This is a genomic window from Nocardiopsis nanhaiensis, from assembly GCF_054778635.1.
The window spans coordinates 57672-115342 of record NZ_BAAGZJ010000012.1; the positions used below are offsets into that span (position 1 = coordinate 57672).

General features: G+C 70.2%; 49 protein-coding genes and 3 tRNA genes (2 of these 52 cut by a window edge). 33 read left to right on the forward strand and 19 right to left on the reverse strand.

Annotated features, from left to right (window positions below):
- Window positions 1–1153: the 5' portion of a thioester domain-containing protein gene (locus ACYVD1_RS08160; protein WP_460769816.1), read on the reverse strand. Its footprint begins 17 nt before the window's first position; the window shows 1153 of its 1170 coding nt (coding positions 1–1153); the start codon lies at window positions 1151–1153; its stop codon lies off the left edge, out of view.
- A gap of 294 nt (window positions 1154–1447) precedes the next feature.
- On the opposite strand from ACYVD1_RS08160, the gene gatB reads away from it, so the two are divergent.
- From gatB to cimA, 10 genes are all read left to right on the forward strand, one after another.
- Window positions 1448–2941: an Asp-tRNA(Asn)/Glu-tRNA(Gln) amidotransferase subunit GatB gene (gene gatB, locus ACYVD1_RS08165; protein WP_460769820.1), complete on the forward strand. Its 1494-nt coding sequence runs from the start codon at window positions 1448–1450 to the stop codon at window positions 2939–2941.
- A 462-nt stretch (window positions 2942–3403) separates the two neighbouring features.
- Window positions 3404–6109, forward strand: coding sequence for a putative bifunctional diguanylate cyclase/phosphodiesterase (locus ACYVD1_RS08170; RefSeq protein ID WP_460769823.1), 2706 nt, complete (start codon window positions 3404–3406; stop codon window positions 6107–6109).
- Window positions 6110–6194: 85 nt separating this feature from the next.
- Entirely contained in the window at window positions 6195–7082 is an 888-nt protein-coding gene (locus tag ACYVD1_RS08175; RefSeq protein ID WP_460769825.1) for a hypothetical protein, read from the forward strand.
- Between the two features lie 414 nt (window positions 7083–7496).
- Window positions 7497–9257: an acetolactate synthase large subunit gene (locus tag ACYVD1_RS08180; protein WP_460769828.1), complete on the forward strand. Its 1761-nt coding sequence runs from the start codon at window positions 7497–7499 to the stop codon at window positions 9255–9257.
- Window positions 9258–9277: 20 nt separating this feature from the next.
- Window positions 9278–9802: an acetolactate synthase small subunit gene (ilvN, locus tag ACYVD1_RS08185; protein WP_460745530.1), complete on the forward strand. Its 525-nt coding sequence runs from the start codon at window positions 9278–9280 to the stop codon at window positions 9800–9802.
- 113 nt (window positions 9803–9915) lie between these two features.
- Window positions 9916–10911 (forward strand): ketol-acid reductoisomerase, encoded by a 996-nt coding sequence (gene ilvC, locus ACYVD1_RS08190; protein ID WP_460769831.1) that lies wholly within the window; start codon window positions 9916–9918, stop codon window positions 10909–10911.
- Between the two features lie 230 nt (window positions 10912–11141).
- Window positions 11142–12731, forward strand: coding sequence for a phosphoglycerate dehydrogenase (gene serA / locus ACYVD1_RS08195; RefSeq protein ID WP_460769833.1), 1590 nt, complete (start codon window positions 11142–11144; stop codon window positions 12729–12731).
- Window positions 12732–13440: 709 nt separating this feature from the next.
- Window positions 13441–14505, forward strand: a complete 1065-nt coding sequence (locus tag ACYVD1_RS08200; protein WP_460769838.1) for a 3-isopropylmalate dehydrogenase — start codon at window positions 13441–13443, stop codon at window positions 14503–14505.
- Window positions 14506–14705: 200 nt separating this feature from the next.
- A complete protein-coding gene (locus ACYVD1_RS08205; RefSeq protein WP_460769840.1) occupies window positions 14706–15821 on the forward strand; it encodes a branched-chain amino acid aminotransferase in 1116 nt (371 codons plus the stop codon).
- A 335-nt stretch (window positions 15822–16156) separates the two neighbouring features.
- On the forward strand, window positions 16157–17767 hold the full coding sequence (cimA, locus tag ACYVD1_RS08210) for a citramalate synthase (RefSeq protein ID WP_460769842.1): 1611 nt from the start codon (window positions 16157–16159) through the stop codon (window positions 17765–17767).
- Between the two features lie 151 nt (window positions 17768–17918).
- Here cimA and ACYVD1_RS08215 read toward each other — a convergent pair whose 3' ends face one another.
- Window positions 17919–18344 carry a Rieske (2Fe-2S) protein gene (locus tag ACYVD1_RS08215; RefSeq protein ID WP_460769844.1) on the reverse strand — a complete coding sequence of 142 codons (426 nt, stop codon included), beginning with the start codon at window positions 18342–18344 and terminating at the stop codon, window positions 17919–17921.
- Between the two features lie 281 nt (window positions 18345–18625).
- Window positions 18626–19423, reverse strand: a complete 798-nt coding sequence (locus ACYVD1_RS08220) for a DUF3152 domain-containing protein (protein WP_460769933.1) — start codon at window positions 19421–19423, stop codon at window positions 18626–18628.
- A gap of 497 nt (window positions 19424–19920) precedes the next feature.
- Here ACYVD1_RS08220 and ACYVD1_RS08225 point away from each other — a divergent pair, with 497 nt between their 5' ends.
- The 6 genes from ACYVD1_RS08225 to ACYVD1_RS08250 all read left to right on the forward strand — a co-directional run bounded on the left by ACYVD1_RS08225 (window position 19921) and on the right by ACYVD1_RS08250 (window position 23827).
- Complete coding sequence (locus ACYVD1_RS08225) at window positions 19921–20721, forward strand: fumarylacetoacetate hydrolase family protein (protein ID WP_460769848.1); 801 nt, start codon at window positions 19921–19923, stop codon at window positions 20719–20721.
- A 123-nt stretch (window positions 20722–20844) separates the two neighbouring features.
- Window positions 20845–21741, forward strand: a complete 897-nt coding sequence (locus ACYVD1_RS08230; protein WP_460769850.1) for a GDSL-type esterase/lipase family protein — start codon at window positions 20845–20847, stop codon at window positions 21739–21741.
- A 124-nt stretch (window positions 21742–21865) separates the two neighbouring features.
- Window positions 21866–23314: a glutamate--tRNA ligase gene (gene gltX / locus ACYVD1_RS08235; RefSeq protein WP_460769854.1), complete on the forward strand. Its 1449-nt coding sequence runs from the start codon at window positions 21866–21868 to the stop codon at window positions 23312–23314.
- A gap of 134 nt (window positions 23315–23448) precedes the next feature.
- Window positions 23449–23520, forward strand: a tRNA-Gln gene (locus ACYVD1_RS08240).
- Between the two features lie 49 nt (window positions 23521–23569).
- Window positions 23570–23645 (forward strand) — tRNA-Glu (locus tag ACYVD1_RS08245).
- Window positions 23646–23754: 109 nt separating this feature from the next.
- Window positions 23755–23827 (forward strand) — tRNA-Glu (locus ACYVD1_RS08250).
- 123 nt (window positions 23828–23950) lie between these two features.
- Here ACYVD1_RS08250 and ACYVD1_RS08255 read toward each other — a convergent pair.
- From ACYVD1_RS08255 to ACYVD1_RS08280, 6 genes are all read right to left on the reverse strand, one after another.
- Entirely contained in the window at window positions 23951–24553 is a 603-nt protein-coding gene (locus ACYVD1_RS08255) for a TetR/AcrR family transcriptional regulator (RefSeq protein WP_460769856.1), read from the reverse strand.
- Between the two features lie 171 nt (window positions 24554–24724).
- Window positions 24725–25828 (reverse strand): PDR/VanB family oxidoreductase, encoded by a 1104-nt coding sequence (locus ACYVD1_RS08260; protein ID WP_460769858.1) that lies wholly within the window; start codon window positions 25826–25828, stop codon window positions 24725–24727.
- Window positions 25825–26766: a metal-dependent hydrolase gene (locus tag ACYVD1_RS08265; RefSeq protein WP_460769860.1), complete on the reverse strand. Its 942-nt coding sequence runs from the start codon at window positions 26764–26766 to the stop codon at window positions 25825–25827. Before ACYVD1_RS08265 ends, ACYVD1_RS08260 begins: the two co-directional genes overlap by 4 nt.
- 54 nt (window positions 26767–26820) lie before the next feature.
- A complete protein-coding gene (locus ACYVD1_RS08270; RefSeq protein ID WP_460769863.1) occupies window positions 26821–28554 on the reverse strand; it encodes an SDR family oxidoreductase in 1734 nt (577 codons plus the stop codon).
- Complete coding sequence (locus ACYVD1_RS08275) at window positions 28551–29468, reverse strand: M24 family metallopeptidase (RefSeq protein WP_460769866.1); 918 nt, start codon at window positions 29466–29468, stop codon at window positions 28551–28553. The genes ACYVD1_RS08270 and ACYVD1_RS08275 overlap by 4 nt, the downstream gene beginning before the upstream one ends.
- A gap of 286 nt (window positions 29469–29754) precedes the next feature.
- The gene (locus ACYVD1_RS08280; RefSeq protein ID WP_460745837.1) at window positions 29755–30441 is read right to left on the reverse strand and encodes an IclR family transcriptional regulator; all 687 of its coding nucleotides are present in this window, start codon (window positions 30439–30441) and stop codon (window positions 29755–29757) included.
- A gap of 196 nt (window positions 30442–30637) precedes the next feature.
- Here ACYVD1_RS08280 and leuC point away from each other — a divergent pair, with 196 nt between their 5' ends.
- From leuC to ACYVD1_RS08295, 3 genes are all read left to right on the forward strand, one after another.
- Window positions 30638–32044 carry a 3-isopropylmalate dehydratase large subunit gene (leuC, locus tag ACYVD1_RS08285; protein WP_460769868.1) on the forward strand — a complete coding sequence of 469 codons (1407 nt, stop codon included), beginning with the start codon at window positions 30638–30640 and terminating at the stop codon, window positions 32042–32044.
- Between the two features lie 28 nt (window positions 32045–32072).
- A complete protein-coding gene (gene leuD / locus ACYVD1_RS08290; protein ID WP_460769872.1) occupies window positions 32073–32663 on the forward strand; it encodes a 3-isopropylmalate dehydratase small subunit in 591 nt (196 codons plus the stop codon).
- 349 nt (window positions 32664–33012) lie between these two features.
- Window positions 33013–33294, forward strand: a complete 282-nt coding sequence (locus tag ACYVD1_RS08295) for an HU family DNA-binding protein (protein WP_460745497.1) — start codon at window positions 33013–33015, stop codon at window positions 33292–33294.
- Between the two features lie 161 nt (window positions 33295–33455).
- Here ACYVD1_RS08295 and cofC read toward each other — a convergent pair whose 3' ends face one another.
- Window positions 33456–34100 carry a 2-phospho-L-lactate guanylyltransferase gene (cofC, locus tag ACYVD1_RS08300; RefSeq protein ID WP_460769936.1) on the reverse strand — a complete coding sequence of 215 codons (645 nt, stop codon included), beginning with the start codon at window positions 34098–34100 and terminating at the stop codon, window positions 33456–33458.
- 235 nt (window positions 34101–34335) lie between these two features.
- Between cofC and ACYVD1_RS08305 the strand changes: the two genes are divergently transcribed.
- From ACYVD1_RS08305 to ACYVD1_RS08325, 5 genes are all read left to right on the forward strand, one after another.
- Window positions 34336–35238, forward strand: a complete 903-nt coding sequence (locus tag ACYVD1_RS08305; RefSeq protein WP_460769877.1) for a lysophospholipid acyltransferase family protein — start codon at window positions 34336–34338, stop codon at window positions 35236–35238.
- Window positions 35235–36299 (forward strand): NAD(P)H-dependent glycerol-3-phosphate dehydrogenase, encoded by a 1065-nt coding sequence (locus ACYVD1_RS08310; protein WP_460769881.1) that lies wholly within the window; start codon window positions 35235–35237, stop codon window positions 36297–36299. The genes ACYVD1_RS08305 and ACYVD1_RS08310 overlap by 4 nt, the downstream gene beginning before the upstream one ends.
- Window positions 36300–36310: 11 nt before the next feature.
- Window positions 36311–37528, forward strand: a complete 1218-nt coding sequence (locus tag ACYVD1_RS08315; RefSeq protein ID WP_460769884.1) for a trans-sulfuration enzyme family protein — start codon at window positions 36311–36313, stop codon at window positions 37526–37528.
- Between the two features lie 61 nt (window positions 37529–37589).
- Entirely contained in the window at window positions 37590–38714 is a 1125-nt protein-coding gene (locus ACYVD1_RS08320; protein ID WP_460769886.1) for a D-alanine--D-alanine ligase family protein, read from the forward strand.
- 268 nt (window positions 38715–38982) lie between these two features.
- Window positions 38983–39345, forward strand: a complete 363-nt coding sequence (locus ACYVD1_RS08325) for a Uma2 family endonuclease (RefSeq protein ID WP_460769889.1) — start codon at window positions 38983–38985, stop codon at window positions 39343–39345.
- Window positions 39346–39613: 268 nt separating this feature from the next.
- Here ACYVD1_RS08325 and ACYVD1_RS08330 read toward each other — a convergent pair whose 3' ends face one another.
- The 6 genes from ACYVD1_RS08330 to ACYVD1_RS08355 form a co-directional block, all read right to left on the reverse strand.
- A complete protein-coding gene (locus ACYVD1_RS08330) occupies window positions 39614–40459 on the reverse strand; it encodes an EI24 domain-containing protein (protein ID WP_460769892.1) in 846 nt (281 codons plus the stop codon).
- 9 nt (window positions 40460–40468) lie between these two features.
- A complete protein-coding gene (cydC, locus tag ACYVD1_RS08335) occupies window positions 40469–42166 on the reverse strand; it encodes a thiol reductant ABC exporter subunit CydC (protein ID WP_460769938.1) in 1698 nt (565 codons plus the stop codon).
- A 95-nt stretch (window positions 42167–42261) separates the two neighbouring features.
- The gene (cydD, locus tag ACYVD1_RS08340; protein ID WP_460769896.1) at window positions 42262–44037 is read right to left on the reverse strand and encodes a thiol reductant ABC exporter subunit CydD; all 1776 of its coding nucleotides are present in this window, start codon (window positions 44035–44037) and stop codon (window positions 42262–42264) included.
- 173 nt (window positions 44038–44210) lie between these two features.
- Window positions 44211–45251 (reverse strand): cytochrome d ubiquinol oxidase subunit II, encoded by a 1041-nt coding sequence (cydB, locus tag ACYVD1_RS08345; RefSeq protein ID WP_460769898.1) that lies wholly within the window; start codon window positions 45249–45251, stop codon window positions 44211–44213.
- Window positions 45252–45258: 7 nt separating this feature from the next.
- Window positions 45259–46704: a cytochrome ubiquinol oxidase subunit I gene (locus ACYVD1_RS08350; RefSeq protein ID WP_460769900.1), complete on the reverse strand. Its 1446-nt coding sequence runs from the start codon at window positions 46702–46704 to the stop codon at window positions 45259–45261.
- A gap of 377 nt (window positions 46705–47081) precedes the next feature.
- Complete coding sequence (locus ACYVD1_RS08355; protein WP_460769902.1) at window positions 47082–47804, reverse strand: DUF305 domain-containing protein; 723 nt, start codon at window positions 47802–47804, stop codon at window positions 47082–47084.
- A gap of 89 nt (window positions 47805–47893) precedes the next feature.
- Between ACYVD1_RS08355 and ACYVD1_RS08360 the strand changes: the two genes are divergently transcribed.
- Window positions 47894–48664, forward strand: coding sequence for a DUF3105 domain-containing protein (locus ACYVD1_RS08360; protein WP_460769904.1), 771 nt, complete (start codon window positions 47894–47896; stop codon window positions 48662–48664).
- Between the two features lie 226 nt (window positions 48665–48890).
- Here ACYVD1_RS08360 and ACYVD1_RS08365 read toward each other — a convergent pair whose 3' ends face one another.
- Together ACYVD1_RS08365 and ACYVD1_RS08370 are read right to left on the reverse strand one after the other, a co-directional pair.
- Window positions 48891–49352 (reverse strand): DUF3515 domain-containing protein, encoded by a 462-nt coding sequence (locus tag ACYVD1_RS08365; protein ID WP_460769940.1) that lies wholly within the window; start codon window positions 49350–49352, stop codon window positions 48891–48893.
- Between the two features lie 31 nt (window positions 49353–49383).
- Window positions 49384–49617 carry an Lrp/AsnC family transcriptional regulator gene (locus ACYVD1_RS08370; RefSeq protein ID WP_460769907.1) on the reverse strand — a complete coding sequence of 78 codons (234 nt, stop codon included), beginning with the start codon at window positions 49615–49617 and terminating at the stop codon, window positions 49384–49386.
- Window positions 49618–49793: 176 nt separating this feature from the next.
- Here ACYVD1_RS08370 and ACYVD1_RS08375 point away from each other — a divergent pair, with 176 nt between their 5' ends.
- Both ACYVD1_RS08375 and ACYVD1_RS08380 read left to right on the forward strand, forming a co-directional pair.
- On the forward strand, window positions 49794–50789 hold the full coding sequence (locus tag ACYVD1_RS08375) for a thiamine-phosphate kinase (protein ID WP_460769911.1): 996 nt from the start codon (window positions 49794–49796) through the stop codon (window positions 50787–50789).
- A gap of 196 nt (window positions 50790–50985) precedes the next feature.
- Complete coding sequence (locus ACYVD1_RS08380) at window positions 50986–51630, forward strand: cellulose binding domain-containing protein (RefSeq protein WP_460769914.1); 645 nt, start codon at window positions 50986–50988, stop codon at window positions 51628–51630.
- A 133-nt stretch (window positions 51631–51763) separates the two neighbouring features.
- Here the strand turns inward: ACYVD1_RS08380 and rpmB are convergent, their stop codons facing one another.
- Window positions 51764–51949, reverse strand: coding sequence for a 50S ribosomal protein L28 (gene rpmB, locus ACYVD1_RS08385; protein ID WP_013151263.1), 186 nt, complete (start codon window positions 51947–51949; stop codon window positions 51764–51766).
- Window positions 51950–52361: 412 nt separating this feature from the next.
- Between rpmB and recG the strand changes: the two genes are divergently transcribed.
- The 6 genes from recG to rnc all read left to right on the forward strand — a co-directional run.
- Window positions 52362–54569 (forward strand): ATP-dependent DNA helicase RecG, encoded by a 2208-nt coding sequence (gene recG, locus ACYVD1_RS08390; protein WP_460769917.1) that lies wholly within the window; start codon window positions 52362–52364, stop codon window positions 54567–54569.
- Window positions 54570–54606: 37 nt separating this feature from the next.
- Window positions 54607–55173: a 16S rRNA (guanine(966)-N(2))-methyltransferase RsmD gene (gene rsmD, locus ACYVD1_RS08395; RefSeq protein ID WP_460769919.1), complete on the forward strand. Its 567-nt coding sequence runs from the start codon at window positions 54607–54609 to the stop codon at window positions 55171–55173.
- Between the two features lie 229 nt (window positions 55174–55402).
- Window positions 55403–55891, forward strand: coding sequence for a pantetheine-phosphate adenylyltransferase (gene coaD, locus ACYVD1_RS08400; protein WP_460769943.1), 489 nt, complete (start codon window positions 55403–55405; stop codon window positions 55889–55891).
- A 250-nt stretch (window positions 55892–56141) separates the two neighbouring features.
- Complete coding sequence (locus ACYVD1_RS08405) at window positions 56142–56687, forward strand: YceD family protein (protein WP_460769921.1); 546 nt, start codon at window positions 56142–56144, stop codon at window positions 56685–56687.
- A 134-nt stretch (window positions 56688–56821) separates the two neighbouring features.
- Window positions 56822–56998 carry a 50S ribosomal protein L32 gene (rpmF, locus tag ACYVD1_RS08410; protein ID WP_067601846.1) on the forward strand — a complete coding sequence of 59 codons (177 nt, stop codon included), beginning with the start codon at window positions 56822–56824 and terminating at the stop codon, window positions 56996–56998.
- Window positions 56999–57390: 392 nt separating this feature from the next.
- On the forward strand, window positions 57391–57671 hold the 5' portion of the coding sequence (rnc, locus tag ACYVD1_RS08415) for a ribonuclease III (protein WP_460745458.1). It continues 460 nt past the right edge of the window; the window shows 281 of its 741 coding nt (coding positions 1–281); it begins with the start codon at window positions 57391–57393; its stop codon lies off the right edge, out of view.

The window sequence follows — 57671 nt, forward strand, 5'->3', positions numbered from 1 at the left end:
GGCCGAGAACCAGGATGAGCAGGCCCGATACCACCAGGGCTCCGGCGACGACCAACAGACCGGACAGCCAGGTTCCGGTACGTGCCAGCCCCTCCTCCGAGTTCCGGTCATCCGCTTCCGGACTCGCGGTCTCGACCTCGACGGGTTCGGCCGGGGCCTCGTCGAGGAGCTCGGGGGCGGTCTCCTCCTCCGCCGGCTCGGCGGCGGCCTCGTCGGGCTCCTCCTCCTGGGCGTCGGCCCGCCACGTGACGGTCGTGGTCGTGGAACTGGTCGCCGACCCCGGCTCCGCGGTGATGAGCGGCTGGGTCCGCACACCGTCGCGACCGGTGAACAGGCGCCCCTCCGCCAGCGGGACCTCGTGGCCGCGCACGTGCAGGGTGGCCACACCCGCCGGGACCGAGGGGTCCACGTCGAGGTAGACCTCATCGCCGTCGACGACCTGCGACACCTCCTGGCCCTCCGCGTTGACCAGCCACGACGCGGGAGCGCCGCGCAACGAGACCTCGGCCGGACCGGCGCTCGCGCTGGACACCGCCAGCGGCCCCAGCGGCTCCGCGGGTGCCACCGCGTCCAGCTGGGCGGGCGACACCTCCACGGACGGCGCGGTCGAACCGGCCTCGGCGTCCTCGCTCCCCTCCACCAGGTACGCGTAGAGCGCGAGGACGTCCCCGTCGTTGGTCTCGGGGTCCAGGGACACGCCGTCCAGCACCTCCCACAGCGCCGCCTGGGTGGCCGCGATGGCGGTGCCCTCGTCCAGGTCCGTCAGGTCGGAGGCCGCGCCCAGATCCGGAAGGTTCAGGTTCGGGTAGGAGTTGGTCACGATCCAGTTCGCCCGGTCCGCCGGGTCCGTTACCCCACCGGTTTCGGACCAATCCGCACGGTCAGACCACGCTGACTCCACGTAGGCGGTGCTCGGGCGCACCTCCTCGCCGGTGTCGAGCGCGTAGGCGCGCACCGAGTCCCCGTCCGACACACGCAGGCTGAAGAGCGCGGTGCCGGCCTCGTCCCCGTTGCTGAGCACGACGGTGCTCCCCGCCACCGGCCCGCGGTCGACGCGTGAGAAGTCGTCGGCGGCGGCCGGAGCGGAGGCAAGTGTGCCGATCAGCGCGGAGGCGGAAAGCAGCGCAACGCACCGACTCAGGATGCCGGACATGCTCAGGCGCTCCCATGTGGAGGACGGCGGGGCGTGCGGGACCCGCCGACGAAGTGTTACCGGGCAATTCAGATTAACGGCACGACCCCCCGGTTGCCGGGAGATCACCTCTACAGCGGCCCAATCGTGCGGTGGCTGTGACATTCGTCGGTTGCGTCACAGGGACCGGGGTCGCCGCGCCTCCCATCCTCGGTAGGCTGACCTGGAAGGTATGTCCTCTACGGAAACGGGTTTGCGGCGATGGCCCACGCGGTAACTCCTAGCCCTGCCAAGAACGGCGGGGGTCCCACCCCGGTGGCCTACGAGCAGGCGCTGACCAGGTACGAGCCCGTGCTCGGTCTGGAGACCCACATCGAGCTGGGTACCGCCTCCAAGATGTTCTGCTCCTGCCCCACCGCGTTCGGCGCCGAGCCCAACACCCAGGTGTGCCCGGTCTGCCTCGCCTTTCCGGGATCGCTCCCGGTGGTGAACGCCAAGGCGGTCGAAGGCGCGATCCGTCTCGGTCTGGCGCTCAACTGCTCCATCGCCCCTTGGGGCCGGTTCGCCCGGAAGAACTACTTCTACCCGGACATGCCGAAGAACTACCAGATCTCGCAGTACGACGAGCCGATCTGCGTCGACGGCTACCTCGACGTCACCGTCGACACCCCCGAGGGCCTCCGCGACTACCGCGTGGAGATCGAGCGCGTCCACATGGAGGAGGACACCGGCAAGTCCTCCCACGTGGGCGGGTCCACCGGCCGGATCCACGGTGCCAGCCACTCCAACGTCGACTACAACCGCGCGGGCATCCCGCTGCTGGAGATCGTCACCAAGCCGATCGACGGCACCGACGACCTCGCGCCCCTGGTCGCCCGCGCCTACGCCGCCGAGCTGCGCGACCTGGTCCGCTCGCTGGGCATCTCCGACGTGCGCATGGAGGAGGGGTCCATGCGCTGCGACGTCAACGTCTCCATCAACGAGCGCGGCGCCGACGAGTGGGGTACCCGCAGCGAGACCAAGAACGTGAACTCCCTGCGCTCCGTCGAGCGCGCCGTGCGCTCGGAGATCGAGCGCCAGGCCGGGGTCCTCGACGCCGGTGAGCGCGTCGTCCAGGAGACCCGCCACTTCCAGGAGAACCTCGGCCGCAGCACCTCCAGCCGCTCCAAGGAAGAGGCCCAGGACTACCGCTACTTCCCGGACCCCGACCTCGTCCCGGTCGCCCCGTCCGCGGACTGGATCGAGGAGCTGCGCGCCACCCTGCCGGAGCTGCCCGCCGCCCAGCGCGCCCGGGTCAAGACCGAGTGGGAGCTCAGCGACACCGAGCTGCGCGACCTGGTCAACGCCGACGCCATCGCCCTGGTCGAGGCGACCGTCACCGAGGGCGCCCCCTCGGCCGAGGCCCGCAAGCTGTGGCTGAACGAGCTCTCCCGCCGCGCCACCGAGCAGGAGGTCGAGCTGGGCTCCCTGCCCATCACCCCGGCCCAGGTCGCGCGGATCATCGCCCTGGTCACCGAGGGCACGCTCACCAACAAGCTGGCCCGCCAGGTGGTGGAGGGCGTCCTCGCCGGGGAGGGCGAGCCCGACGCCGTCGTGGAGGCCCGGGGCCTGAAGGTCGTCAGCGACGACGGCGCCCTCGGCGCCGCCGTCGACGAGGCCATCGCCAGCAACCCCGACGCCGCCGACAAGGTGCGCGGCGGCAAGGTGGCGGCCGCCGGTGCCCTGGTCGGCGCCGTCATGAAGGCCACCCGCGGCCAGGCCGACGCCGGCCGCGCCCGGGAACTCATCCTCGAGAAGCTCAGTAGCTGACGAGCGGGCCCGCGGGGCAGCTGACGCGCTGCTTACACGGGCCTCCCTATTATTGGCGCGGCGCCGTGGGTACTGAGGGGGACCTGCGGCGCCGCCAGCCTTTTCGGAAGTACGTCCGCGCTGCTTGGGAGGGGAGCGGGGACGGTTCCGGGGAGGGCCGGGATCCGGCGAAACAGTCACCCAGGGTGACGATTCCGTCGTCATCTCTCAGCCGGTCCTCAATCGCTGTGTGACCTTGGTTGCGTAGGGTGTCGACGCACGGGGGTGCGTGCGGTCCATGCGGTGCCGCCCCACCACCGCTCGCCCCAGTCCCGCGACAGTCCTGGGCGGTAGCCCGCGGTGCGGCACGGCGCCGTGTCCCTGAGTCGAGTAATCACGAGGTGGGTGCTCCATGTCCGAGCAGAGAGCGCGACGGCGGCCACGGGCCGCGCGGTTCGCGACGCACCCGCTGGGAGGCCGGTGATGGGAACCACGGCACGACGCCTGTGGTTGGTCGGGGTGGGCGCGCTTTTCCTGCTGTACCTCCTCGGGACGCTGATTCCGGCGGGAGAGACGACACTGGCGGACACGCTCGGCCAGTGGCCGACCGCCGTGGTCGCCGGCGCCGCCGGTGCCTCCCTCCTGTACGCCTCGCGCCGCTGGGCGCGGACCGGGGCGGACTGGGCCGCGCACGTGGACGGGGCCGACGGCCCGGCCGCACTTCGCTACCTCGGGCTGGCCGCTCTGGCCTGGTGCGCGGGTGGGCTCACACACGCCATCACCCGGTCCTTCACGGGCGGATCCGGCATTTCCCTCACCCTGGGTGACCTCTTTGCCTTGGCGGCATTGCCACTCTTCGTGATCGGGTTCACCCGGTTCGCTCCGTGGCCGGGCGGGCTGCGTACGGCCACCCGGCACATCACCGACAGTTACGTGTGCGCCGCCGCCGTCTTCTCCGTGGTGTGGCTCCTGCTGTTCTCCCCGCTCTACCAGGAGCTGGGCGAGGGCGCGGGCCTGCTCGGTTTCGCGCTGGTCTACCCGGTCGCCGACATCGTGGTGCTGTGCCTGCTCATACCGCTGGTGTTCATGTCGCCGCACAGCACGCGGCGCGCGGTGCTGCTGGCGATCGGCGCGCTCATCATCATCGCCGCCTCGGACATGATCGGCGCCGTGACCCGATTGACCGGGCCCCCGGTGGCGGGCGGCATCGAGCAGCCCGTGCGCTTCCTCGGATTCGCCCTGCTGGGCGCGCTGCCTTGGCTCGTGGAGCACCGCCCGGGCGCCGCGCCGCGCCGGATCACCGGCCGGGGCCTGTACCGGTTCGCGCCGGAGATCGCCGCGGTGGCCGCTGTCTTCGTGGCCACGGTCGTGCTCACCATCGGCGGCCTGAGCCTGCCCGGCGTCGCCGCGGTGCTGCCGCTGGCGGCCGGGACCGCGGTGCTGGTCCTGCTGCTGCGCGTCATCGGGATGCTGGAGGAGAACGCCACCCTCTCCCGCATGGTGCGCAACCGCGAGGGGCACTTCAACGAGCTCGCCCGCAACAGCGGCGACGTCATCCTCGTGCTGGACCGCGACGGCAGTGTCTTCTACATGAGCCCGGGCACGGCGGAGGCGTTCGGGTACCGGTTGGACGACGTCCTGGCCGCCCCGGTCACCACGCTCATCCACCCCGAGGACCTGGCGCGTACCAAGGCCGTCACGGACCTGTTCAGCGAACGCTCCGGCCAGGGCGTGCACCTGCGCCTGCGGGTACGCGCCGCGGACGGCACCTGGCGGCACACCTCCTCGACGATCTCCCTGTACGAACAGCCGGGCGAGCCGGACCGCCTGCTGGTCACGACCAGCGACATCAGCGCGCAGGTCGCCCTGCAGGACCAGGTGGAGCACCTGACCTTCCACGACGGGGTCACCGGGCTGCCCAACCGGGCCTACCTGGAGGAGCGGGCCAGCGACGTGCTGGCGCACCGGGCGATCAGTGACGACCCCACAGGGGACGTCGCCGTGATCTTCCTGGACCTGGACGGCTTCACCGCGGTCAACGACTCCGCCGGCCACGTCCGCGGTGACCACATGCTGGGACAGGCCGCCCGCCGCCTGCGCGGGGAACTGGACTCGAACGCCACCCTGGCGCGTTGGGGCGGGGACGAGTTCGCCGTCCTGGTCGAGGACGTGCCCAAGGCGCAACGCGTGGTCGACTTGGCCGAACGGCTGGGCCGCGTGATCGCCTCCGTGCCCTTCCAGGTGGCCGACCGCGACATCGTACTCACGGCCTCCATGGGCGTGGCCTTCGCCGAACCCGCCACGGACAGCGGTGAGCTTCTGCGCAACGCCGACGTGGCGATGAGCCGGGCCAAGGCGCGCGGGGCCGGCAACGTGGAGGTCTACGCCGCGCACATGCACGACATGGTCGTGTCCCGGCTCGAGCTCCAGATCCAGCTGCGCGAGGCTCTGGCGGGCGGCGAGTTCTTCCTGGAGTACCAGCCGGTCGTCGACCTGGGTACGTCCCAGGTGACGGCGGTGGAGGCGCTGGTGCGCTGGGACCGCGACGGCGAGACGGTGGGTCCCGACGCCTTCCTGGGCGCGGCCGAGGAGTCCGGGCTGATCGTGCCCTTGGGGGAGTGGATCCTCCGGGAGGCCTGCGAGAAGGTCGCCGTGTGGCGGATCTCGGACTGGGACATTGGCCTGTCCGTGAACCTGTCCGTGAAGCAGATCCTGTCGCCGAGGTTCGTGGGGACCGTGGAGCAGGTGCTGGCCGAGACCGGCCTGCCCGCGGAGGTGCTGACCCTGGAGGTGGACGAGGAGGTCCTGCTCGAGGACGAGGGCGACGCCGTGCAGCGGCTCGGCGAACTGCGGGACCTGGGCGTGCAGCTGGCCATCGACGACTACGGCATGGGGTACGCGTCCCTGGCGCACCTGCGCGAGCTCAGCGTGGACGCCATCAAGATCGACCCGTCGTTCATCGCCGACCTGGGCCGCGACGACACGGTCACCCTGCTCACGCACACCATCATCCAACTCGGCCGCGACCTGGGCGTGCAGGTGGTCGCCGAGGGCATCGAACGCCCGGAACAGCTGGAGCAGCTGCGCGTGATGGGCTGTGACCACGGCCAGGGCTTCCTGGTGGCCCGCCCGATGCCCGCCAACGGCGTGGAGTCCCTGGTCGGCGGAGAGGCCGGCGTCAACCTCTAGCGACACCCCGTGGGCAAACCGGGCCCAATGCGGATATAGCGCCGTTCACCTGCGAAGACGGGGATTGGCTCGCTGGTTTTCCGGCATGCCCTCGCATCAGCACGAGTTCCCCCTCGACCTGATCCGCAACGATCCGGCGTCTGTGGTGGAACTTCTCAAGGAGATGACCGGTAAGTCCTTGCCGGAGTACACCCGCGTGCGCTGTGACGCCGCGGAGGCCACCAGCACGGCGCTGACCCACCTGACCTCTGACTCGGTGGTGGTCTGTGAGCGTCCGCCCTACCCGCACGAGAAGGGGGAGGAGCCGGTCGCGGTCCTCGGGATCATCGTCGAACCCCAGAACAGCCCGGACCCCCGCAAGTACTACCGATGGCCCGCGTACGTGGCCAACACCCGGCTGCGCCTGGAATGCCCGGTGGTGCTCCTGGCGCTCGTGCCCACGTCGGCGCTGGCAAGCCGCTTCGCCGAACCGATCGACCTGGGGTGCGGCGAGGTCCGCCCCTTGGTCCTGGCCCTGGACACCCTCACTCCCGTCACCGACCCGAAGGTGGCCGCGGCCCGGCCGGTACTGACCGTCCTGGCTCTGGCCAACAACCCGACCGAGGACGAAGCGGCGCTGGACTCGCTGCTCACGGCCTTGAAATGCCTCGATAGCTCGTCCACCTCGCTGTACTCTGACTATGTGATCGCGGCCTTGTCCGCCACGGCCCTCGGATCATTGGAGAAGCTGATGAAGCTGAAGGACTACGAGTTCAAGACCGAGATGATCGGCCGCCCCTTCCGGGAAGGAAGGGAGAGGGGACGAGTCGAGGGGCGAGTCGAGGCACTTCTCGGCTTTCTGGAGGCCCGGGGGATCGAGGTGACCGAGGCCGCGCGGGAGCGGATCACCGGCACCACCGACATCGCGGCACTGGACACCTGGCTGCGGAGGGCGGTCTGCGCCGAGCGGGTGGAGGACCTCTTCGGCGAGTAGGCCGGTATGCGCCGACTCCTCCGGTTAAGTCCGGCTTACGAACTGCGCCTCGGGCCCCTGCCCTGTGTCCTGCGTTACACAGAACAGGGGTCCCATCTGTGTCTGTGCAGTTCAGGGCGGCGTGGTTTCAGAGGCTGGAGTCGCATGCTGACATTTTCGTCTCGCATAGTGAGACATTATTAAGTTCTGGTTGACGGGCGACCGCTCCTTCGGCCAATGTTGTCAACGTGCAGAACAACTTCCTGATTCTCGTACTTGGTCGGCGCGCAGCCCACTGAGTTTCTTCTGCTGCGCGCCACCCCTCAACCGCCACCGGGCGGTGGGGGTTTTTTTATTGCCAAACCGGGCCGAGAGCCAGAACCACCGTCCCCAGAGCCGCTGTACCGCTCTGGACCCTCGCTGAAGGATCTTGAGATGACCGAGCAGATGACCGGCGCCCAATCGCTGATCAGGTCGCTGGAGCACGTCGGCGTTGACACTGTCTTCGGGATTCCCGGCGGCGCCATCCTCCCCGCGTACGATCCGCTCTACGACTCGCCCAAGGTGCGCCACATCCTCATGCGCCACGAGCAGGGTGCAGGGCACGCGGCCGAGGGATACGCCTACGCGACCGGCCGCCCCGGAGTGTGCATCGCCACCAGCGGCCCCGGAGCCACCAACCTCGTCACGCCCCTCGCCGACGCCCACATGGACTCCGTCCCGATGGTCGCCATCACCGGCCAGGTCGCGTCCCCGATGATCGGCACCGACGCGTTCCAGGAAGCCGACATCTGCGGCATCACGATGCCGGTCACGAAGCACAACTTCCTCGTCAAGGATGTCCGCGACATCCCCCGCACCATCGCGGAGGCCTTCCACATCGCCTCCACCGGCCGCCCCGGCCCCGTGCTCGTGGACATCGCCAAGGACGCCCTCCAGGGCACCACCGAGTTCGCCTGGCCCGAGCGCCTGGAGCTGCCCGGCTACCGCCCGGTCTCCAAACCCCACGGCAAGCAGGTCCGCGAGGCCGCCCGGATGATCGCCGACGCCAAGCGCCCGGTCTACTACGTCGGCGGCGGCGTCCTGCGCGCCGGTGCCGACGCTGAACTGCGTGTCCTCGCCGAACTGACCGGCGTCCCCGTCGTCACCACGCTGATGGCCCGCGGGGTCTTCCCCGACAGCCACCCGCAGTACGTGGGCATGCCCGGCATGCACGGCGACGTCGCCGCCGTCGGCGCCCTCCAGAAGGCCGACCTGGTCGTCGCCCTCGGCGCCCGCTTCGACGACCGCGTCACCGGGCGGCTGGACAGCTTCGCCCCGGACGCCAAGATCGTCCACGCCGACATCGACCCGGCCGAGATCTCCAAGAACCGCCACGCGGACGTGCCCATCGTCGGCGACTGCCGCGAGGTCCTCGCCGACCTGGTCGTGGCGGTCCGGGCCGACCAGGAGAAGGGCCGCACGGGCGAGTACGAGGCCTGGTGGAACCGGCTCAACCAGTTCCGCGCCAACTACCCCAAGGGCTTCGACGCCCCCGACGACGGAAGCCTGTCGCCGCAGTTGGTCATCCAGCGCCTCGGCCAGATGGTCGGCTCCGAGGCCACCTACGTCGCCGGCGTCGGCCAGCACCAGATGTGGGCCGCACAGTTCATCGACTACGAGCGCCCCGGCGCCTTCGTCAACTCCGGCGGGCTCGGCACCATGGGCTTCTCCGTCCCGGCGGCCCTGGGCGCCCAGGTCGGCGACCCGGACCGCGTCGTGTGGTCGGTCGACGGCGACGGCTGCTTCCAGATGACCAACCAGGAGCTCGCCACCTGCGCCGTCGAGGGCATCCCGATCAAGGTCGCGGTGGTCAACAACGGCAACCTGGGCATGGTCCGCCAGTGGCAGACCCTCTTCTACGAGGGCCGTTACTCCAACACGGACCTGCAGACCTCCCCGATGGACGAGAAGGTCCGCATCCCCGACTTCGTGACGCTCGCCGAGGCCTACGGCTGCGTCGGCCTGCGCTGCGAGCGCCCCGAGGACATCGACGCGACGATCGAGAAGGCCATGGCCATCAACGACCGCCCCGTCGTCGTCGACTTCACCGTGAACCACGACGCCATGGTCTGGCCCATGGTCGGACCCGGTGTCAGCAACGACCAGATCCAGTACGCGCGCGACATGGCGCCGAACTGGGAACACGAGGACTAGAGGAGATAGGCCGAACCACCATGAGCCGTCACACGCTATCCGTTCTGGTCGAGGACACCCCGGGCATCCTGGCCCGAGCCTCCGCCCTCTTCTCCCGTCGTGGGTTCAACATCGACTCGCTCAGTGTCAGCACCACTGAGTACCCCGGACTGTCCCGGATGACGATCGCGGTCAACTGCGACCTCCACCCCTTGGAGCAGGTGACCAAACAGCTCAACAAGCTGGTCAACGTCGTCAAGATCGTGGAGATGGACACCACCGCGTCGGTGCAGCGCGAGCTGCTCCTGGTCAAGGTGAAAGCCGACGCGTCGAGCCGCACCCATGTGCTTCAGACGGCCGAGCTCTTCCGCGCACACGTCGTGGACGTCAGCCCGGACGTCGTCGTCATCGAGGCCACCGGCGACCCCGAGAAGCTCGATGCCCTGGTCAAGAACCTGGAACCCTTCGGGATCCGGGAACTGGTGAAGTCAGGGCTGGTCGCCCTGGGCAGGGGGCCCCGCTCGATCACCGACCGCTCCCTTCGGGCGGTCGACCGCAGCGCCTGACCCGGCATCAGAAAGCGGTACAGGAGCCCCGCTCGAGCTGAAAGGCTGTCCGGGCACGGACGGACGGCCCTCCCCCCGCCCCAAAGAACGTGAGAAACAAGGAGTAACCCCAAGTGGCAGCAGAGATGTACTACGACGACGCCGCGGACCTCGCGCTCATCCAGAGCAAGAAGGTCGCCGTGATCGGTTACGGCAGCCAGGGTCACGCGCACGCGCTGTCGCTGCGGGACTCGGGCGTGGACGTGCGGATCGGTCTGGCCGAGGGCTCCAAGAGCCGGGCCAAGGCAGAGGAAGAGGGCCTGCGCGTCCTCACCCCCGCCGAGGCCACCCGCGAGGCCGACGTCATCATGATCCTGGTCCCCGACCACATCCAGCGGGACCTGTACGCCAACGAGATCCTGCCGAACCTCGAGTCGGGCAACGCCCTGTTCTTCGCCCACGGGTTCAGCATCCGCTACGGCCTCGTCAAGGCCCCCGACGGCGTCGACGTCGCCATGGTCGCCCCCAAGGGCCCGGGCCACCTGGTCCGCCGCCAGTACGAGGCCGGGCGCGGCGTGCCCTGCCTGGTCGCGGTGGAGAAGGACGACAGCGGACAGGCCTGGGACCTGGCGCTGTCCTGGGCCAAGGGCATCGGCGGCACCAAGGCCGGGGCCATCAAGACCACCTTCACCGAGGAGACCGAGACCGACCTGTTCGGTGAGCAGGCCGTGCTGTGCGGCGGCACCGAGGAGCTGGTCAAGGCCGGTTTCGCCACCCTCGTCGAGGCGGGCTACCAGCCGGAGATCGCCTACTTCGAGTGCCTCCACGAGGTCAAGCTGATCGTCGACCTCATGTACGAGGGCGGCCTCTCCAAGATGAACTGGTCGGTCTCGGACAACGCCGAGTACGGCGGCTACACCCGCGGCCCGCGCCTCATCACCGAGCAGACCCGCGAGGAGATGCGCAAGATCCTGCGCGAGGTCCAGGACGGGACCTACGCCAAGGAGCTGATGGACGAGTTCGACGCCGGTCAGCCGACCTTCAAGAAGCGTCGTGAGGCCGAGCAGAACGAGCAGATCGAGAAGGTGGGCGCCGAACTGCGCCCCCTGATGAGCTGGCTCAAGGCTTAGCAGTAGTACACACGCCGCCGGGGCGGGGCACACGCCCCGCCCCGGCGGCGTGCGGGGGAGGGAGCGTCCGGCCGGCTGTCACCGGGGTGAGACTTCTTTCGCCCGGTGGAGGCACTCCGCCCGAAGGGCTTCCCTACTCCGCTAGTAGACTTTGGACCGGCCGTCACTCCCGATCCGGGCAGCAGCCTCCACCTGCGCGATCGGGTCGCACCACCCGAAAAGGAACCGTTGTGACCAAACCCGTCGTACTCGTCGCGGAAAAGCTCTCGCCTGCAGGAATCGCGCTTCTCGAAGACGATTTCGAAGTGCGCCATGTGGACGGTGCCGACCGGTCCCAGCTGCTCCCGGCCCTGGCCGGTGTCGACGCCCTCATCGTCCGCAGCGCCACCCAGGTCGACGCCGAAGCGGTCGCCGCGGCCAGTCGGCTCCAGGTCGTCGCCCGCGCGGGTGTGGGGCTCGACAACGTGGACGTGGACGCCGCCACCAAGGCCGGCGTGCTGGTGGTCAACGCCCCCACCTCCAACATCATCAGCGCCGCCGAGCAGGCCATCAACCTCCTCCTCGCCAGCGCCCGCAACACCGCTCCCGCGCACAACGCGCTCATCAACGGTGAGTGGAAGCGGTCCCAGTACACGGGTGTGGAGCTCTACGAGAAGGTCGTCGGCGTCGTCGGCCTCGGCCGGATCGGCGCCCTGGTAGCCCAGCGCCTGCTGGCCTTCGGCACGAAGGTCATCGCCTACGACCCGTTCGTGCAGCCCGCCCGCGCCGCCCAGATCGGCGTCGAGATGGTCACCCTGGACGAGCTGCTCGAGCGCAGCGACTTCATCTCCATCCACCTGCCCAAGAACAAGGACACGCTGGGCCTGATCGGCGACGATGCGCTGAGCAAGGTCAAGCCCTCGGTGCGGGTCATCAACGCCGCGCGCGGCGGCATCCTCGACGAGGAAGCCCTCTACCGGGCGCTCAAGGACGGCCGTGTGGCCGGTGCGGGCATCGACGTGTTCGCCAAGGAGCCCACCACCGACAGCCCGCTGTTCGGGCTCGACAACGTCGTCGTGGCGCCGCACCTGGGTGCGAGCACCAACGAGGCGCAGGAGAAGGCGGGTACGCAGGTCGCCCGTTCGGTGAAGCTGGCCCTGTCGGGCGAGTTCGTTCCGGACGCGGTGAACGTGCAGGGCACCGGTGTGGCCGAGGAGATCAAGCCGGGCCTGCCGCTCACCGAGAAGCTCGGCCGGGTCTTCACCTCCCTCGCCGGCGCGCTCGCCGCCCGGATCGACGTCGAGGTGCGCGGCGAGATCGCCCAGCACGACGTGAAGGTCCTGGAGCTGGCCGCGCTCAAGGGTGTGTTCACCGACGTGGTCGAGGACGCGGTGACCTTCGTGAACGCTCCGCTGCTCGCCAAGGAGCGCGGTGTCGAGGTCAACCTCGTCACGAGCGACGACAGCAGCGACTGGCGGAACCTGATCTCCGTGCGCGGTGTGCTGGCCGACGGCACCCGGGTGTCGGCGTCGGGGACGCTGACCGGTCCCCGCCAGTTCGAGAAGCTGGTGGAGATCAACAACTACACGATGGAGATCGACCTCGAGGAGCACATGGTGTTCCTCTCCTACGACGACCGCCCCGGTATCGTCGGTATCGTCGGTGCGCTGCTCGGCGACTCCGAGGTCAACATCGCCGGGATGCAGGTCATCCGGGACCAGGAGGGCGGCAAGGCCCTGATCGCCCTGACCGTGGACTCGGCGGTGCCGGACGACATCCTGAACTCGATCTCCACCGAGATCGAGGCCGAGATCACCCGCCAGATCGACCTGGAGGACTAGCGTCCCCAACCGGGGCCTGCGGGTCCCCTCGCTTCAGGGCCGTGCCATCTCGGGTGGCACGGCCCTTTTGTCATGGTTCGCCGGGTGTGCTTGTCGGCTGTGAACTGCGGCGACGCAAAATCGTCTCACACTGTGAGAAGCACTGGTCATATAGTTGGACATCCGATATTCTGACGTCCTAGGAGCCAGTGGTTTCGGCCCCACCGCCGGAACCGCGGTCCATCGCCTAGCCGACTCCCACAGGAATCCGCGACGGCGACCCCGGCAGACGACCCCGCCGGGACGAGCTCCTGCTTCTCCCGTGGACAACGTCGCCCACGTTCCGCGCCCGCAGAGGCCTGTCCGGCACCGATCGCCGCGAGACCTCGGACGCATGTCACCGTCCAACGCCGACGGCCGAGCCGTGAGCTCCCGCCGTCGCGCAGTGCATCCGGAGAGTCACATGTACGACATGATCGAGTACCCGTCCACGCCCGACACCGACGACGAGATCGCCCGCGCCCTGCAGGACGCGATCAACCGCCGCGACTAGAGTCCGGGATTCGCCTGAGCTCCAGATCCGGTCAGAGGGCCCGCTCTCGGAGCTCGCAGGAGGTGGGGCGGCGGCGCCGGTCCGCGGGGCCGGTACAGTTGTCTCACCTACTGTTCATCTTATCTCGCCATGTGAGAAATCATCGGTGGGACCACGTCTGAGTTAGAGGCAGTCCGTATGGCAGCGCGCACCGTGAAACTGGCCGTCATCCCCGGCGACGGGATCGGCTCCGAGGTGGTCGCCGAAGGCCTCAAGGTGCTGGAGGTCGCGGCCTCCCAGTTCGACCTGGCCGTCGAGACCACCGAGTACGAACTGGGTGCCAAGCTCTGGCACCGCACCGGTGAGACGCTGCCCGACTCGGTCGCCGCCGAGCTAGCCCAGCAGGAGGCCATCTACCTGGGCGCGGTCGGCGACCCGTCCGTGCCCAGCGGGGTCCTGGAGCGCGGCCTGCTCCTGCGCCTGCGCTTCGACTTCGACCACTACGTCAACCTGCGCCCCGTGCGCCTGTACCCCGGCGTGGACAGCCCCCTGGCGGGCGTGAGCCCCGAGGACATCGACATGCTGGTCGTGCGCGAGGGCACCGAAGGCCCCTACGCGGGCGCCGGCGGCGTGCTCCGCAAGGGGACCCGGCACGAGATCGCCACCCAGGACAGCGTGAACACCCGCTTCGGCGTCGAGCGCGTGGTCCGCTACGCCTTCGAGAAGGCCGCGGCCCGCCCCCGCCAGCAACTGACCCTGGTGCACAAGGACAACGTCCTCACCTACGCGGGCGACCTGTGGCAGCGCGCGGTCAAGGAGGTCGGCGCCGAGTACCCGCAGGTCTCCGTGGACTACTGCCACGTCGACGCCGCCGCGATGTTCTTCGTCAACCAGCCCGGCCGCTTCGACGTGGTCGTCACCGACAACCTGTTCGGCGACATCATCACCGACATCGGCGCCGCCATCACCGGCGGCATCGGGCTGGCCGCCAGCGGAAACATCAACCCGGACAACACCTTCCCCAGCATGTTCGAGCCGGTCCACGGCTCCGCGCCGGACATCGCAGGCCAGGGCAAGGCGGACCCGACCGCCACCGTGCTCTCCGCCGCGACCATGCTGGACCACCTGGGAGCGCCCGAGGCCGCCCGCCGGGTCGAGGCCGCGGTCTCCGCGGACCTGAAGACCCGTGCGGCCGACGACGCGGTCCGGTCCACCACCCAGATCGGCGACGACCTCGCCGCGCGAGTAGCCGAGCAGGGCTGACGCGACCACGGTCGGCCCTGCCTTTCCGGAGCGCGGCCAGCCGACACAGCCAGCTGTGACACGCCAGCGGGCGCGCTCTGAACCGCGCGCCCGCTGCCTGTGTGTGGATCCGGTCTGGCGACGGGTGCGCTGATCCGACAGACTAGATCCCAGGTCGGCGGCGCTGCCGACCCGTTGCACCCGAGAGGACCACCGACAATATGAACAACAACGCCACCACCACTGGCTTGACGTTCGACATCCAGCCCTCCGGCCAGCGGAAGACCCCGCAGGAACGCGAGGCACTGCTGGAGAACCCCGGGTTCGGTCAGGTGTTCACCGACCACATGGTGACCATCCGCTACACCGAGGGCAAGGGCTGGCACGACGCCCAGCTGGAGCCGTACGGCCCGCTGACCCTGGACCCGGCCACGGCCGCTCTCCACTACGCGCAGGAGATCTTCGAGGGGCTCAAGGCCTACCGCCACCCGGACGGCACGCTCGCCTCGTTCCGACCCGAGGCCAACGCGGCCCGCTTCAACAAGAGCGCGGCGCGCATGGCGATGCCGGAGCTTCCCGAGGAGCTCTTCCTCAAGTCGATCGAGCTCCTGCTCGAGCACGACGGGGAGTGGGTCCCGTCCAAGGAGTACTTCAGCCTGTACCTGCGGCCGTTCATGATCGCCACGGACGTCGGCCTCGGGGTCAACCACCCGTCACGCACCTACATCTACATGCTCATCGCCTCGCCGGTGGGCTCGTACTTCTCCGGCGGCGTCCAGCCGGTGACGGTCTGGCTGTCCAAGGACTTCACCCGCGCCGCCCCGGGCGGTACCGGCGCCGCCAAGTTCGCGGGCAACTACGCCGCGAGCTTCCTGGCCCAGGCCCAGGCGGTCGAGAAGGGTTGCGACCAGGTCGTGTGGCTCGACGCCCGCGAGCACCGCTGGGTCGAGGAGATGGGCGGCATGAACCTGTGGTTCGTGTTCGGCGAGGGCGAGAACGCCCGCCTGCGCACGCCGCCGCTGACCGGGACCCTGCTGCCGGGCATCACCCGCGAGTCGCTGCTGACCCTCGCCCCGGACCTGGGCATCCCGGCGGAGGAGGAGCCGATCTCCATCGAGGAGTGGAAGACCGCGGCCGAGTCCGGCGAGCTGACCGAGGTCTTCGCCTGCGGCACCGCGGCCGTGATCACCCCCGTCGGCCACGTCAAGAGCGACGACGGCGAGTTCACCGTCGGCGACGGCCAGCCCGGCCCGGTCACCATGCGCCTGCGCGAGGAGCTGGTGGGCCTGCAGACCGGCCTGCGCACCGACAAGCACGGCTGGATCACCACGTTCTAGCTGACCGCTGACGCCTTCCCGAGGGCCGTCCGGTAACGACCGGGCGGCCCTCCCGCGTTGTTCGGAAGCTCCGCAAGTGTCCGGTCTGAGAAACTTATGTCTCAGACAGTGAGACATTTGGGCTCCGAGCTGCGTCTCACCGGCCGCCGTATGGCACACTGGCCGCATGCTGTCCCAGGTACTCATTATTTCGGGGCGCGCTGGCTGACGACTTCCCGCGATGACGCAGGGAAGAATCCGGACCCTGCCAGCGCGCTGACCTCTCGTGTCCACGAGGGGTCTTTTTTATTGGTCGGGACCGCCATACACAGCATCCACCTTCGGGAGTTCCACCCATGAGGGACGACACTTTCCACGTCTTCGACACCACGCTGCGCGACGGAGCTCAGCGCGAGGGGATCAACCTGCGGGTCTCCGACAAGCTGGCCATCGCGAAGCTGCTGGACGACTTCGGGGTGGCGTTCATCGAGGGGGGCTGGCCCGGCTCCAACCCCAAGGACACCGAGTTCTTCCAGCGGGCTTCACAAGAGCTCACGCTGGAACACGCGCGACTCACCGCGTTCGGCGCGACCCGCCGGGCCGGTGTGCAGGCCGCCGACGACCCGCAGGTGGCCGCTCTGCGCGACAGCGGCGCGTCGGTCGTCACCCTTGTCGCCAAGAGTGACGACCGACACGTCGAAAAGGCCCTGCGCACGACCCTCGACGAGAACCTCGCCATGGTCGCCGATACCGTCTCGCACCTGGTCGAGCACGGCCAGCGCGTGTTCGTGGACTGCGAGCACTTCTTCGACGGCTACCACCACAACCCCGAGTACGCACTGTCCGTCGTCCGCGCCGCCGCCGGAGCCGGAGCGGACGTCGTGGTCCTGTGCGACACCAACGGCGGCATGCTCCCCAGCGACATCACCCGCGTGGTCACCGAGGTCCTGGAAGCAACCGGTGCCCGCCTCGGCATCCACGCCCAGGACGACACCGGCTGCGCGGTCGCCAACACCCTCGCCGCCGTGGACGCCGGCGCCACGCACGTGCAGTGCACCGCCAACGGCTACGGCGAGCGCGTGGGCAACGCCAACCTCTTCTCCGTGGCCGGAGCGCTCAGCCTCAAGTACGGCCGCGAGGTACTCCCCGAAGGCTGCCTGGCCGAGATGACCCGCGTGGCCACCGCCATCGCCGAGATCGTCAACCTCGCCCCCGACACCCACCAGCCCTACGTGGGGGTGTCCGCCTTCGCCCACAAGGCCGGGCTGCACGCCTCGGCGATCAAGGTCGACCCCGACCTGTACCAGCACACCGACCCCGCACTGGTCGGCAACCGCATGCGCATGCTCGTCTCCGACATGGCCGGGCGCGCGTCGATCGAGCTCAAGGCCGAGGAGCTGGGTGTGGACCTGTCCGGCGACCGAGCCCTGTCCGGCCGGGTCGTGGAGCGGGTCAAGGGCCTCGAACTGTCCGGCTACAGCTTCGAGGCGGCCGACGCCTCCCTGGAGCTGCTGTTGCGCGAGGAGCTCGGCGAGCCGGTCCGCTACTTCGAGACCGAGTCCTGGCGGGTCATCACCGAACGCCGTCCGGCCGCCGGCGCCAGCCCGCTGTCCAGCGACTACGAGAGCCTCACCGAGGCCACCGTGAAGCTCCGGGTCAAGGGCGAGCGCGTCATCGCCACCGCCGAGGGCAACGGTCCCGTCAACGCCCTGGACCGGGCGCTGCGGAGTTCGATGGAGAACGTCTACACGGCCTTGGGCGGGCTGGAGCTGACCGACTACAAGGTCCGCATCCTGGAGGGCACCTCCGGCACCAACGCCATCACCCGGATCCTCGTCTCCATGAGCGACGGAGTGACGGAGTGGACGACGGTGGGTGTGGGCCCGAACGTCGTGGACGCCTCCTGGGTGGCGCTGGAGCAGGCCATCACCTTCGGGCTCCGGCAGCAGGGCTACCCGCAGGGCTGACCCGCGCCGGAATCCCGCTCCCGGCCGTCTGGCCCCTGAAGACGCCGGGGCGTGTCCCCACCCACCACCGGACGGGGCGAACGCAGAGGGAACGAAGAGGGGGCGCCGGGCCGACACCGCGGTCCCAGCGCCCCTCGGGTCGCGGGACGACTCAGGCGAGGACGATGTCCTCGCCGTCGACGCGGATCTCGACCTCCTGGAGGGGGCTGTCCGCGGGGCCCTCGGTGGGGGACCCGTCCTCGATGGAGAACCGGCTGCCGTGGCAGGGGCACGCGATCTCCCCGTCGGCGACCTCGTCCACCGGGCAGCCCTCGTGCGTGCAGCTGGTGGAGAAGGCCCGGAAGGTGCCCTCCTCGGGCTGGGTGACGACCACCTCGTGATCGCTGAAGATGGTGCCCTCGCCGACCGGGACCTCGTCGGTGGTGGCGATGGGGCCGTCCGCGTCACCGGGCTCCCCGCCGCCGTTCCCGCCATCGGTTCCGTTTCCGTCGTCGGCGGCCTGGTCGCCGCCGCAGGCCGTCACCACCCCCACCAGGGCGCCGCCGCCGACGGCACCGAATGCGGAGCGCCTGGTCACCTCGGGAAGGACGGACTCGGAACGGGGCTTGCGGCAATCACACATGCGGCCTCACTCTCTCGCCCGGTGCGGGGCGGGCGGACTACGGCGCGGGGTGCAGGGCCCCGCGCAGACGACGGGCGGCCCCGGTCGCGGTGGGGCCGGATCCGGAACACACTAGAAGCGCCCCGCCTCAGGGGGAACACTGCTGTGCCCGCGAACCATTCGTTGTGTCTTCTTCGTTGCGCGGCCCGTACCGGATTGGTTGCGGCGGGGACGTGCCGGATCGCTCCCGACGGGGCCTAAGGGTCCACCCAGCCGTTGGGCTCGCAGCCCTGGAGGCCCAGGGTCTGCTGCTGCATCACCGGGGCGGGCTCGCCGTCGCCGGGGCAGTCCACGTGGCCGTGCCCGAAGGTGTGGCCGACCTCGTGGTTGATCAGGTAGATCCGGTAGGTCTCCAGGTCGTCCTCGAAGTGCTCGACGCCCGACACCCAGCGGTTCTGGTTGATGATGGCGCGGTTGCCGTTGGCGCAGGACACGAACCCGTTGGTCTGGAGAGGCGCGCACATGCTGTCCACCGTGTCCGGTGCGGCCAGCAGGACCCGGATGTCGGCGTCGTCGCCGTCCACCCGCTGCAGCGAGCGGTCGCCGTCCTCGCCCCAGCTGCGCGGGTCGCCCAGGATCTCCTCGACCGCCTCGACGAAGTCGTCGTTGTCCCCGGGCAGGCCCTCCTCGACCTCGACGGCGAAGGTGGTCAGCGAACCCTCGCCCATGACCTCGCTCTCACCCTCCATGACCTCCATCTCGCCGTCCGCGGAGTCGACCTCCTCCTCCACCGAACGCTGCAGGACCGGGAGGTCCTCCTCGTCGTCCTCTTCCGGTGACGGGCTGGGGGAGGGGCCGTCCGCCCCCGCCTCGGAGTCGGCGGAGGGGTCGGGGGTCGGGTGGCGGCGGCCGTCCTCTTCGGGCACCCCGTCTCCTACGGGGCCGCCCGCGGAGGTCTCCTGCGGAGAATCCGGGTCGGCGTCGGGCTCGGGCACGCTGACCATCAGCACGGCGGAGGCACCCGAAACCAGGCACAGGCCGAGCGCGAGACCCATGGGGTACCTGCGCGGTCGGCGGTGCTTGGCGCGGGAAGCTTTGCGGGGCACGAGGCTCAACCTCTCGACGGTGGACGGCGGTACCGACGGTCCCCGGCGGAGGAGGCGGGGCCTCCGGCGCCTTCCGACGGCCGCGGGGACGCGCCGACCGGATGCGGTCGGGAAAGGCGTTCCCACGGGGTGGCCGGGTGTCATGACAGCCACCCTGGGCGGTGTTCTCGCCCACCTGGGCGAGCCGCCTGCTCCCGGAGCGGACAGCTCCCGAGAGCTTCGGACAACGCACCCAGCATGCCAGAGATCGCCCCCACAGAGGGCCAAGCAGCGCCCCAGGAAGTATTGGTGTGTCACGGCTTCGGTTGTTTGTCTTCACCGTCCCAACCCTCACCAGTACCCGCTTCTGCGGCGTGTGCGCGGAGGCGCCTGGGCAGGACCTGCCCCTTCGCCGCTACGCTGCAAGCGGCAAGAGCGAGTCAAGCAGGGCTGCTGGGAGGCAACAGGTGCGTATCGCGAGGTTCGCGGCCGGTGATGAGGTCGGGTTCGGCCTGGTCGAGACGGACACGGACACGGGGGAGGACTTCGTCGCCCGACTGACGGGCCACCCGTTGCTAGGGGACATCAAACTCACCGGTGAGCGGGCCAAGCTCGCCGACGTGCGCCTACTGTCACCGGTCCTGCCCACCAAGGTGGTGTGCATCGGCAAGAACTACGCCGAGCACGTCGCCGAGATGAAGGACATCACCGGGGAGTCCACCGAAGAGCCGGTGGTCTTCCTCAAGCCGTCCACCGCGGTCTCCGGGCCGCACGACCCCATCTTCTATCCGACGGTCTCGGAGCGGGTCGACTTCGAGGGCGAGCTGGCCATCGTCATCTCCCGGCCCTGCCGCGAGGTACCCCGGGAGCGGGCCAAGGACGTCATCCTCGGCTACACCGTCGCCAACGACGTCACCGCCCGGGACCTGCAGAAGCAGGACAAGCAGTGGACCAGGGCCAAGGGGTTCGACTCCTTCTGCCCGATCGGCCCGTGGATCACCACCGGGTTGAGCATCGAGGAGGCCCAAGACCTCGCGGTCACCACCACCGTCGACGGTGAGACCCGACAGGACGGGCGTACGTCACAGTTCATCCATGACATCCCGGGCATCATCTCCTATGTCACCTCGTTCATGACCCTGCTCCCGGGTGACGTGCTCCTGACCGGCACCCCCGCCGGCGTGGGCCCCGTCGAGGTCGGCCAGGAGGTCGCCGTCACCGTGGAGCGCCTGGGCACCATCAGCAACCGGGTGGTCACCCGGGACTGACGAGCAGATGAGGGCCGCGCACGGGCCCGCGCCGTGTGCGGCCCCAGGGCGTGAACGCCGAACACGCCCGAACCCGGGGACGGTGCGTGCGGCACCGTCCCGCCGAGCGGAAGGTCTGATCACTTGTCCCGGCGACGCAGTTACGTCCGACCCGCGTTCTTCGCGAGCGTCCTCACGCTCGTCCTGGCCCTCCTGGGTTCGGGCCTGTGGATGCTGACCCGCCCCGGGCCCGACGAGCCCGAACGCCCTTCCGAGCCCGAGACCCCATCGGACCGGGGGCAGAGCCAGGTGCGCCTGATGCTGGCCGGGGACTCCATGACCCAGGGCGCCGACGGCGACTGGACCTGGCGTTTCCACCTGTGGAACCACCTGGAACCGCACGTCGAGGGACTGGACTTCGTCGGCCCCTTCACCGCCCCCGCCACCCCGGAGCAGATCGTCCCGCCGGAGCTCAGCGGCGGCGAACCCGACGAGGGCGACCCCGGAACCGTCGAGTACCGGGACCCGGACTTCGACCAGGACCACAACGCACGCTGGGGCCGCACCCTGGCCGACGCCGCCACCACCATCCACCGGGACGTGCTGTTCCACCGGCCGGACGTCCTGTGCGTGATGATCGGCCTCAACGACCTCGTGTACCCGATCACCGCCGCCGACATGGAACAGCGTCTGCGCACTTACGTGGAGGGCGCCCGCGCGGCCAACCCCGGCATCCGGATCCTCATCGCCGAGGCGCTGCCGATCGCGCTCGCCGACACCGACGACGGATTCGCGCTGCGCGTGTACGTCTACAACGAGCTCGTGCGCTCGTTGGCCGAGGAGCTGTCCACCGAACGCTCCCCGGTCGCCAGCTTCGACCTGGCAAAGGCGGAGGACTGGGACGTGGTCACGGACACCTACGACGGCACCCACCCCAACGACGACGGCGAGATCAAGATCGCCGCGGGCTTCGCCGACGCCCTCTCCCGAGAGTACGGGCTGGGTCCGATGCACGCCCGACCGCTGCCGATCAACCCCTGACCGCCGCTGGCCGACCCTGGTCCGCTGCCGGGCTGCCCTTGGTCCTCAGCCGGTCAGCGGTTCCGTCCACCGCGGTTCCGGGACTTCCCACAGGTCATCCCGTGCCGCGGATACCCTGGGGTCCGTGACTGAGACTCCGATTCGTACCCGCTTCGCCCCTTCCCCCACGGGCATGTTCCACGTCGGTGGCGCACGTTCCGCGCTCTTCAACTGGGCGCTGGCCCAACAGCAGCCCGAGGGCCGCATGGTGCTGCGCATCGAGGACACCGACGCCGCACGCAACCGTCCCGAGTGGACCGACGGCATCATCCGCGCGATGGCCTGGATCGGTATCGACTCCGAGGACCCGCACTTCGAAGGTCCCTACTACCAGTCGGCCTACGTCGACCAGCACCGCGAGAGCGCGCAGGACCTCTACCGCTCCGGGCGCGCCTACTACTGCGACTGCACCCGCGAGCAGGTGCAGGAGCGGCGCGACAACCCGAACCTGGGCTACGACGGCTTCTGCCGCGACCGCGGCCTGGTGCCCGGGCCGGGCCGCGCGCTGCGCTTCCGGGTCCCGGAGGGCGGCCCGACGGTCGTGGACGACCAGGTCCGCGGCCGCGTGGAGTTCGACCACGCGTCCATCGAGGACTTCGTGGTCGCCCGCGCCGACGGCTCCCCGCTGTTCGTTCTGGCCAACGTCCTCGACGATGTGGAGATGCGGATCACGCACGTCATCCGCGGGGAGGAGCACCTGTCCAACACCCCCAAGCAGCAGCTGCTGTGGGAGGCGCTGGGCCTGACCCCGCCGGTGTGGGCGCATCTGCCCGTCATCGTCAACGAGCAGCGAAAGAAGCTGTCCAAACGCCGTGACAAGGTCGCCCTGGAGTCCTACCAGGAGGAGGGCTACCTCGCCGAGGCGATGGTCAACTACCTGATGCTGCTGGGCTGGGCACCGGGAGACGACCGCGAGATCATGCCGTGGCCCGAGATGGTGCCGCTGTTCCGCATCCAGGACGTCAACAGCTCCAGCGCCTTCTTCGACGAGAAGAAGCTGCGGGCCTTCAACGGTGAGTACATCCGGGAACTGGGCGTCGAGGACTTCATCGAGCGCTGCCAGCCGTGGCTCACCGGGAAGAACACCCCGTGGGACGCCGCCGACTACGACCCCGAGGTCTTCGCCGCCGTCGCTCCGCTGGCCCAGAGCCGCGTGGCGGTCCTCAGCGAGATCGTCCCCAACGTGGACTTCCTGTTCCTAGGGGAGCCGGTCGAGGACGAGAAGAGCTGGCGCAAGGCGATGAAGCCCGGTGTCGGCAAGGAGATGGTGGAGGCCGCTCTGGCGCGCTACGCCGACCCCGAGCTGGTGTGGGCAGCGGACGACCTCAAGGCCGCCACCGAGGAGACCGGGGCCACGCTCGGCCTGAAGCTGGGCAAGGCCCAGGCGCCGGTCCGCGTGGCCGTCACGGGACGGACCGTGGGCCTGCCGCTGTTCGAGTCCCTGGAGCTGCTCGGCCGAGAGCGGGTCCAGGCGCGCCTGGAGGCCGCTCTGGAGCGCCTGCGCGCCGAGGAGAAGGCCGGCCAGGAGGGCTGATCGGGGCGGGGTGGCCGGGCCCACAGCCCGGTCACCCCGGTTTCCGTTCGCGAGCACTCAGAATGTCCGCTAGAGTTAAACACGTCGCCGAGGGGGACAGGGCAGCGAGAAGCTACCGGGTCCTCTCAAAGCATTGGCCTATGGTGTAATCGGCAGCACGGCTGATTCTGGTTCAGTTAGTCTAGGTTCGAGTCCTGGTAGGCCAGCGCATGATCGCGGTTCACCGCGATCGGCACGGGTCTTCGACCCAGGTGCGCCCCCGTCGTCTAGTGGCCTAGGACGCCGCCCTCTCAAGGCGGTAACGGCGGTTCGAATCCGCTCGGGGGTACCAACGGGAAGTGGCTTCCACACGTGGGAAGCTTTCTTTCTGGCCGGTGCGCGCCACCGGTGTCCGGTTCGAGTGGGTATCGTGGTTTCACGGTTCAGCTCGCACCGACTAGGCCCCCGTCGTCTAGTGGCCTAGGACGCCGCCCTCTCAAGGCGGTAACGGCGGTTCGAATCCGCTCGGGGGTACGCGATCACCAGGCTCCATCCACAGGATGGGGCCTTTCGTGTGTCCGGGGTGGCCGCCGACCCGCGGGGCTCAGCGGAGGGCCAAGGAGTTCCGGCCCCGCGGAGCCCGGCCTCCCCCGGAGCTCACTCCGCGTGGGCGGCCAGCTCCTCCAGCTCCTCCATCGGGCCCCCGGCGGCGATCAGCATGGCGGCGAGCTGGTCGAGCAGCCAGTCCGCCAGCTCGTTCCGGGACATCTCCCGGTCGCGCAGCCAGAACATCACCGCGGTCTCCACCGCCGACACCCAGCAGCGCAGGGCCAGCACCAGCCGGGGCGAGGGGGTGCTGATGCCCACCCGCTCCAGGATCAGGGTCCGCACACCGTCACGGACCCGGTCGATCTCCGCTTCGGTCTCCTCCGTCGCGATCACCGAGCCCCCGTTCAGCAGGGCGGTGTAGGACGGTTCGTAGGAGTCCGCGAAGTCGATGAAGGTCCGCAGTGCGAGCCGCAGCTGCTCCAGCGGCGGCAGGTCGTCGGGCGGGACCAGCCTCGGCATGAGCTCCGACATGGCCTGTTCCAGCGCGGCCCGCCGCAGCTCCGCCATGTTGGGGAAATAGCGGTAGACCAGTGCCCGGGAGACATCGGCCTCCTCGGCGATCTCCTCGGGGGTGACGTCACCCGGCGGGCGCCGCGCGAACACGCGCAGCGCCGTCCGGATCAGGTCCTCCCTGCGTTCGTGTGGCGCCATGCGGCGTCGTCGCCGCTCGGTACCCGGCGTAGGGACCGGGCCCGCCGGAACCGTCACCCGCGCCTGGTGACGGTCGGCCCTGTGGGACACCACCGTTGTCGAAACCTCCCGAGCCCTCGCGGGCTTGCTCGAATCCGTCCTCTCCCCGAAACTATCGCGCCCCGCACCACCTCACAGGTCCAGCACCAGCCGTTCCCCCTCGTCGGCTCGGGAGACGCACAAGGCGAACTCCCCGCCGCGCGGCGATCCGCCGGTGGGCCGGTCGCGGTGGTCGGGCACGCCCTCCAACAGCCCCACCCGGCAGGTGCCGCAGAAGCCCTGACGGCAGGAGTAGGCGGTCTCGGGGCGCACCTTCCGCACCGCGTCCAGCGCCGACTCGTCCTCCGGGACCGAGAGCACCGGGCCGGAGCGGCCCAGCCGCACCTCGAACCGGCGGCCGTCCGCGATGGGCGCCGGTGAGAACCGCTCGGAGAAGAACGGGGTGCCGAGGGGCGCCCGTTCCCGCAGCGCGTTGATCAGCGGTGCGGGACCGCACACGTACACGGCCGTGCCCGGGGTGAGGCCGGCCAGGATCTCCTCTGCGTCCGGGGTCCCGTACTCGTCGTCGGGGCGCACGAACACTCCCGCGCCCTCGGGCAGCTCATCCTGGAACGGCATGCTCTCCCGGTTCCGGCCCGTGTAGACGAACCGGAAGTCCCGGCCGGCGCTGTGCGCCGCCCGCACCATCGGCAGGATCGGGGTGATCCCGATGCCGCCCGCCACGAACAGGTACCGCTCGGCGCGGGCGAGAGGGAAGGCGTTGCGCGGGCCGCGCAACCCGACCGTGTCCCCCTCGGTGAGCCTGTGCGCCATCCCCGAACCCGCACCGCCCTCGATGCGGCGCACCGCGATCCGGTAGGAAGAGCGGTCGGCCGGGTCGCCGCTGAGGGAGTACTGCCGCACCACGCCGTCGCCCAGCTCCACGTCCACGTGGTGACCGGGCTGCCAGCGGGGCAGGGACGCACCGGGTTCGGCGGGGGCCAGGGTGAGCACCGCGACATCCGCCGCGGGGCGCTGCACGCGGGTCACCCGCACCGGAAGGGCGCCGGAGGGATCCGGGACGGGGTGCCCCGGCCGCCACGTCGAGGTGACCGGTTCGATGCGCTTGGCCAGCCGCTCCAGGGCCAGCATGAACCGGTCCGGGCGCTTCCCGCGGCCGAACAGGGAGACGGGGGAGCGCGGGTTCGCGTAGGACTCGGAGCTGTGCCCGACCCCGCGGTCGCGGTCGCCGGTCACCGGGCGGCCCCTTGCTCTGCGGCGCCGGCGGCCCGGGCGGCGGGGGAGACCGCCAGGTAGGCGACGGCCTGGCTGGTGGAGCCGTGGTGCGCCGGGTGGTACTTGCGGTGCAGGTACTCGGGGACGGCCCGGGCCAGACGGCCCAGGTGCGGGATCAGCCCGCGCTTGCCGTCCCGCAGCGCCCAGGAGGCCTTGGGCGAGCGCCCGTTGATCCTGCCCCTCAGGTAGGGGTCGTTGGCGATGAGGAAGCGCACCCCGCGCACCCACAGCGACGCCAGGGCCAGGGCGGCCACGCCCATCGTGACCGCGCGGCGCGGGTAGCCGCCGTCCAGGTGCATGTACAGGTCGTAGGCGACCGCGCGGTGCTCGACCTCTTCGGCGCCGTGCCAGCGCAGCAGGTCCAGCATGGTGGGGTCGGTGTCGACCTCGTCCAGCTTCTCGGCGTCCAGCACCCACTGGCCCAGAACGGCCGTGTAGTGCTCGATCCCGGCGATGACCGCCAGCCGGGTGCGCAGCCAGGCGAACTCGCGGGGCCCGGACAGGTCGCGGTCGCCGAGGACGACCCGGAACATCCAGGCGATCTGCTCGACGTAGGGGCGCGGGTCCAGGCCGTGGGCGTCCATGTGGTCGAGTACGCCCGCGTGCGCCTCGGCGTGCACGGCTTCCTGGCCGATGAAGCCGAGCACCTGTTCGCGGAGCCCGTCGTCGGTGATGTACGGGACGGCCTGCTTGAAGACCTCCACGAACCACCGCTCGCCCTCGGGCAGGAGCAGATGCAGCACGTTGATGACGTGGGTGGCGAAGGGCTCGTTCGGGATCCAGTGCAGGTCCAGCTCGCTCCAGTCGAACTGGACGTCGCGGGCGTGCAGGACGAGGCGGTCGGGTTCGTCCACGTCTGGGGTGGGGGAGTTGGGGGAGGTGGAGCGGTCGGTGGTCATGATCGGCCTCCTGGGTGGCAGCGAGGTGGGCAGAGGAAAGGGGGCGGTGCGGCGCTACAGCGGCGGCGCGAGGCGGGCGTAGCCCCGCAGGGCGCGCGGGGACAGGCGGGACAGGGCCAGGCCGACGTGCGCTTCACCGGTGACCGGGACGATCTCCGGGCCGGACCCGACGGCGTCGGCGATGCGCCGGGCCGCCTTCTCGGGGGTGTAGCCGCGCAGCCGGTAGAGGCGGTTGAGCCGGTCCTTGGCGCCGGAGACCTCGCCCATCCCCGAGAGGCGGGCGTTGCTGATGATCCCGGTGTTGATCAGACCCGGGCACACGGCGGTGACACTGACGCCCTGCCCCGCGAGCTCGCCGCGCAGGGAGCGGCTGAGTCCCAGTACCGCGGCCTTGGTGGCCGAGTAGGCGCCGTACAGGCGTGAGGGCAGGTAGGAGGCGGCGGAGGCCGTGTTGACGATCCTGCCGCCCCCACCGGAGGCGACCATCATCGGGGCGAAGGCGCGGCAGCCGTTGATCACGCCCCACAGGTTGATGTCGACGACCCGCTCGAGGTCTTCGGTGCTGGCTTCGAGGAAGGGCCCGGCCACGCCGATACCCGCGTTGTTGACCACCAGGTCGGGGACCCCGTACTCGTCGCGCACCCACGCGGCGAGCTTGTCCATGGCGGCGGAGTCGGTGACGTCCACGCGCTGGGCGCTGGAGCCGGGCGTGATCATGGAGCAGAGTTCGGCGGTGCGCTCGGCCGCCGGCGTGTTGATGTCGACCGCGACGATCCGGGCCCCGCGCTCGGCCAGCTCGAAGGCCAGGCACCGGCCGATGCCGCTGCCCGCACCGGTGATCACGGCGACCTGTCCGGCGAAGGCGCCGCCGTGGCGGCGGGCCTGCTGCGCGGTGAGGTTGCGGGCCGGGCGGGGGGCACCGGACTCGATCTCCTCGACGAAGGCGCGCACGCGCCGCGCGACGGGTGCGGGGTTCGAGCGCACGGACCAGTGGCCGCCCTTGAAGCGGTGGAAGCGGAAGTCCTCGACCCAGCGCCCCGCGTTGGACTGCACCTGCTCGACCATGAACGCGTCGTGTGTGGGTGCCAGCGCCTGGACCGGCACGTGCGTGCGGCGCTCGGCGGGTTTGGTGAAGCGGCGGAGCATGTTGGCCCGGTACAGGGCCAGGCCGTTGAGGTAGTCGCGGGTGGCGCGCTTGGCGGGCACCCGGGGGCCGCCGCCGATGCGCTCCAGCCCGGCCAGGGCGGCACCGCCGACCCCGGTGAGCCAGGCGGCCTCGGGCAGGCCGGGGGTGCTGAAGAAGCCGATGTAGCTGGAGCGCACGGCCTGGCGCAGGACGTTGCGGACCCCGTCGGGGGCTTTCTGGAGCCAGTGGCCCGCGTGGTCGAGGTTGGGGCCGGAGACCGAGGTGAAGGACGCGAAGCGGTGCGTGTGCTTCGGCTCGGTGACGGCGTGCCAGGTCTGGATGGAGCCCCAGTCGTGCGCGACCAGGTGGACCGGCCGGTCGGGGCTGACGGTGTCGACGACGGTGCGCAGGTCGTCGGCGAGCTGGTCCATCAGGTAGCCGGACCGGTCGTCGGGCGCGGTGGAGCGCCCGGCGCCGCGGACGTCGTAGGTGGCGACGTGGTATTCGGTTGAGAGCTCGGCGACGAGGGAGTCCCAGACAGTGGCGTTGTCCGGGTAGCCGTGCACGAGGACGAGGGTGGGCTTCGCGCGGTCCCCGGAGGAGTAGACGGCCAGGCGCTGGCCGTCGGTGGCGGTGGCGTAGCGGTGCGGTCTGGTGCTCATGCGGTCGTCGTCTCCTCGCTGGCGCCGACGGTGGTGAGGGAACCGGGGGTGGGGGCGCCGACGGTGGGCAGGGAGGCGCGGGAACCGCTGTTCCACCGGCGGACGTGCGGCAGGTCGTCGTCGAGCCAGTAGGCGTCGTCTTCGGTGACGACGAGGATCTCCTCGAACTTCACACCCATGTCGCGGAAGCCGATGTGGGGCTCCACCGCCCACATGCCGGGGGTCGCCGGGTGGGCGGAGATGTCGCCGTCCGCCCACAGGGGTGAGCGGTGGTGCATGCGCTCGACCACGAGGTCTCCGAACAGGGTCTGGAGGGAGCGGATGCCGAAGCCCGCGACTATGCGCTTGGGCAGGCGCGACTCGACCTTGCCGACCTGGTGGGCGATCACGCGGCCGGGGTAGACCCGGTGCCGGTTGTCGTAGCCCTGCTCGCGGATGAGGGCGTCGACGGCGCGGTAGACGTCCTGGAGGGTTTCACCCGCGCGCACCCTTTCGACGATGAGTTCGCGGTGCGCGCGGAGGTCGTCCATGAGGCGGTCGTGCAGGGGGTTCTCGCCGAGGTAGCCGGAGTAGCCGATGTCGGCGACGTAGCCGTCCCGGACCGGTGCGCAGTCGAGGATGAAGGGCATGCCCTCCTCCAGTCGCCGCCGGGTCGGGAAGAACTGGAAGGGGACGCGGAAGTTGCGGAAGGCGGTGCGGTCCCCGAACCAGGCGAAGGGGGTGTGGAACCAGTCCTGGACCCCTCGGCCCTCCAGGTGTTCGCGGATGCGGCGGGCGGCCTCGCGCTCGGTGACCCCGGGCCCGAGGGTGGCCGCCACGTCGCCGGCGGCCTGGTAGGCGAGCTGCTGGAGCTCGCGGAAGGCGTCGAGATCGGCTTGGGAGGCTGTGTTCCCAGTCACGTTCTTATGAGACATCCCGTCATGTTAGACATTGTGTCAGTAAGTGTCCACGGGTGGGGGCGGGGTTTCGAGCCGGTCGGCCCCGAGTGCCCGCGCACGCAGCCGCTTCCGCAGGGGCGGGCAGAGGGTGGGGGCGGGCAGGTGCTGGGTGCACGAGGAAGGCGGACATGCGAAGAGGGCGGCGCCCCCCAAGTGGGGAGCACCGCCCTCACGCCGTTCGGCGGCGGCCGTGAACAGGGATGATCTTGCCCCTGCCTCCGCCGGCGCCCGAGAGTGGAGCTGGGGGCAAGATCATCGTGTACTAGTGGGCGCCCTCGTAGGTGTGGAGGGACTCGCTGATCTTCTCGGCGGCCGACACGACCGCCTGCGAGTGCATGCGCCCGGGGGAGCGGCTGAGGCGCTCTATGGGGCCGGAGACCGAAACGGCGCCGATCACGCGCCCTCCGGGGCCGGCCACGGGGGCGGAGACCGAGGCGACACCCTGCTCCCGTTCGGCGACGCTCTGCGCCCAGCGGCGGCGGCGCACCTGGGAGAGGCTGGCGGCGGTGAAGCGGGCGCCCACGAGTGAGCGGCGGATGCGGTCGGAGTCCTCCCACGCGAGCAGGACCTGGGCGGCCGAGCCGGCGTTCATGGGCAGCTCGCTACCGACCGGGACGGTGTCCCGCAGGCCGCTGCTGCGCTCGGAGGCGGCCACGCACACCCGCAGGTCGCCCTGGCGGCGGTAGAGCTGGGCGCTCTCGCCGGTCAGGTCGCGGAGTTGCACGAGGACCGGGGCGGCCACGGCGAGCAGGCGGTCCTCCCCGGTGGCGATCGACAGCTCACCCAGGCGCGGGCCGAGCACGAAGCGGCCCTGGCTGTCCCTGGTGACCATGCGGTGCCGCTCCAAGGCGACAGCGAGGCGGTGGGCGGTGGGGCGGGCCAGACCGGTGATCTGGACCAGCTGGGCCAGCGATGCGGGGCCCGATTCCAATGCGTCGAGGACGGACATTGTCTTGTCCAGGACACCGACACCGCTGGATGAGCTAGAGTTGTCCATGGCTTGATATTGCCGTCTCGATATGTGGAATGCAAGTCGGTCCGCACATGCGCCGCGATCCGCGCGCGAGGCCAGCGGCGCCCACGGTTCCTGAGAGGCCACTGCCGAGACGCGCCAGATACGCTAGACACGAGAGAGGCGATCGCCCATGGCACGCACGATGGCCGAAAAGGTCTGGGAAGAGCACGTCGTCCGACGTGCCGACGGCGAGCCGGACCTGCTCTACATCGACCTCCACCTCGTCCACGAGGTGACCAGTCCGCAGGCCTTCGAGGGCCTGCGCCTGGCGGGTCGCCCCGTGCGCCGTCCGGACCTGACCATCGCCACCGAGGACCACAACGTCCCGACGATGGACCTCCTGGCACCCATCGCCGACCCCGTGTCCCGCAAGCAGGTCGAGACGCTGCGCAAGAACTGCTCGGACTTCGGCGTCCGCCTGTACCCGATGGGCGACATCGACCAGGGCGTCGTGCACGTGGTCGGCCCCCAGCTGGGCCTCACCCAGCCGGGCATGACGGTGGTCTGCGGCGACAGCCACACCAGCACCCACGGCGCGTTCGGCGCGCTGGCTTTCGGTATCGGCACCAGCCAGGTCGAGCACGTCCTGGCCGCCCAGACCCTGCCGATGCAGCCCTTCAAGACCATGGCGGTCACGGTCAACGGCCAGCTCAAGCCGGGTGTGTCCGCCAAGGACATCATCCTCGCCGTGATCGCCAAGATCGGCACCGGCGGCGGCCAGGGCTACGTCATCGAGTACCGGGGCGAGGCCATCGAGGCCCTGTCCATGGAAGCCCGCATGACCGTGTGCAACATGTCCATCGAGGCGGGCGCCCGCGCCGGGATGATCGCCCCGGACCAGACCACGTTCGACTACGTCCAGGGCCGCCCGCACGCCCCGCAGGGCGCGGACTTCGACACCGCGGTCGAGCACTGGAAGAGCCTGCGCACCGACGAGGGCGCCGAGTTCGACGCCGAGGTGGTCCTGAACGCCGACGAGCTCAGCCCGTTCGTCACCTGGGGCACCAACCCGGGCCAGGGCGTGCCGCTGCACGCCGAGGTGCCGGACCCGTCCTCCTACGAGGACTCCTCCGCCCGTGCCGCCGCCGAGAAGGCCCTGCAGTACATGGACCTCGAGGCCGGGACCCCGATGCGCGACATCAGGGTGGACACGGTCTTCCTGGGCTCGTGCACGAACGGCCGGATCGAGGACCTGCGGACCGCCGCGGAGATCGTCCGCGGGCGCAGCGTCGCCGACGGCGTGCGCATGCTTGTCGTGCCCGGGTCCATGCGCGTCAAGGAGCAGGCCAACGAGGAGGGCCTCGGGAAGGTCTTCGAGGAGGCCGGCGCCGAGTGGCGCGAGGCGGGCTGCTCGATGTGCCTGGGCATGAACCCGGACCAGCTCAAGCCCGGTGAGCGCAGCGCCTCCACCTCCAACCGCAACTTCGAGGGCCGCCAGGGCAGGGGAGGCCGCACCCACCTGGTGTCCCCGCAGGTCGCCGCCGCCACCGCGGTGCGCGGCACCCTGTCCTCGCCCGCCGACCTGGTCTCCGAGTAGACCCCGACCCCGTCAGGAGAGTCCTCCCATGGAGAAGTTCGACGTCCACACCGGTCGGGCCGTCCCGCTGCGCGCCAGCAACGTCGACACCGACCAGATCATCCCCGCCGTCTACCTCAAGCGGGTCAGCCGCACCGGGTTCGAGGACGGCCTGTTCGCCGAGTGGCGCAAGTCCGACCCGGACTTCGTGCTCAACCGACCCGAGTACAAGGGTGCGGACGTGCTGATCGCCGGTCCGGACTTCGGTACCGGCTCCTCCCGCGAGCACGCCGTGTGGGCCCTGCAGAACTACGGGTTCAAGACCGTGCTGTCCTCGCGTTTCGCGGACATCTTCCGCGGCAACTCGCTCAAGGGCGGTCTGCTGACCGTTCTGCTGCCGCAGGAGGTCATCGACCACCTGTGGGAGGCCGTCGAGGCCGACCCCGCCACCGAGGTGACGGTGGACCTGGTCAACCGCGAGGTCCGCGCCCCGGGGGTCCAGGAGTCGTTCGAGCTCGACGACTACACCCGCTGGCGGCTGATGGAGGGGCTGGACGACATCGCGCTGACGCTCCGTCACACGGACGAGATCGGGGCCTTCGAGGCCGGCCGTGAGCGCTGGAAGCCGGTCACGCTGTAGGCGCAAAACGCCGATTTGAAGCGGGATCGGGGGTCGTTGTGACGCAGCGCACCCCCGGTCCCGAATAATTTTACCTTTACTTGACGTGAGCAACTGCTTACAGTCTTTGTGTCCTTGGGTTGGGCGTGTCCCGCGCCCGGAATCCGGTTATACGTAGGCATTTGAGGCCCACAGAAGGGGGCAAAAGGGACTGCCTCCCCTGTCCCGTTCGTCGGGCCGAACCGGTCGCGGAGGGTGACCTTGCAGGTCGGGCGGGGCCCGACACGCCTTCGTCGCAGGCGTTTGTATTTGTGTAAAGGGCTCTGCTTCCCCTAATTTCGTGCGAGCAAGGGGGAACCGGAGGAACCTTATGAACAAGCGTGACCTGATCGACGCGATCTCCGACCGTCTCGGAGACAAGAAGACCGCGACCGAAGCGGTCAACGCTGTGCTTGAAACCATTCAGGCCACCGTGGCGTCGGGCGACAAGGTCGCCATCACGGGCTTCGGCGTTTTCGAGAAGTCCGAGCGTGCGGCTCGCACCGCGCGCAACCCCGCCACCGGCGACACCATCAACGTCCCCGCGAGCTTCGTTCCGAAGTTCCGCGCTGGCGCTGATTTCAAGGCGCTGGTCAACGGCGACAAGAAGTAGCCCCGCCGCCGTCAGGCGTGCAGGCCGTCATCCGCCCGGGTTCCCCACAAGGGAGCCCGGGCGGAGCGCTGTCCGGGGCGGACGGAGCGCCCTCCGGGCCGGGAGCCGGTTCTGCACCGCCGGGGCCGGTTCCGCACCGCCGGAGCGGGGGCGGCACCGCTTCAGCGCGCGCACCGGGCGCCGACCGGCACCCGGTCCAGGAGCCCCCTCGTCCGAGGGCCCACCCCGAGCGCCGCAGCGGCCGCCAGGTCCTCGGGGGTGTCCACGTCCCGTCGAACCGACCCCACTCCTGGGAGCACGAGTTCACGGGCCCCACCGGCCAGATGGCGGGCGCGGGAGGCCCCTTCGAAGGCGGGGGCGAGCGGTTGCCCGGCCGTTGCGGCCAGCAGCGTGGTCCCCACGCCGGGCGTGTCGGGCAGGAAGGACCGCCCGTGCGCCGAGGCCGCAGCCAGAACCCTCCCCAGCTCGATCGGGCGCAGCGCGGGCAGGTCCGCCGACAGCGCGCACACCCCGCCCCCGGGCACCCGGTACCGCGCGGCGCGCGCCCCGTGCTCCAGAGCGGGGTTCAGCCCGCCGTCAGGTTCGCCAGGCACCACCACCGCACCGAGACGGGCCAGTTCGGTGCCGGCCCGGGGGTCGTCGGTCACCGCGAAGACCGCGCCCGTGGCCTGGCATGCCCTCGCGGCGGCCACCGTGTCGCAGGCGATCGCCAGCGCCAGATCCTCCCGGTGGTCCCCGGCGGCCCGGGCCAGTCGCGACTTGGCCAGACCGAGGTGCTTGACTGGGACGATCAGGGACCAGCGCACCCCGAAGCGCACAGCCCCGCCCCGCTCTCCAAAGCCGGTCACTGTTCCCCCGGGACGTCGATGCGGCAACGACAGTGACGAGGGTAGGCGTTCGGGGTCAGGCGCGGCGCGGGCACCCTGGGCGTGTTGGTCCGGGCCGCCGTACGGCGCACCCCGGCACACCAGCGCACCCTAGACTGAATCGGTTGTGCTCTCAGGCGCCTGACCGGGCGGGGAGCGAGAAGTAAGGAGTCCCGTGGCCAAGCAAAGAGAATCGCGATGGGTCCAGTGGGTCGTGTCCCGGATCGTCCGGTTCGCCCTGTGGCTGGTGACCAAGCCGGAGTGGAAGGGCACCGACAACGTTCCCGCCAAGGGCGGGGCCATCATCGCCGCGAACCACCTGTCGGTTACCGACCCCCTGACCGTCGCGCACTTCCTCTACATCGGGGCGCGCCGCTGGCCGACCTTCACCATGAAGGACGCGGTCATGAAGATCCCCGTGGTCCGCTCGGTGGCCAAGAGCACCGGCCAGATCCCGATCAAGCGCGGCAGCGCCGACGCGGTCAAGGCGCTCAGCGAGGCCGAGAAGGCGCTCACCGAGGACGGGTCCTCGGTGATCTTCTACCCCGAGGGCACCTGCACCCGCGACCCCGAGCTGTGGCCGATGACCGCGCGGAACGGTGTGGCGCGGCTGGCGCTGACCACGGGAGTGCCGGTCATCCCGGTCGCGCACTGGGGCGAGCACAAGCTCCTGCCCTACGGGGAGAAGAAGCCCCGGCTGCTGCCGCCGCGCAAGCGGATCCAGTTCAACGCGGGTCCGCCGGTGGACCTGTCCGAGTTCCGGGACAAGCCGCTGACGGCGACCGTCCTCGACGGTGCCACCGCGGCGATCATGGCCGACATCACCGCGCTGCAGGCGGAGATCCGCGGGGAGACCCCGCCCGCTGAGCCGTTCGACTTCAAGAAGGCCCGCCAGCAGGCCGCCGAGGCCAAGCGCGCCGAGCGTGCCGAGCTGGGGGACGAAGGCAAGGGCCGGGGCGAAGGCACAGACGGGAGCGGAGAGAGCGCTGAGGGCTCGGGGGAGCCGACCGCCAGCGACGACACCGCCAGCGACGACACCGCCAACGGCGACAACGGGAAGAAGAACACGGGGGCATGACCGACCTGATGAGGGCTGACAACGTGAAGGTCGCGGTTCTGGGCAGCGGGTCCTGGGGGACCACGTTCGCCAACGTCGTCGCGGACGCCGCGGACCTCGCGCGCAAGAACGGTGAGGAGACCGCGGCGGAGGTGGTCCTGTGGGGGCGCCGGGACTCGGTGGTCGACGCGATCAACGAGTCCTCGGAGAACCCGGACTACTTCCCGGGCGTCACCCTCAACGCGGGGCTGCGCGCCACCACCGACGCGGCCGACGCGCTGGACGGCGCAAGGGTCGTAGTGCTGGCGGTGCCCTCGCAGTCCCTGCGAGAGAACCTGGCCGCCTGGCGCCCCCTGATCCCCGAGGACGCGGTGGTCGTCAGCCTCATGAAGGGCGTCGAGCTCGGCAGCCTCATGCGGATGAGCCAGGTCATCGGCGAGGTCCTGGACTTCCCGCGGGAGCGGATCGCCGTGGTGTCCGGGCCGAACCTGGCCCGGGAGATCGTCGAGCGCCAGCCCGCCACCGCCGTGGTGGCCTGCCCGCACGAGGAGACCGCGGTCTTCCTCCAGGTGCTCTTCAAATCGGCGTACTTCCGCCCCTACACCAGCACCGACCTGGTGGGGGCGGAGATCGGCGGCGCGATGAAGAACGTGATCGGCCTCGCGGTCGGCGTGGCCGAGGGCATGGGTTTCGGCGACAACACCAAGGCCTCGCTCATCACCCGCGGGCTGGCCGAGACCACCCGCCTCGCGGTGACCCTCGGCGCCGACGAGCACACCCTGTCCGGGCTGGCCGGTATGGGCGACCTCGTGGCGACATGCTCGTCCCCGCTGTCGCGGAACCGGACCTTCGGTGAGAAACTGGGCGCCGGCAAGACCCTCGACCAGGTCGTCGCCGAGACCAGGCAGACGGCGGAGGGGGTCAAGTCCTCCGAGTCGATCCTCGAACTCGGCTGGGCCAACGGGGTCGACATGCCGATCACCGAGTCCGTCGTCAAGATGATGCACCACGACATGAGTCCTGCCCAGGCCCTGGTGGCGTTCATGTCACGCAGCACCAAGCCGGAACGCTACGGGGTCTGAGAGCGAGCACGATGACACACACACCAGGTTCCGGGTACGCGGGAGAGCACACGCGGGCGGTGTCCGCCCCGAAGACACCGCTCCCCGCCGAGCGCCCGATGCGGATGCCCGTCCACCGCGCCACCACCTACGCGTTCGACACCTCCCAGGGGTTCGCGGACGTGCTGGCCGGGACCCGGGACGGGTACTCCTACGCGCGCATCGACAGCCCCACCGTGGACGCGTTCGCGGACGCGGTCGCGGCGCTGGAGGGCGCCGGGCTCCCGGACCGGGTGCGCGGCCAGTCGTTCGCCTCCGGCATGGCGGCGATCAGCACCGTGCTTTTGGCCCTCACGGAGTCCGGGGCGCACGTCGTGGCGTCCCGTTCCATCTACGGCAACACGTACTCGCTACTGGACCGGCTGATGCGCCGGTTCGGCGTGCGCACGGACTTCGTGGACATCACCGACCTGGACGCCGTGCGCGCCGCGGTGACCCCCGAGACGCGCGTGGTGTTCACCGAGACGCTGTCCAACCCGGCCATGACCGTCTCGGACCTGCCCGAGCTGGCGCGGATCTCCCGTGCAGCGGGCGCCGCCCTGGTGGTGGACTCAACGTTCGCCTCACCGGCCGTCTGCCGCCCCTTGGAGTTCGGCGCCGACATCGTGGTCCACTCGGCCACCAAATACCTCGGCGGCCACAGCGACACCACCGGCGGCGTGGCCGTGGCGTCGCCCGCCCTGATCGACCGCATCCGCTCGGCCAGGATCGACCTGGGCCCGTGCCTGGCCCCGGACGAGGCATACCTGCTGCACCGAGGGCTGGAGACCCTGCCGTTGCGCGTCCAGCGCCAGTGCGAGACCGCCGCGGCCTTCGCCGGCGCCCTGGCCGACCACCCCCTCGTGGAGCGGGTCGACCACCCGTCCCTGCCCTCGCACCCCGAGCACGCGCTCGCGGGCAAGCTCTTCGACCAGGGCCGCTACGGCGCCGTGGTCACCGTCCACCCGCGCGGCGGCACCGAGGAGGGCATGGCCTTCGCCGACCGCCTGCGTGTGGCCACCATCGCCGCCTCCCTCGGCGGCACCCACACCCTGGCCGGGCACGTGGCCTCCACCTCGCACCGGAGCATGAGCGAAACCGAACTGGCCGCGGCGGGCATCTCACCGGGTGCGGTCCGCTTCTCCGTCGGGTTGGAGGACCCCCAGGACCTCATCGACGACGCCCTCGCGGCGCTCGACGCGGGTAAGTGACACACTCGGGGGTTTTCTCCCGGTTCAAGTTCCATCAGCAGGCGAGATAGGGTCAGGCAGCATGTCGTCCGAGCAGCGCAAGATTAGGGTCGCCGTCGTCTTCGGCGGACGTAGTTCCGAACACGAGATCTCCTGCGTCACCGCGGGCAGCGTCCTGTCCGTCATCGACCACGACCGCTACGAGGTCGTGCCGGTCGGCATCACGCCCACCGGGAACTGGGTCCTGGCCTCCGGCGACCCGGAACAGTTGCGGATCGAGGAGGGCACGAAGGCCCTCCCCACCGTCTCCGAGGACGGCGTGGAGCTGGCGCTGCCGTTCGACACTGCCGGTCAGCTCATGACCGTGGCGCCGGACCAGGGCCCCCAGCGGCTGGGCGAGGTGGACGTCGTGCTGCCGCTGCTGCACGGGCCCTTCGGCGAGGACGGCACCATCCAGGGCCTGTTCGAGATGATGGGCGTGCGCTACGCGGGCGCCGGCGTGTTCTCCAGCGCCGCAGCCATGGACAAGGTCTTCATGAAGGCCCTCCTGGTCGGCAACGGGATCCCCACCAGCGACTTCGTCGCCATCACCGAGCGCACCTGGCGGAGCGAGCGCAAGAAGGCCCTGGACGACATCGCCGCTCTGGGCGAGACCGTGTTCGTCAAGCCCGCCCGCGCCGGGAGCAGCGTCGGCATCAGCAGGGTCAAGGACTCCAAGGACACCGACGCCGTGATCGCCGCGGTCGAGGCCGCCCGCGAGCACGACCCCAAGGTCCTGGTCGAGGCACAGGTAGTCGGCCGCGAGGTCGAGTGCGGCGTGCTGGAGGCGGAGGACGGCGGCACCCCAGACGTCTCCCTGCCCGCTGAGGTGCACGTGGCGGAGGGCTTCGACTTCTACGACTTCGAGGCCAAGTACCTGTCCACGAGCGGCCTGACCATCCCCGCCGAGATCCCGGAGGAGGCGATCGCCCGCCTGCGGAAGATGGCCGCCGACGTCTTCGAGGCCATGGGCTGCGAGGGCCTGGCCCGGGTGGACTTCTTCTACACGGAGGACGGCCGGGTGCTGGTCAACGAGCTCAACACGATGCCCGGCTTCACGCCGTCCTCGGCCTTCCCCCAGATGTGGGGTGCCACCGGCCTGGACTACACGGCGCTCGTCGAGCGGATGATCACCACCGCCCTGCGCCGCAACCCCGGTCTGCGCTAGCCACACCAAGACCCGAAACCACGCAGCACACAGGTCGGCCACAGACCCGGCCGCCCCGGACGGCGCCTGTCCTGTGGTGTATTCAGCTCGAAACTCGGGGCGCCAGAACTCCCGCCCGCTTTCCGCTGCCCACAGGCCGTTTCTCTGGGGATTCTTCAGGAAGAGGCGTACGCTTAAAGTGTGCTCTCGCTACGCTCAGGAACGTTCTGGATACCGCAGAAAGTCCCCTATGTCGTGTGCTGTGCAAGAGCGGACGGGAGAGTCTGAGATGGACCTCCACACGCTCGCAGAAAGTCTCGAACTCCCGGATGGTTACCGTGCGGAGATCATCAACGGGAGCATCATCGTGTCGCCTACGCCCGGTTTCAAGCACGCTCGAGCGGTGAAGCGTGTGGAGAGGACGCTCGATCCGGCGATGGGTGCGGGTCTTGAGTACTTTCAGATGGCAACGGTGGAGATCGCCAAGACCGGGGATCGTTTTGTCCCCGACCTGATGGTCATGCCGGTAGCAGTCGCAGAGGGCGAGGGCTGGGAAGGGCCGGAATGGGTGCGCCCGGCCGAAGAGCTGGAACTCGCAGTGGAGGTCGTCTCTTCGAGCAGCGCCTGGCGCGACCGCGAGGACAAGGTCTAAGGCTGCGCCCAGGCCGGTGTTCCCCTGTACTTGCTGATCGACCCCCGGGCGAACGAGGTCGTCCTCTTCGCCAAGCCGCAGGGAGACGAGTACCTGGAAGTCAGTCGTGCCCTGCGGAACGGCTCCGTGTAGCTCCCTGAGCCGTTCGAGTTGAAGCTGGAGGCCACCGACCTGTTGCTCTCCTGCTCCTGAGGACGGAGGCTCTGACCGATCTCCGTCGAGGGGCGGGCGACCACGAGCGGCGTCCGCCCCTCGGTGCGTGTGCGGGCTACTGCGCCTGAGGCGGGCCCTGCGGGCGGTTCGGGCCCGCGGGCGGGGTCTGGTGCGGGTTCGGGGGAGCTTGGGTCCCCTGAGGGGCTTGGGGCGCGGCGGGCAGGAGCTCCCGGGCGAGGACGGTGCCGCCCGCGGCCGCGGCGGGGAACACGGCCACCGCGACGAACGGGATCGCCAGCAGGAAGTAGGTCGGGATCGCGAAGCCCAGTACCCGCAGGCGGCGCTTGCGCATGTAGTGGCGGCGGTCGCGGATGCGCATCAGTCCACGCCTCTCGAAGGCGCTCGACGTCAGCTCGATCCCCATCAGCCAACCGCCCGCCACGGCGGTCAGCACGGGGGCCACCAACCAGCCGACGAAGGGGACGAACCCGAACAGGAACGCGCCGACGGTCACCGTCAGGGACACCAGCACGATGCCCAGCGACTGCCGCACCGAGCGGGTGACTGACGACAGCAGGGCCTCGTCCGCCTCTTCCGGTGCGTCGCCCAGCTCCTCCTCGACCCGCTCCGCGATCTTGTCGTAGATCGGCGACCCCAGGGCGAGCGTCACCGTCGTGAACGCCACCACCATGACCAGGACCGCGGCGGCCGCGGCCACCACCGCCAGGGCACCCCGGAACAGGCCCAGCCAGATCCCGTCCCATCCCTCGGCGAACGGCGTCGCCCACGCGACCAGGTCCGTGACGTTCATGACCAGCACCACGAACGCCGCCAGGAACAGCAGCGACGTGATCAGCGCGGGCAGCGCTCCCAGGAAGAACAGGCGTGGTCGGCGCAGCACGATGCCGAGACCGCGCAGCAGGACACCGAAACCGCCGAAGACCTCACGTACAGGATTCACGTCGGAACCCTAACGGTCGGAGACCTGCTGATACCACCCTTCCACGGTCAGGAGCTCCTCGTGGGTCCCGGACTGCAGCACCGTCCCGTCGCGGACCACGTAGATCCGGTCCACCCGGTCGAGGCCGGTGAGGTCGTGCGTGATGAGCAGGGTCGAGAACCCCTGAGCGGCAGCCAGAAGGTCGTCCACCACCGCGTCGCGGGTGTCCGGGTCCAGGTGAGCGGTCGGCTCGTCCAGGACCAGCACCTTGGGGGCCGCCAGCACCGCGCGGGTCAGGGCCAGCCGCTGCCGCATGCCGCCGCTCAGCCCCATTCCGTGCGAACCCACCTGTGTGTCCAAGCCCTTGGGCATGGCTTCGACCTCGCCGGCCAGCCGTGCCCGCCGCAGCGCGGACCACAGGTCCCCGTCCTCCGCGCCGGGCCGGGCCAGCCGGAGGTTCTCGCGGAGCGTGGAAGCGAACACGTGCGGGTCCTGCGGGACACCGGACACCACCCGGCGCACTTCGTCCGCGGGGTAGTCGGTGATGTCGGTGCCGCCGATCTCCACCCGCCCGCCGTCGGGGTCGAGGAAGCGCAGCAGCACCGAAGCGAGGGTGCTCTTGCCCGCGCCGCTCGGCCCGACCACCGCGACGGTCGCCCCGGCGGGGATGTCCAGGTCCACGCCGTTCAGCGCCCACGGCTCCTCGGGTCCGTACCGCACCCGCAGGTCCCGGACCCGCACGGTGGCGTCGGCCTCCGGGTCGATCTCCAGCCCTTCCCTTGCCGGAGGTGACACCCCGGGCGGTGTGTCCAGGACGCCGAACAGCCGCTCGCCGCTGGCCCGGATCGATCCCAGCTTGGCCGCGACGGCGGGCAGCGGGGCGACGATCTCGAAGGCGGCGAGCGTGGTCAGCACCAGCACCGCGAGGGCGGTGGGGCCGATCGAACCGTCATCCACGGCGAGCACCCCCAGGAAGAGCGCGCCCCACACGGTCAGGCCGGTGATGAGCGCGTTCGCCCCGGCGCTCAACCCGAGGGTCGCGGCATCGCGCCGGGCCACCCGGGTGAGTTCGGCGTCGGCCTTGTAGACCCGGGCCACCTGGCGGTCCATGGCACCGTAGGCGACCAGGTCCGGAGCCCCCTGGAGGGTGTCGACCAGGGTGGTGGAGAGCTTTCCGCGCGCCTGTGCTTCGCGCTGGCCGGGGCCCTTGCCCAGGGCGGCCGCGGCCAGCGGGACCGCGAACCCGGCGAGCAGCAGCCCCGCCGCCAGCAACAGGCCGCCCGGCACGTACACCACGGTCAGGAACAGGACGGTCGCGCCGCCGGTGACCACCGACACCAGCGGCGGTGTGAGGCCGCGGACCAACAGGTCCAGGGTGGCCTCGGTGTCGTTGACCAGCCGGGACACCAGATCACCGGAGCGGAACCGGCCGAACGGCTCCGTTCTGGCGAGCCGTTCGTACACGCGCACCCGCACGTCGGCGAGGGTCCGGAAGGCGGCGTCGTGGGTGACCAGCCGCTCCAAGTAGCGGGCCACCCCCTTGCTCACACCTAGGGCGCGGGTGGCAACCACGGCCGCGCTCAGGGCGGTGATGGAAGGGTGGTCGGCAGCGGTGGCCAGCATCCACGCTGCCACACCGAGCAGGGCCACGCCCGAGCCGGTGGCGGCGGCACCGAGCAGCACGCCCAGCGCGAACCGTCCGCCGCGGGGCCGGGCCAGCGCGATCATCCTGCGCAGCGGGTCCCTGCGCCGCTCGCGCTCACCGGCGGCGACGGTGTGCGCGCCCGCAGGGTCCTCGGCCGTGCGCGCGGCCGTGTCCGGGCTCATCGGGTCGCCTCCTGGGTCGGTAGCGGCAGTGCGGCGGTCCGAAGGTTCCCGCCGAGGGCGGACTCGGCCCAGCCGGTGTCGTGGGTGACGATCACCGCTGTGCGCCCCTCGAGCAGGCGGGTCACGGCGGTGCGCACCGCCTTCGCGTTCTCCGGATCCAGGTGGGCGGTGGCCTCGTCCAGCACCACGAGCGGCGCGTCCCGGCACATGGCCCGGGCCAGCGCGATCCGCTGGCGCTGCCCGCCGGAGAACCGGGCTCCCCGCTCACCCAGGCGCGTCCCGTAGCCGTCGGGGAGCGCGGAGACGAAGGCGTCCGCCTCGGCGAGGCGCGCCGCCTCCCGCACCCGCTCCATACCGGCGTCGGGCGCGCCCAGCCGGATGTTGTCCGCGACGGACACGTCGAACAGGTAGGGGTGCTGCGGTACCCAGGCGATCCCGAGCCGCCAGTCGTCGGCGGGGACGTCCTCCAAGGGGGCCCACGCACCGCCGGGTGCCCGCACACTGATCCGCCCCTCGGTGGGTTCGCCGAGCCGCAGCAGCAGGGACAGCAGCGTGGTCTTGCCGCAGCCGCTCGGCCCGGTGAGCAGCAGGTGTTCCCCCGCGTTGACGGTCAGGTCCAGCCCGGACAGCGCCGGGACGTCCCGGCCCGGGTAGAGCAGCCCGACCCCTTCGAAGCGGAGATCACCCGAGGCGGCGGGGGAGGGGGCGCCGGTCGGGGCCGGAGGTCCTTCTTCCTCAGCGCGGTCCTCTCCCCGGCCAGAGCCATCGTCCCCGCCACCGTTGCGGCGGGTCTCCCGCTTGCGCTCCAGCTCGGTGAAGACCTGGTCGGCGGCGGCCACGCCCTCCATACTCGCGTGGAAGCGCGCGCCCACCTCGCGCAGCGGGAGGTAGGCCTCGGGCGCGAGGATGAGGACGAGCAGGGCGGTGTGGTAGTCCATGTGGCCGCCGAGCAGGCGCAGGCCCACCTCCACCGCCACCAGCGCCACCGCCAGGGTCGCGAGCAGTTCCAGGGCGAAGGCCGACAGGAAGGCGACCCGCAGCGTGCCCATGGTCGCGGTCCGGTGGTCGTCGCCGACCTTCCGGATGATGGCGGCCTGGGCCTTGGCCCGGCGGAACACCGCCAGGGTCGGCAGCCCTTCCACGACGTCCAGGAAGTGGCCGCCCAAGCGGCTCAGCAGCTTCCACTGCCGGTTGACCCGCTGCTGCGTGTGCATCCCGATCAGCGCCATGAAGACCGGGATGAGCGGCAGGGTCACCATGATGACGATGCCGGAGATCCAGTCCGCCCAGAACACCACCGCCAGTACGGCCAGCGGCACGATCGCGGACAGGACGAGTTGGGGCAGGTAGCGGGAGAAGTACTCATCGAGGGCGTCCAGACCGCGGGTGGCCAGGGTGACCAGTTCACCGGCCCGCGGGGAGCCGTCCTCGCGGTCGCCGCCCTCGGCCAGCCACACCTTGCCCGAACCGGTCACGTGCGCCACCAGCTTGCGGCGCAGCTGCGACTTGGTGCGGGCGGCGCTGTGCAGCGCGGAGGTCTCGGCGAGGTAGGAGAGCAGGGCCCGGGCGACTGCGACGGCCGCCACCGAGGCGATCATCCAGCCGAGGGCGTCCATGCCGTCCCCGGCCCACGCCCCGGTGATGACGCTGGCGAGCAGCCAGGCCTGGACGAGGATCAGGCCGGTGATAAGCACGCCGCTGACGACAGTGACGGCCAGGTGCGTCCGGACCGCGCCTGCGGTGCGCACCAGGCGCGGATCGAGCGGTTTCATGCGCGGGACCTCGTGATGTCGGTGGGGTCGGAGAATCTGCCGGTTCGGGAAGGGGCACGGGTCACGGTGCGGGATGGACCCAGTATCCCGGCACGGGGCCTGTGAACGCCGTACCCCCGCCTCCCGGGGCGATACGGGAGGGCCGGGGGTACGCGGTCGGGTTTTCCCGCTGGTCAGGCGGGCTGTTTCGGTCCTTGGCCGTCGGTGGCCGCGCTCGCCCCGGTGATCTGCGCGCCGGTGACCCGCTGGCGGAAGACCCAGTAGCTCCAGCCTTGGTAAAGCAGCACCAGCGGCAGGAACACCACCGCCACCCACGTCATCACGGTGAGCGTGTAGTCGGCGGAGGAGGCGTTGGCGACGGTCAGGCTGAACGCCGGGTCCGTGGTGGACGGGAGTACGTTCGGGAACAGCGAACCGAGCAGCACGGTGAAGGTGAGCACGACGGTGACCGCCGTGGCGAGGAAGGACCACCCCTCGCGGCGGAACCGGGCCGCCGCGACCCCACCCACCAGGGCCGCGGCGGCGGTCAGGACGAGCGGCTGGGTCCACGGCGCACCGTGTGCGGCCTGGGTCCACAGCAGGAACCCGGCCAGGGCGGGGACCGCGACGCCGGCGGACCACGTGGCGGCCCTGCGCGCGCGGGCCCGGACCGGCCCGTCGGTCTTGAGCGTCAGGAAGACGGCGCCGTGCAGGGTGAACAGCGACAGGGTCGTCAGTCCGCCGAGCAGGGCGTAGGGGTTGAACAGGTCGAGCAGGGACGCGGTGACGATGTGGTCGGCGTCCATGGCCACGCCCTGGACGAGGTTGGCGAAGATCAGCCCCCACAGGAAGGAGGGCACGGTGCTGCCGAAGAAGATCGCCCGGTCCCACCAGTTCCGCCACCTGTCGCTGTCGCGCTTGTGGCGGTACTCGAAGGCCACGCCGCGCACGATGAGGGCAAGCAGAATGAGGAGCACCGGCACGTAGAAGCCGCTGAACATGGACGCGTACCACGCGGGGAAGGCGGCGAACATGGCGCCCACGGCGGTGACCATCCACACCTCGTTGGCGTCCCAGACGGGGCCGATCGCGTTGATGGCCACCCTGCGGTCGACGGAGTGGCGCTTGCCCATGAACGGCAGGAGGGTGCCCACCCCGAAGTCGAAACCCTCCAGCAGGAAGAAGCCGATCCACAGGACGGCGATGGCGATAAACCAGATGACAGCCAGTTCCATGGTGCTCCTAGTAGCTGAAGTGCGGGATCTTGGACTCGTCCTCGTCGTCCTCCAGGTCGGGAACGACGTGTGACGGGCCCTTCTTGATGTACTTCCAGAGCAGGCCGACCTCGACGACGAACAGCACGCCGTAGATGGCGGTGAAGAGGCCCAGGCTCATCGCGACCGTCCCGAGGCTGACGCCGGGGGAGACGCTGGCGGCGGTGAGCAGTTCGCCGTGGACGGTCCAGGGCTGGCGGCCCATCTCGGTGAGGACCCACCCGGAGATGTTGGCCATCAGGGCGGCGGGCAGGGCGGCGATGGCCGCGTAGTAGAACCAGCGGCCCTTGGGCATTCGTTCGCGGCCCCTGGTGCACCACAGGCCCACGGCCGCGACGGCGATGCCGAACATCCCCAGGCCCATCATCATGCGGAAGGACCAGTACACGACGAAGACGTTGGGCATGTAGTCGCCGGGTCCGTAGTACTCCTGGTAGGCCTCCTGGAGGTTGTTCATGCCGTGCACCTCCCCGTCGAAGGTGCCGGTGGCCAGGAAGCTGAGGACGTTCGGGACGGTGACGTCGATGGGGTTGTAGTGCGCCTCGGTGTCGCCGACCGCGAAGGCGGAGAAGGCGGCGCCCTCCTCGGTCTCCCACAGGGCCTCGGCTGCGGCGAGCTTCATGGGTTCGTACTCTGCGGCGAGCTTGGCCTGGTGGTCGCCGGAGAAGACGGCGAGGGCACCGGCCGCCAGGGTGACGACCAGGCCGACCTTGAGGGTGCCGCGGAAGAGTGCGAAGTCCCCCTTGGGCGGAGCGACGCCGGCCTCGCCGGTGTCCTTGTGCTCGGTGTTGCGCCACAGCTTGTAAGCGCTGACCGCCACCACGAACAGTCCGGCGGTGACGAAGGCCGCGGAGACGGTGTGCAGGTACGTGGACCAGGCCTGGTCGTTGCTGAGCACGGCCCAGATGTCGTTGAGTTCGGCCCGGCCGGTCTCGGGGTTGATCTCGTAGCCGACCGGTCGGCGCATCCAGGCGTTGGCGGCCAGGATGAAGTAGGCGGACAGGTTGGTCGCGATGGCCACCACCCAGATGCAGGCCAGGTGGATGCCGCGTGGGAGCCGGTGCCAGCCGAAGATCCACAGCCCGATGAAGGTCGACTCCAGGAAGAAGGCCAGGAGGGCTTCCATCGCCAGGGGTGCGCCGAAGACGTCGCCGACGAAGCGCGAGTACTCGCTCCAGTTCATGCCGAACTGGAACTCCTGCACGATCCCGGTGACCACGCCCATGGCGAAGTTGATGAGGAACAGCTTGCCGAAGAACTGGGTGGCCTGGAGGTACTCGTGCCTTCCGGTCCGATACCAGAAGGTCTGGAGCACGGCCACGATGAACGACAGCCCGATCGTCAGGGGGACGAAGAGGAAGTGGTAGATCGTGGTGATCCCGAACTGCCACCTCGCCAGGTCTAGAGCTTCCATGCCCGCCTCTCTGGAACCGACTGTCGGTAGTACTCCACAGCGTAGTACTACAGACTGTCGTAGTAGAGGGTGCCCCCCATGTGAGACGGATCGCGCGGGGCCTGTGTGCGCGTCGTGCGGCGCCTCGGGGTGGGCGGGGCCTCGGGGTGCGCGCTCCGCCGACCGGAACCGCGAACAGCGCCGCGGCGCGCCCCCGGTTCGGGAGCGCGCTGCGGCGCTGTGTCGCCTACGGGGCAGGTCAGGAGTCCTGTCCGGGCGTAGCGGGACCGCCGCCCGTTCGGCTGCTCGCTACACAGGAACCGCGCGCCATGAGGCGCGGGCACCACCCGCACGTGAGGGCGGGTCGGAATCCCCGCCGGTTCACGACGGGGAGGACGTCAAACGCGGGACTCGAGCATGCGTTCCATGTTCTCCACCTCGGAGAGCTGGGCGTCGACCATGCCCTGGGCGAAGTCGGTGACGAGTGCCTCGTTGCCCAGATCCACCTCGGCCTCGGCCATCTCGATCCCGCCGAGGTGGTGGTCGATCATCAGCTCCAGGAACATGATCTCGGCCTCGACACCCTCGGCCTCACCCAGGTCCACCATTTCCTCGCTGGTGGCCAGACCCGGCATCGCCTCGGGGACTTCTTCCTCGCCGCCGCCGTGGTCGTGGCCCTCCATCCAGGTCATCGGGGGCTCGGGAGAGCGCGCGTTCAGGTCCCAGGCGGCCAGCCACCCCTGCATCATGCCGATCTGCGCCTGCTGGGTCCGGGCCATGTCCGTGGCCACCGTGTGCAGTTCGACGTCCTCGGTCTCTTCGAGGATGATCATCGACATGTCCACGGCCTGGGCGTGGTGCGCGCTCATGTCGCGGAGGAACCCGGCGTCGGCACTGGTATCCAGGGGGTAGGACGGGCGGCCCAGGAGGAAGCCCCCGAGCAGCGCCAACGCGACCAGGATCACGGCCATCCAGAGCGGGACGGTGCGCTGTGACAGGGGAGGCGCGGTGGCTCCGGTACCGCTTTCCGAGACCTCATCGGGCTCCGTGCCCTCGTCCTCGTACGACGTTTCGTCGGCGCCGTCGGCGTCTTGGGACGCCGGGTCGGTCGCATTCCCCATCGGAACCACCCTGGTTCAATCGCGCAACTCTGGTGCCAAAGTAGAGGATAGGAAAGTCCTATTCGACCACATCCACCCCAGGAGACCCAGTGGCCAAGAAGAAGACGGCGGAGGAGCGCCGCGCCCGCGCGGCCGCGCTGCGGGAAGAGCAGCGGAAGAAGGAACGCCGCGCCAAAGCCCTCAAGATCACCGGGATCAGCGTAGCGGCCGCTGCGGTCCTGGGGATCTTGGCAACGGCGATCTTCATGGAGTTCCGCGACCGCAACGTAGCGGGCGTGGAGGAGTACGAAGTCGGTGACTACACCCACGTCGACCCCCCGCAGAGTGTTGACTACGACCAGTCCCCGCCGGTGGGCGGACAGCACTGGCCCATGTGGCAGAACTGCGACGTGTACTCGGAGCCGGTTACCCCGGAGCTCGCGGTCCACTCCTTGGAGCACGGCGCCGTCTGGATCACCTATGACCCCGAACTCCCCGCGGAGGAGGTCCAGGCGCTCGAGGACTTCCACAACCCCGGCGACTACCTGGTGATCAGCCCCTACGAGGACGAGATGCCGGCGCCGATCGTGGCCTCCAGCTGGGGTCGGCAGATCACCGCGGAGACCGCGGACGACGAGGACCTCGGCCGCTTCGTCCAGCTCTACGAGCGCGGCAACGACGTCCCGGAGCCGGGCGCCTCCTGCTCGGGCCAGGTCCAGGAGACCGAGGCGGAGGTCATCGCCCAGTTCGAGGCGCAGGGCCAGCCCGAGGAGGGTGCTGAGGACGAGGGCGCCGACGAGGGCGCTGACACCGACGAAGACGCGGACGAGGAGACCGACGAGGCCGCTGACGACGGGGACGCCGAGGAGGAAGAGGAGTAGGGAGCAGCAGGGAAGCGACCGGCTGACCCGCCGCATCCCGGTACTCCGCAACTCCCCCCGGTACGGGAGCCGGACGGCCTCCAGGAGTCCGGCTCACCCCGGTAAGGGAAGACCCGTGGGGCCGGAGGCGTATGACCGCCTCCGGCCCCACGGTCGTGTCGGGGCGCGTCCGCGATCGGGGAGGAGCGGGGGCGCTCATCAGTGACAGGGGACGAGCGAAGGGGGGTTACTCGCCGGTGTCGGCGCGCTCTTCCAGGTGCTCGTTGATCAGGTCGCTGACCTCGGTCAGCGCGGGTGCGGGGGCGCCGTGGGCGGGCGGCACGGTCAGCTCGACGAAGGCCTCGCGTTCCACCGCCGTGTACAGGGTGGGATCGTCCTCGGGCTGCGGCAGCCACGCCACCCCGTTGACCTCCTCCAGCGTCGAGTCCAACTCCAGGGCGGAGGGGCGCGGGACGCCGCAACGGAGACCGATGGGCGGGTCGCCCCAGGCCGCCATGATCTCCGAGTCCGGCTGGAGGGCGGCGCGGTCCTGGCCCATGAGGGTGTCCGGGAGATCGGCCACCAGGTCGGCGCAGACCTCGGCGGTCTGCCCGTCGGTCTCGGGAGGCTGCATCTGCACGGTCTGGTTTCCGCAACCAGTAGATACTAGGGCGACGGCGACAGCCGCCCCGAAGTAGCGCTTGAGCACAGGCAACCTCGCTCCGTCGACTCGGTCGACCTCAGATATTGACGATGGGACAGGTAAGGGTACGGGCGATGCCGTCCAACCGCTGGATCCGAGCCACCACCAAGGTGCCCAGAGCATCGACGTCGTCGGCCTTCGCCTGAACAATCACATCGTATGGACCGGTGACGTCGCTAGCCTGCTCGACCCCTTCGATCCCGCGGATTCGACCCGCGACCTCCGCGGACTGGCCGACCTCGGTCTGGATCAGGATGTATGCCTGCACCATGATGACTTCTCCTTCGTGCTGCACCGGGTGTGCGGTCGAGTGGACGCCTCCCCGGCCGCGGGCACAGCTGATGAGGAACGGAATCCGAACGTGGGGTTCGATGGGGGGTCCCGCTCCCGGGCCCCACCACCGGGTCTAGACCACCTGCGCCGGAGCGTCACCGTACCCTGATCTGTGTGTTGAGCACCATTGGGGGGCTTGGCGAATTCACTCTGATCACACGCGTGACGAGCCAATTCCCCAAGACGGACGATGTAATCCTCGGCCCCGGCGACGATGCCGCGGTCGTGGCCGCGCCCGACGGGCGCACGGTCGCGACGACGGACGTCCTCGTTGAGGGCCGCCACTTCAAACGGGAATGGTCCAGCGCCCGGGACGTCGGGCACCGGGCGGTGGCGCAGAACTACGCCGACGTCGTGGCGATGGGTGCCCGTCCCACGGGGCTGCTCATCGGTTTCGCCGCGCCCGCCGACCTCCCCGTGGCTTGGGCGGAGGAGTTCACCGCGGGGGTGCGTGACGAGTGCGCGCTGGCCGGGGGAGCCGTGGTCGGCGGCGACATGGTGGGTTCGGACACACTGACCATCGCCGTCACGGCACTCGGTGACCTGGAGGGGCGCGCGCCCGTGCGCCGGGACGGGGCCCGTCCGGGTGACGTGGTCGCCTACACGGGCCACCTCGGCCTCTCCGCCGCCGGGCTGGCCCTGCTGGACCGGGGGATCGACGGCCCCGAGGACTGCCTCGCCGAGCACCGCAGGCCCAGCCCGCCCTACGGGGCGGGCCCCGAAGCCGCCCGACTGGGCGCGAACGCCATGCTCGACATCAGCGACGGACTGGTCCAGGACCTGGGGCACGTGTGCCGGGCGAGCGGGGTGTACATCGATCTGGAATCGAACTCGCTCCGCCCCGAAGCCGCGCTCCTCGAAGCCGTTCGTGTACTCGGGACCTTGAAGGGGAACGCTGTGGACGCCGCCCGCGGGCTGATGCTCACGGGCGGTGAGGACCACGCGTTGGCGGCGGTCTTCCCGCAGGAGATCGAGCTCCCGGAGCACTGGCACCGGGTGGGAACCGTGTGTGAATCACCGGAGGTCTCGGTGGAAAGCACCGAGGACCCGGTAACCGTCGACGGAAACATAGTCGAAGGCGGCGGATGGGATCATTTTCGGCGGGAATAGGCCGGATTGGATTTGTCCTGTTTGGTGATCGCGCTAGGCTTTGCCAACGCGGCCAGCGCTGCCTTCTCGGCGGCCGTCCGACCTCGTGGAGAGCGAACCCGCGGCGATCCACACGAGGAACCCTCTGACCGGATAACACCGGCCGGAGCCGAGGAAGGCCAGCGGAGCAGCGTCGAGAGGCGGTATATGGGGCGGCATGGCTAGGCGGCACGACCCTCGTCGTGGAGCCCACCGCAGCGAGCCGGAGGACGCCGGCGCCCTGCGGCGGTTCGGCGGTCTTCTCGGGAGCACGGTCCCCAAGCGGGTCGAACCTCCGAGGCTGCTCAACGTACTCGTGATCTCCGGAGTGCTCCTCGGGCTCCTCCTGTTCGGCTACAGCACCACCCAGATCTACCTCCAGTTCGGCGGCACCCCCGGCGCCTCGGAGATGCCCGGTCCCCAGGACGGGGCCGAGCCCAGCCACGACGCTTCGCCGAGTGACGAGCACGACGCTGCCGACGCCGAGGACGGTCCGCAGACCCAGGCGGGGGCCGAACCCACCACCGTCGTCTACCAGGTGCTGGAGTCCACGACCACGGGCTTCACCGGCCAGGTCACCGTCACCAACACGTCGTCGACCCCGCTTGACGCGTGGGAACTGGCACTGGCGTTCGAGACCGCGGAGGTCACCGACGTCCCCGACGCCGACTGGGAGGCCTTGGACGACGGGATCCTCGCACGCCAGTCCGGGACCGACAGCGGGCTGGAGCCGGGAGATTCGGTCTCCCTCAGCTTCGAAGCCGTCGGGGTCGCCCAGAGCCCGACCCGGTGCTCGCTCAACGGCCACGTCTGCGACCTCTAGCCTCCGCTGTCACGGATTGCCTCCGCTGTCACGGGGCCATCCCGGTTTCCCTTGACCGCCCAGGCACCCGGAAACGCAGAAGGCCCCCCGACCGGAGTCGGAGGGCTCTTCGAAACTGCGGACGGGAGGGGCCCTAGCGGGTCACCTTGCCGGCCTTGATGCACGAGGTGCACGCGTTCACACGCTTGGGCGTGCCGCCCACGCGGGTGCGAACGGTCTGGATGTTGGGGTTCCAGCGGCGGCGGGTGCGACGGTGCGAGTGGGAAACACTGTTACCGAACCCTGGTCCCTTGCCGCAGACGTCGCAGACGGAAGCCACGGTAACTCCATTCAAGCGCTCGGGATCGCGCACGTCGCCGCACGCGAAAGGTCGTCCGACCGAGATCGGGTGGACAGGTCGGCGAGAAAGCCAACCTTGGAAGAGTACACGACGGACAGGCCCGATAGTGGAATCAGCCCACCGGAGGGCGCCCGTTCGTGCAACGGTGGAACACGGTGCGGCCGAAGCCTGGTGCACCCCCACCGGAGCACCGCAATCTGCCACGCAGGCATGGCGAAAACGCGATGAACTCTGACGAGTATACCCCTGTTGGAGAGGGCCGGGCCCACACGCGGTGATCGGCGGCCGTACCCGTCCCCGAGACCGTACACGCCGTATGCCCCCGTTCGTCGCACCGGAGGATTACCGTTGCGGTGAACGGCGACCCCACGAGGCCAGGACGGGAACCACAGTGAGCACCTGGGACGAGCCGCTGCGCAAAGGACCGCTCGGCGGCAGGACGGCGAAGGCACTCGCCGACAAACTCGACCTGCACACCCTCGGCGACCTGCTGCGCTACTACCCGCGCCGCTACGACCGCCGCGGCGACCTCACCGACCTCGCGCTGCTGCGGGAGGGCGAGGACGTCACCGTGCAGGCCAGGGTCCAGGACGCCAAGCGGCGCACGATCCCCGCCCGGCAGGGGCGCCGCCGCATGGACATGATGGAGGCCACCGTCACCGACGGCACCGGCCGCCTGCACCTGACCTTCTTCAACCGCGGTTCCTACCACCAGAACGCCCTCGTGCCAGGGCGGCTGGCCATGTTCTCCGGCCGCGTCTCCACCTTCAAGGGCCGCCGCCAACTCGACCACCCCGAGTACGTGCTCCTGGACGAGGACGGGCTCGAAGGCGAGGCTGCCCGCGCCTACGCGAACGAGATCATCCCCGTCTACCCGGCGGTGAAGGGGCTGGACTCCGCGACCATCGCCCGGTCCGTCGGGACCGCGCTCGACTCTGCCGCGGACATCCCCGACCCCCTCCCGCCGGAGCTGCTCCGCAGGAAGGGCCTCCTCGGCGTCTACGAGGCGCTGCGGCGCATCCACCGGCCCGCGGACTGGCCCGAACTGGGCAGCGCCAAACGCCGTCTGAAGTGGGATGAGGCCTACATCCTCCAGCTCGCCCTCGCCCAGCGCCGCCAGCAGGCCGAGGAACTGCCCGCCAAACCCCGCCCCGGAGCCGACGGCGGTGTCCTGGACGCCTTCGACGACCAGCTGCCCTTCACCCTCACCGAGGGGCAGCGCGAGGTCGGTGACGGGCTGGCCGCGCGGCTCGACGCCACCCACCCCATGCACTGTCTGCTCCAGGGCGACGTGGGTGCGGGCAAGACCCTGGTGGCCCTGCGCGCGATGCTGCGGGTGGTCGACTCCGGCGGCCAGGCCGTCATGCTCGCCCCCACCGAGGTCCTCGCCCAGCAGCACCACCGCTCCATCAGCGAGATGCTCGGCGCCCTCGGCCGGGCCGGGCAGATCGACGGTGCCGAGAACGCCACCCGCGTCGCCCTGCTGACCGGTTCCATGAACGCCGCCGCCCGCCGCGAGGCCCTGCTGGAAGCTGCTTCCGGCCAGGCGGGGATCGTCGTTGGCACCCACGCGCTCCTCCAAGAGCACGTGTCCTTCGCCGACCTCGGCCTGGTGGTGGTGGACGAGCAGCACCGCTTCGGTGTGGAACAGCGCGACGCCCTGCGGGAGAAGGCCACCGACGGACGCCCCCACGTCCTGGTGATGACCGCCACACCCATCCCGAGGACGGTCGCGATGACCGTTTACGGCGACCTGGACGTGGTGGCCCTCACACAGCTGCCCAAGGGGCGCGCCCCCATCTCCACCCACACCGTCCCGGCCAGCGAGAAGCCGCACTACCTCACCCGTGCCTGGGAGCGGGTCCGGGAGGAGGCCGCCCAGGGGCGCCAGGCCTTCGTGGTCTGCCCCCGCATCGGCGACGGCGCCGGGGGAGAGGCCGGGGACGAGGTCGACGCCCCGCCCGAGGACGCGCCCCCGGGCGCCCGCCCGCCCCTCGCGGTGCTGGACGTCCTCTCCCGGCTCCAGGAGGGGCCGCTGGCCGGCCTGCCGGTGGAGGCCCTGCACGGCCGGATGGCCCCGGACGACAAGGAAGCGGTGATGCGCCGCTTCTCCTCCGGGGAGACCAGCGTGGTCGTCTCCACCACGGTGATCGAGGTCGGCGTGGACGTGCCCAACGCCACAGCCATGGTGATCATGGACGCTGACCGCTTCGGGATCTCCCAGCTGCACCAGTTGCGCGGCCGGGTCGGCCGGGGACAGCTGCCCGGCCTGTGCCTGCTGGTCACCGACTCCGAGGAGGGGACCCCGGCGCGCGAGCGCCTGGCCGCGGTGGCCTCGACCACGGACGGGTTCGAGCTCTCCCGCGCCGACCTGGAGATGCGCCGCGAGGGCGATGTGCTCGGCGACGCGCAGTCCGGGGCCCGGTCGAGTCTGCGGATGCTCACCCTGGTCAAGGACGAGGAGCTCATCGGCGACGCCAGGGAGGAGGCCACCCGGTACGTGGCCGAGGACCCGGGGCTGACCGGCCACCGGCCCCTCGCCGACGCCCTGGCCGCGCTGCTGCCCGAGGACCGGGCCGAATACCTCGACAAGACCTGATCCGCACTACCCCCGCATCCGCACTACCGTGGTGCGCATGACCCGCATCATCGCCGGGGCGGCGGGCGGACGGCGCATCTCCGCCCCTGACGGCCGCACCACCCGACCCACCGGAGACCGGGCCCGCGAGGCCCTGTTCGCCTCCGTCCAGTCCGACCTCGGCTCCCTCAGCGGGATCCGGGTCATGGACCTGTACGCGGGGTCCGGGGCGATCGGACTGGAAGCCCTGTCCCGCGGGGCAGGGCACGCGCTGATGGTGGAGGCCGACCGCAGGGCCGCCCAGGTGGTGAAGGAGAACATCGGCGCCCTACGGCTCCCGGGGGCCGAACTCTCCGCCGACCGGGTGGAGCGGGTTCTGACCCGCGGGAACCCGGGCGCGCCCTACGACCTAGTGGTGGCCGACCCGCCCTACGCGCTCACCGACGGAGATCTCGCCGAGGTGCTGTCCGCCCTGGTCGAGCACGGGTGGCTGGCCGAGGGCGCGGTGCTCGTGGTGGAGCGGTCCAAGCGCGGGGCCGAACCGGCCTGGCCCAAGGGGATCGAGCGGGACCGCAGCCGCAAGTACGGCGAGGCGATGCTCTGGTACGCCAGCTCAGTCGCCTAGAGCGCCGGTCGGGGCGGGCATGGCGCCGGGTTTGAAACGGTCATATGCGACGTTTCGCGACGTACCGTTCGGGAAGGTGGAGACGACCCGTGTGGGCCGGTGTGGCCGCGGTCCTCAGACCCGCCGTGTGGGGAATACGGGTTCTAAGTGGGTGTTGCCCGAATCGCTGCGAGGGCGAGCCCCTACGATCGCGGTACTCGTGAGTAGTTCTGGAGAGGGGCGATCCACCGTGCGCCGAGCCGTCTGTCCGGGTTCCTTCGACCCGGTGACCTACGGTCACATCGACATCATCGGGCGAGCCGCGAAACAGTACGACGAGGTCATCACCGCCGTACTCAACAACGTCAACAAACGGGGGCTCTTCACCGTCCCCGAGAAGCTCGACATGCTCACCGAGGGCACCTCCGAGTTCGGCAACGTCCGGGTCAGCGAGTTCGACGGGCTCCTCGTCGACTTCTGTCGTGAGAACGGCATCGAGACCATCGTGCGCAGTCTGCGGTCGGTCAGCGACTTCGACTACGAACTCCAGATCGCGCAGATGAACTACCGGCTCTCCGGCGTGGAGACCGTGTTCATGACGGCCAACCCGCAGTACTCCTTCCTGTCGTCCAGCCTGGTCCGGGAGCTTGCCCTGCACCGCGGCGACGTCTCCAGCCTGGTCACGCCCTACGTCCAGGGCCGCCTCAAGGAGAAGTACGCGGAGCGCGAGCAGAGCTAGTTACCGCCCTCTGTGCTCTCAGTGCCCCCTTCTACCGGGGCCGATCGGTGGCTGATTTGGGTGGTCGGGTGCATGGTAGGTAGAATCTGGGTTTGACCATGGGCGTCGCCGGTCTTCGGCGTGCGCTCTGGCCGGTCAGCACCACCGCGACAGTCCGAAGTGAACCACCTCGGCGGCCGCGTGCCCGGCACCCGGAACCTCTTCTGAAAGCGCGATCACCCTGTCTCGTCTAGATGCCCGTGACCCGTACGTGGTCGACACCCGCCAGCTGGGCCGCCAGCCGGGGTCGATGCGTACCGTCAACCGAATCGTGACCGTCCCCGAGGCGCTCGAGACGGCGATGGCGAGTGTGCCCAAGGGCCAGGAAATCGAGGTGGACCTGCGCCTCGAAGCGGTGATGGAGGGGGTCCTCGTCACCGGAACCGTCCAAGGGAGTTTCGCGGCGGAGTGCTCCCGCTGCCTCGACCCCGTGTCGGAGGGGTTGGATGCCGGTTTCCAGGAGATGTACCGCTACGCCGCGGACGAGGACGACGCTTCCGGAGGCGACGAGGACGCGGAAGACGAGGATGAGGACTACTATCTAGAGGGCGAACTGCTCGACCTCGAACCAGTGGTCCGGGACGCCGTCGTGCTCGCGCTCCCACTCACACCGCTGTGCGGACCGGACTGCCCCGGCCTGTGCACCGAGTGCGGGGTCAAACTCGCCGAGGCCGGACCCGACCACGGTCACGGCGAACACATCGACCCGCGCTGGGAAGCGCTCCGCGGGATCGCGGAGGACCCGGACCAGCAGTGAGCCCGTGAGCCGATCGCGCGCGGTGCCCGAAGGGCACCGCCACCGACCGGAGCACACCCTCCCCGCCACAGCGCGCGGGGTGACCAGATAAGCGACCTCCCGCGACCGCGCGGGGGTGACCCAGGAGGATTGAAGTGGCCGTCCCGAAGCGGAAGATGTCGCGGAGCAACACCCGGACCCGCCGTTCCCAGTGGAAGGCTTCGCGCCCGGTGCTGGTCAACTGCCCGCGCTGCCGCGACCCGAAGCAGCCCCACATCGCGTGCCCGAGCTGCGGCACCTACAACAACCGCCAGGTCACCAACCCGGCCTAGCGGCGTTCTCAGGTATGGCGGGCTTCGGATTCAGCATCCGGTCCAGCACTCCCGAGGCATATCGGGGCGGAACCCATTGAGGGCTCCGCCCCGAACTGCTGTCTGCGGTCCGTTCGTGCCCGGGTCCCGGGCCTTACCCCAGCCTGTACCGGTCGCCGTTGGGACCCGCCGCCCCAGAGCTTTGTAGAGTGAACCCGGGAATCCGGGGAAAACCTTTCTCGGTACCCCGACACCGGTGATCCGGATCCCGTACGGGCTCCCGAGTTCGTGGTGGCCGCCGGGGGAGCGACGCTCCCGCGACGATCACCTCGTTTTCGAGCGTCCTGACCGGTCCGGGGAACCTTCCAGCACCGCGCGCCGACAGCGGCGCGCCCGACAGGAAGCGAACTCGCGTGGCTAGTCAACTCTCCGCCTCCGAAGCCAAGTCGTTCCACGGGGCGATCGGTGTCGAGGTCGACGCCAAGATCCTCCTCCGCGCCCTCACCCACCGCTCCTACGCCTACGAGAAAGGCGGCCTGCCCACCAACGAGCGCCTCGAGTTCCTCGGGGACTCCGTGCTCGGCCTGGTGGTCACCGACACGCTCTTCCGCAAGCACCCGGACCTGCCCGAGGGCCAGCTCGCCAAGCTGCGCGCCGCCGTGGTCAACATGCGGGCCCTGGCCGACGTCGCCCG

Bases quoted from the DNA above. Each gene is read 5' to 3' on its own strand.
- ACYVD1_RS08170 (WP_460769823.1), top strand. From the start codon at position 3,404: ATGGGAACCACGGCACGACGCCTGTGGTTGGTCGGGGTGGGCGCGCTT.
- ACYVD1_RS08175 (WP_460769825.1), top strand. From the start codon at position 6,195: ATGCCCTCGCATCAGCACGAGTTCCCCCTCGACCTGATCCGCAACGAT.
- ACYVD1_RS08180 (WP_460769828.1), top strand. From the start codon at position 7,497: ATGACCGAGCAGATGACCGGCGCCCAATCGCTGATCAGGTCGCTGGAG.
- ilvN (WP_460745530.1), top strand. From the start codon at position 9,278: ATGAGCCGTCACACGCTATCCGTTCTGGTCGAGGACACCCCGGGCATC.
- ACYVD1_RS08200 (WP_460769838.1), top strand. From the start codon at position 13,441: ATGGCAGCGCGCACCGTGAAACTGGCCGTCATCCCCGGCGACGGGATC.
- ACYVD1_RS08205 (WP_460769840.1), top strand. From the start codon at position 14,706: ATGAACAACAACGCCACCACCACTGGCTTGACGTTCGACATCCAGCCC.
- cimA (WP_460769842.1), top strand. From the start codon at position 16,157: ATGAGGGACGACACTTTCCACGTCTTCGACACCACGCTGCGCGACGGA.
- ACYVD1_RS08220 (WP_460769933.1), bottom strand. From the start codon at position 19,423: ATGGGTCTCGCGCTCGGCCTGTGCCTGGTTTCGGGTGCCTCCGCCGTG.
- ACYVD1_RS08255 (WP_460769856.1), bottom strand. From the start codon at position 24,553: ATGGCGCCACACGAACGCAGGGAGGACCTGATCCGGACGGCGCTGCGC.
- ACYVD1_RS08265 (WP_460769860.1), bottom strand. From the start codon at position 26,766: ATGACCACCGACCGCTCCACCTCCCCCAACTCCCCCACCCCAGACGTG.
- ACYVD1_RS08270 (WP_460769863.1), bottom strand. From the start codon at position 28,554: ATGAGCACCAGACCGCACCGCTACGCCACCGCCACCGACGGCCAGCGC.
- ACYVD1_RS08275 (WP_460769866.1), bottom strand. From the start codon at position 29,468: ATGTCTCATAAGAACGTGACTGGGAACACAGCCTCCCAAGCCGATCTC.
- ACYVD1_RS08280 (WP_460745837.1), bottom strand. From the start codon at position 30,441: ATGTCCGTCCTCGACGCATTGGAATCGGGCCCCGCATCGCTGGCCCAG.
- leuC (WP_460769868.1), top strand. From the start codon at position 30,638: ATGGCACGCACGATGGCCGAAAAGGTCTGGGAAGAGCACGTCGTCCGA.
- leuD (WP_460769872.1), top strand. From the start codon at position 32,073: ATGGAGAAGTTCGACGTCCACACCGGTCGGGCCGTCCCGCTGCGCGCC.
- ACYVD1_RS08295 (WP_460745497.1), top strand. From the start codon at position 33,013: ATGAACAAGCGTGACCTGATCGACGCGATCTCCGACCGTCTCGGAGAC.
- ACYVD1_RS08310 (WP_460769881.1), top strand. From the start codon at position 35,235: ATGACCGACCTGATGAGGGCTGACAACGTGAAGGTCGCGGTTCTGGGC.
- ACYVD1_RS08315 (WP_460769884.1), top strand. From the start codon at position 36,311: ATGACACACACACCAGGTTCCGGGTACGCGGGAGAGCACACGCGGGCG.
- ACYVD1_RS08320 (WP_460769886.1), top strand. From the start codon at position 37,590: ATGTCGTCCGAGCAGCGCAAGATTAGGGTCGCCGTCGTCTTCGGCGGA.
- ACYVD1_RS08325 (WP_460769889.1), top strand. From the start codon at position 38,983: ATGGACCTCCACACGCTCGCAGAAAGTCTCGAACTCCCGGATGGTTAC.
- cydC (WP_460769938.1), bottom strand. From the start codon at position 42,166: ATGATCGCGCTGGCCCGGCCCCGCGGCGGACGGTTCGCGCTGGGCGTG.
- cydD (WP_460769896.1), bottom strand. From the start codon at position 44,037: ATGAAACCGCTCGATCCGCGCCTGGTGCGCACCGCAGGCGCGGTCCGG.
- cydB (WP_460769898.1), bottom strand. From the start codon at position 45,251: ATGGAACTGGCTGTCATCTGGTTTATCGCCATCGCCGTCCTGTGGATC.
- ACYVD1_RS08350 (WP_460769900.1), bottom strand. From the start codon at position 46,704: ATGGAAGCTCTAGACCTGGCGAGGTGGCAGTTCGGGATCACCACGATC.
- ACYVD1_RS08355 (WP_460769902.1), bottom strand. From the start codon at position 47,804: ATGGGGAATGCGACCGACCCGGCGTCCCAAGACGCCGACGGCGCCGAC.
- ACYVD1_RS08370 (WP_460769907.1), bottom strand. From the start codon at position 49,617: ATGGTGCAGGCATACATCCTGATCCAGACCGAGGTCGGCCAGTCCGCG.
- ACYVD1_RS08380 (WP_460769914.1), top strand. From the start codon at position 50,986: ATGGCTAGGCGGCACGACCCTCGTCGTGGAGCCCACCGCAGCGAGCCG.
- rsmD (WP_460769919.1), top strand. From the start codon at position 54,607: ATGACCCGCATCATCGCCGGGGCGGCGGGCGGACGGCGCATCTCCGCC.